Below are 57,671 nucleotides of genomic sequence, written 5' to 3'. Positions count from 1 at the left end.
ATTTGGATTTACCATCAGGAGGTTGATACCAATCCATTTAGAAGCATAGGATGTTGTTGTATAACCAATATCAACGACTTCTGTCAGGTAGATTACATCCCAACTCTTGAACAGTTCGGGCAGATTTTGTTCGCCAACTCGTTCAGCATTCACTACAACTAAACCAGGCCGAATTACAGCGATGGTGGTGTCTACATGACTGCCACTATAAACGTTGTCATAAGTATGCACCCTATACTCTTCGCCTAATATAGTTTGCAGCCAGAATGCTCCAGAACGGTTCCCCGTATCTGAAATTAGATAGAAAATATCTTTCCCTAACCGTAATATGTTTGCTGCATCGAATAGAGGCTCATGGTCTTTGATTGCTGAACAGTTAGGATCGTGAATATTATAAATTTCATCAGCGAGTCTGGGCTTTGGGGCTGATATCCATCTAGCTCCGCTCTGCAAATAATCCATCAAGATAGATTTAAATGAAAGAGTTTCAAAAAATCTTGCTCGTAGCGTCATTGGCGCTTCGATAATCCATGTTCCTACTGTAACAAATAGGTCTCTGGGACAGTAATTGTATTGACCGTCTGATTCCCAATCGGGGGTACGAAATTTAATAGAATGATCTACTACATCAGGACGCTGAACAACTACATTGAGGGTTTGAAGTGTACGCACGAGTTCGTCAAGGTCTTCTTCAGTTTCTTCGATGATGCGATCGCTATACTGACCAGAGGGAATGTTTTCAATGCTGCCATAATCTCTATATTCGACTGCAAACAAACCTCGATCTCGACAGGCAATACGTGCATTGGTGGCACGCCCAACGATAATTTCTTCAAGAGCGTCCCATTCGTTATTAACTCTTACTTTACTCATCTGTTGTTCTAGTCCTAAATTTTATAGTTGGAAAAACTCTTTCAATAAACTGCATATATGCAGTGAGGTGATTGAAATAGGTGCAAAGTCCGATTAAAACCTAATTCAGGCGTTAAGGTTTTTGCTTAAAACACCACTCCAGAATCACTGAATCTTGTAAATTCCAAATTCTCAATTCTGAGTGAGAATCGCATTAAGAATAGTGGCGTTTTGATTGAGATAAGGAGGATCGATCATCTCTCGATGAACACCATAGGCATAATGATTGATTCGTTCTCTTCTTGTAGCTTGTATCCAATCATCTTCGTAATCGTAGTTTCCCTCAGCACGTATAAGATGAATATTTCCCTCAATTTGCAAATTTTTTAGGTCTGAATGCCAGAGAAAATTAAAGTATTCCCAAACTTGATTGTAGGTGCGATCGCGTAACTTTTGGTTATCCATAAAGTAACGTCTTAATTCCTGACGTTTGGGATTTAATAAGAAACCATCAACACCTTCTATGATTTCTGACATTTGGGCTTGTTTAGCTTCACGACCGTCTCTGTAAGTATCTAATAAAATCACATCAGAAACTATGCGATCGCGACTTTCTAACTTTTGAGCCATCAACATTGCCAAAAAACCACCTGCTGAATGTCCCATCAATTTTATGTTTTGATTTGGTGCTAGGCTATCTATTAATTCTGCATATTTTTCTAAAGTTGCTTCATCGGCAATATATCTGAAAGTATAGATAGCATAATTTGTTAAATAATCAGCTAAATTTGCGTAAGCTGCTGCAAAACCAAGGGCTGGGGGAAATATAAAAATCGCTTTTTCTCGTGCTTTATTGAAAACTACATAAGGACGTTCTTTAGGTTGGATATTCATCTCTTTGAGGTAGATGATATACTCGCTCAATTCTGCTACTGTAGGTTTTTCATAAATTATTGACAAAGGAATGTCAATTTCCAGTTCTTGATAAATTAGTGCCATCAGATTCATGGCTTGTAATGAATGACCACCTATATCAAAGAAGTTATCATTTACTCCTACCTTTGATACTTGCAGAACTTGTTGCCAAATGTTTGCTAAAATGCTTTCTGAGCGATTGCGTGGAGCTAAATATGGTGATTCTACTATCGATGTTTCATCGGGTTTTGGTAATTTTTTACGGTCTATCTTGCCATTCGGGTTTAATGGCATAGCTGACAACATTACAAAAGCTGAAGGTATCATGTAAGCTGGCAATTTATGCTGTAAGAAACGACGCAGATCGCTAGGGGTTAATGACTGGTCTTTTCTAACTACATAAGCTACTAACCGTTGGTTTTCATGCAAAATGACGACTGTTTGTTCTACTTGGGAATTAGTTTCTAAAACCGATTCTATTTCTCCTAATTCAATACGTAAGCCGCGCAGCTTGACCTGGTTATCGATCCGACCAAGATATTCAATATTTCCATCTGGTAAATAACGAGCTAAATCTCCAGTTTTATACAATTTGCCATTACCAAAGGGATTAGAAATAAATTTTTGGGTAGTTAATTCTGGTCGGTTGAGATAGCCTCTAGCTAAAGAAGCGCCCCCAATATGCAATTCTCCAGGAATGCCAAGAGGAATTGGTTGGAGATGAGAATCGAGGATATAAATTTGGGTATTGGCAATGGGGCGACCAATAGGAACTATTTGATAATTAGACTGTGGCGTACACTGCCAGAAAGTGGCATCAACTGCTGTTTCTGTTGGGCCGTAAAAATTGTACAATTCACAATCAAAGTGCTCAAAAAAGCGTTGAGTTAGTTCATAAGATAGTGCTTCTCCGCCACAAAATACTCGCTTTAAACAACGGCAATTTTCTAAATTTGATTCTTGAAGAAAAACCCGCAGCATTGAGGGAACAAAATTGATTTGACTAACTTGTTCTTGGGCAATTAAGTTAATCAAATAAGCAGTATCTTTATGACCTTCAGGTTTAGCTACTACTAAAGTAGCCCCAGCTATTAAAGACCAGAAGATTTCCCAGACTGAAACATCAAAACTAAAGGGAGTTATTTGTAAGATGCGATCGCTTGTTGTGAGTGGATAAGCATCAATCGTCCGCAATAAATTATTACAAATGCCTTGATGGATATTCATTACTCCCTTTGGCTTACCTGTCGAGCCAGAGGTATAAATGACATAAACCAAATTTTCCCATGTCACTTGACTGATGGGATTCTGCTGACTATAGTTAGCAATTACCTGCCAATCACTATCTAAACACAGCACCTCGGCTTGATTTTCTGGTAAAGAATCTATTAAGGACTGCTGGGTAAGCAATATAGAAACTGCCGAATCTGAGAGCATATAAGCTAAACGTTCGGCTGGATAGCTAGGATCTAGAGGTACATAAGCTCCTCCTGCTTTTAAAATCCCTAATATTCCTATTACCATCTCCAGGGAACGCTCAACAAAAATTCCAACCAATACTTCTGGTTTTACGCCTTTTTCTCGCAAATAATGAGCTAATTTATTTGCTCGCTCATTCAACTGTTGGTAGGTTAATTTTTGACCTTCAAATATTACCGCAACTGTATCAGGATTAAGTTTTACTTGTTCTTCAAATAGCTGATGGATACATTTATCTTGAGGATATGCAACTTCTGTGTTATTCCATTGAGTTAGTAATTGATAGCGTTCTTCAGGAGTTAGTAAATTAATATGTGACAATTGGCAATCGGGATTCTCAACTACTGTCTGAATTATTTGTAAAAAGTGACCGCTCATTCTGGCGATCGTCTCTTCTCGAAACAGATCGGCTTCGTATTCGATGACCAATCTTAAATCGTTGGCATCTTCAAACAGACTCCAACTCAAATCGAATTGAGCCGTTCGTGGTTTCAGGGGGTATGCTTGATGTTCAATTCCCGGAATTTTCATCACTGCTTTACTATCTTTACTAAGCAGTGAAAACATCACATCGAATAAAGGATTTCGTGATAAATCTCGTTCTAAATCCAGGGCAGATACTAATTTATTAAAAGGATAATCACTATATTCATAAGCATCGAGGCAAGTATTTGTTACTTCTGCCAATGCTTGTTTAAAAGTTCCCGCTTCTGGGAGTGAAGTTCTTAAAGCTAGGGTGTTAACATAAAATCCGATTTGGTTTTCTAGGTCTGGATGATTGCGTCCAGAAATAGGTATACCAATGACTAAATCGTGCTGCCCTGTGTAACGGTAGAGTAATATTTTAAATAAAGTTAAAAGAGTTATAAATAGAGTTGTATTATTCCCAGCAGCAAAAGAGCGTAATTTATCGCCGATATTCTGACTGAAATTATAAGTATATACACCAGCTTGAGAAGATTTAAATTGTGGTCTAGGAAAGTCGGGAGATAAGTTGAGTATAGGTGGTTGTTCGGCAAAGCGATCGCACCAATAACTATGTTGTTCTTTTACCTCCTCACTTTCTAACCACTGATTTTGCCATGCAGCATAATCCTTATATTGCAATGGTAATGGAGGTAAGACGGGAGTTTTTTGCTGCGTGTAAGCAGAGTATAAAGTAACAAACTCTTGGAAAAGGATATCGAGCGATCGCGCATCCCCAATAATATGATGTATGGTCAAACCAAACAAAAATTCCTCTGACTCGATCTGCACTAATAAAACTCGCATCAGAGATAACTTCTCTAAATCAAAGCGCGAGTTAGCTGATTCTTGAATTAAGGTATCAGCTACGGCCTCAACATCTTTTTGCCCTCTTAAATCTTGAAAATTTATTAATTTTTCTGTAGGCAATTTTTCATGCAAAATTTGCTGAATGTCACCTGCGACACTTGTAAAACTAGTTCGCAAAATTTCGTGACGACTCACAAGTTGTTGAAAAGCTTCTGTAAATGCCGAAATATCTAAGCTGCCATTGATTCTCATTGCCAGCCTAATATTGTAAGCGCTGGAATATTCATCTATATGGTGCAGAATCCACATCCGCCTTTGAGCGTGGGATACTTCGTAATATTGTTGATTCGGTAGTGACTTTATCATTTTTTTTGTCGTGATTGAATCAAATCAGCTTGAGCTTTTAAAGTATTTTGAGTAAATATTTCTCGTAATCGCAGTGCAACTCCAAAGCGATTGCGGATATGCGACACTAAGCGCATTGCTTTTAAACTATTTCCTCCTAATTCAAAAAATGACTGATTCGCGTCACTCACCTCTACCTCTAATAATTCACTCCAAATTGAAGCTAATAAAGCCTCTTGTTGATTAAGGTTAGTAATTTGATTGTTTGTTTGAAGAATATTTGCTTCTGTTTTTAGTAGTGCTAGGCGATTGATTTTGCCATTTGGCAATAATGGAAAGTCAGCCAACTGCATCAAATAAGTTGGCTGCATATAAGTTGGTAACACTTGTTTCAATTGGCTGCCGATCTGTTGATGATTTACAGCATTTTTTGCTTGATAAAATGCACTGACTGTCACCGATTCTTCTTTTTTCTCTGCAATTACCAGTGCTTTTTCTACACCATCAATAGCAGCCAGTGCATCTTCAATTTCTCCCAACTCAATCCGTACTCCATTCAACTTCACTTGGTTATCGCTGCGTCCTATCACCTCCACCGTCAAATCGGGTAGCAGTCGTCCCAAGTCTCCTGTGCGGTAAACTACATCAGCGCCGTTATTCAAAGGATTGGGTACAAAAACAGAATTGGTTAAACTTTCATCTTGGTAATAGCCTTTTGTTAAATAAGGCGACTTGACAAAGATTTCTCCTACTTCTCCGACAGCACAGGGACGAGTTCCATCAATGATTGCAAACGCCGCCTCTGGCAATGTTTTCCCTCCAGGAACTCTGGCATAAGTGATTTTATTCGGGTCGGGAATTCGATAAAAATGTTTGACAAAAGTGGTTTCACTTGCCCCATAAATATTTACAAATTCTGTCTGAGAACCAAAAACTTGATGCCATTCGCACAATTCTTTGACAAATAAAGGTTCTCCTCCCAACACCAAAACTCGTAAATTCTTAAGCAATTGGTTAGCATTAGCTAAATTGCGACCAATATTTAAAAATAGGCGCATTACTGAAGGTACAGTATGTAGTAAGTTAATTTGCCATTCTCCCAATCTCAGTAATAAACGCTCCGAATCTTCGCGATCTATGCTATCTGGAATATAGAGAGTACCTCCAGAACATAAAGTGACGAGAGTTTCTCTGAGATAAGCATCAAAGTTAATTTTTGCAATTTGCAGACAGCGCCAATTTTGATTAATTCCAAATTCTAGTTTTTCCCAATTGATGAAATGACGCAAACTGCCATGACTACCAAGTATGGCTTTGGGTTCACCTGTTGATCCGGAAGTGAACATAATATAGTTAGAATCATCAGCATCAGGTATAACTAAAGCTTTTCGATCGTTACTTGCAACTACAGGCAAGCATTGATAAATTGTGCCATTCCACTGATAGTATTGCTGAATTTCATGGGCAGTTGCGACTAATATATGAGGGGGTTTTGGTAATACTGCTAGTCGAAGTTTGATAGTCTCTAAATTTTCGCGATCGACCACTATCATGGTGGGGGATGTTTTAACCATCATACGTGAATAACGTTCTTCTGGTTCATCCAAACGCAGAGGTAAATAAATTCCCCCAGCTTTAAATACTGCTAGCATTGCTAATACTTGACGATAATCTCCTTCAAGCATTACGCCACAAAGAATATCCTTTTGAATGCCTAAATCTTTAAAGATGTTAGCCCAAGAGTTAGTAAGTATATCTAATTCTAGATAACTAAATTCTCCACCCGGATAAATAATTGATGTTTTATCTGGTAAGGCTTTTACTTGGTCGATAAAATCATGGATAACTGTGCGTGTTTCTAAACGAGGAATTGGTTTGATAAAGTTTTCGATAAAAGATGTTTCTGCGGCTGACAAAAGAGGAATTTTACAAACTGGTTGGCTGGGATTCACTACCATTTCTAGAAGTAGTTTATCCAAATGTCTTAAAGCTTGTTGTATCCTATCAGCTTGGAATATATCTGTGTTGTAAATTAGAGCTAAACTGAGTTCGTTGTTTTGTTCAACAAAAACAAAAGAGAGGTCAAATTTGCTTGGAGAATTGAGCGAACCCAGGGATTTTATCTCTACTTCTTCTACAGGTTGACTAATGTTTTGCAGAAGTACCAACACATCGAACAATGGTGTGCGGTTAATTTCACTGGAATTTGCCAGTTCTTTTACCAAAATATCAAACGGATAAGCAGAATGTTCAAATGCCTCGGTAACAGTTTGACGAACTTTAATTAGCAGATTTTGATATCCTCGATCTGGTTCTATTTCGTCACGGATAACAACTGTATTCAAAAATTGGCTTGGAGATGCAAGTTGATAATTATTGCGAGTGGTAATTTCTGTACCAATAGCAATATCGTACTGACCACTGTAGCGATAAAGTAATATTTTTACTGCCGCTACAAGTCCCATAAATAAAGTAGTTTCTGTTTGATTGCAAATCATTCGTAAACCAGAGACAATTTCTGGTTGGAATGTCCAGTTTAAACGAGAAACATTCAATGTTTTTATAGGAGGACGGCGGAAATCTGTAGGTAAGTGAACGCGGGGTAGTTGCCCATCGTTAAGTTGCTGTCGCCAGTAATCTAGATGTTTTTTATGCTCTTGACTTGCTAAAATATTGCTTTGCCATGCTGCATTAGTATTCAACTCAATTTGTTGTAGTGAAATCTGGCTTTGTTGAGCATGAAATATTGCAGTTTTGTCTTGTTCTAGAAGATGTAAAGTGAAAGATTCATAACGTTGTGAAGGGTCACTAGCTATTGCCGCTAGGGTGCTAGTGTAATAATTGCCAATGGCGATCGCCTGTTCTTGGCACAACTCGCTGGCATTGTATTTTAGGGTTAAATGTATCTGGGACGAGACGAGATCCAAAGTAAAGTGGACTCCCAGAGTGAAGTTTGTTTTTCCGAGAAATTTGCTATCTAATACCTGTAGACCTGGCAGCCCTAAGATACTTTGGTAAACGTGAAAATGGGTAAAGTTAAACGATGTTTCAAATAAAGGCTGACCGCCCAAATTCCACTGCAAATCAGCTAAGGGATATCGTCGGAAAGGTAGGGATTCTCGTTCAGCCTTGAATGTCTCTTGCATCAAGTCTATCCAAGTGCCTCCCAAGAGTTGTAAACGCAATGGCAAAGTATTCAGAAAAAGTCCCAATACTCGCTCTCCATCAGCTTCCTCTGGTCTACCATTAGATACCATACCTGTTAAGACATCAGACCGATCGAAAAGCACACTTAACACTTTCAGATGTACGGCTAAAAGTACGCTTTTCAGGGTAACTTTTGCTTTATTTGCTACCTGTTTTAAAGCTTGAGAATCTTTTAGAGATAGGGTTACTTCTTGAGTACCCAATGTCCCTAATTCAGGTTCATGTGAGTGGTAGGATTGAGGCCAACGAGGTAACTTTGTAATAGTAATACCGTTAAGTTTTTCCAACCAATGTTGTCGGCACTCTTGGGAATTGAGAGCTTTTTGCTCCAAAGCAATAAAGTCTCGGAATGCGATCGCTCTTGGTGGATTGAGAGGTAGAATTTCTTCACCTAATAAGGATAAATATCTTTGCAGTAACTCAGTGAATAGTAAGCCTACACTCCATCCGTCGAGAATGGCGTGGTGTTCGATCAAAGTTAGCTGAAATGTCTCATCGCTACGGCGATGAATATGAAAGCGTAATAGAGGAGGACTATCTAAACGAAAATTTTGTTTTCTTTCGGCTGCAAACCAAGCATTCAAAATACTTTCTTGGTCAGGGGCAGATAAATGGCGCAGATCCTCTACTACCAAAGGAACACGAACTATGCGCCTAACTAACTGCAACGGTTCACTGAAGTTGCTGACATCGAAGAAAGTCCGCAGTACAGAATGATTAGCAACAAGTTCTTGTACAGCTATCCGCCATTTTGATTCGTCGAAAACAACTCGCAGATGAAAACTGTTGACGTTGTGATAGACAGCAGAACCAGGACTGTACTCGCTGTGAAACAACATCCCTATCTGAAGTCTGGCAAGCGGATAAGCATCTTCAATATTGTCGGGTAACTTGAGGCGGTCTTGTTCAGAGACCAGAGCCAACGGCTGGACTTTTTCTGTGATTCTATTACTAGTCTTTGCTGTGGCGAGGTTTTGCGTCAGTTCGTAAATCGTCTGATGTAAAAACATCTGTTGAACTGAGAAGTGCAAACCTCTTTCTTTTGCTAGGGCTAAAACTTGAATACTGCGGATGGAATCGCCGCCTAAGACAAAGAAGTTGTCGTGGATACCAACTCGTTCCAGACCGAGAATCTCAGCCCAAATGTCGGCTAGTACCTGCTCTTCTAGAGTTCGAGGTGCGACAAAAGCTTTTTCCAAGTCGGCTCTAGTTGTTTGGGGTGCTGGTAGAGCGCGGCGGTCAACTTTGCCGTTGGATGTTAGCGGTAGTGCCTCCAACGTTACAAAGGCGGAGGGAATCATGTAGTCGGGAAGAGACTGTTTGAGGAAACTGCGTAGCCGTGGGACTAGCTGGCGAGTTAATTTACCCTGCAAAGGATTATTAGCATAGTGACTCCAGGGTTTGAGTTGGGGCGTTTCCTTAAGTAGAGGTAGTATTCCATGAGATATTAGCCCTAGCGATCGCCTGCTAAACACAACATCATAACAATCATTTGTCCCCGTATCCGACCAGCTAATGTCGATGCTGTAAGGTAACTCCTCACTCAAGCTCCAAAAGTCTTCAGGTTCTATCCCTTCTTGCTGGGTGAGAGCTTTTAAGTTTTGGAGTAGACCGCCGACTGTGGCTGGTTTTTCATCCCTTGCCAGTAGTTCTAAGAGCTTGACTTGTTGCCAAAGACGTGCATTGGGAACATTTTTGACGATCGCAATCTCTGGTGTCTCTAGTAAAAGTTGGCGAACCGAGGATAATGTCAACTCATCTTGCTGCCAGTCCCAACACTGAGGCTCGATTGAGGGAGAAACCCTGTCTCCTACATGGAGAATAACATCATAGCGGAACCGTGTTAGCTCATTGCGATCGCGACCTCGTTTGAGCTGAATTTGGACTTGGCTGATTTGCGGCAGATGTTGCACCAGAACATTAAAGAAGACCGGGTCAATTACCAGTTCTTGGTCTTCTTGGAGATTTTTTTGTACGCGCTGCCACCAATCTTCTGTAGGTAGCTCTTGGGATGTCTGGTACAGGATGACATCGGCATGGAAAGCTGACAGTAAGGGTAGACTACGCACATCCCCCACAAAGATAAAGCCCCCTGGCGCTACCATTTTCACTGCACCTTCTAAGACACTTACCAGATAATCAATGCTGGGAAAATACTGAACAACTGAGTTGAGGATAACTGCATCAAATGTTTTGGCTTCAAAACCCTCAAAGTCGTGGGCTGGTTTGTTGATTAGCTGCACCTGCGACCAAGCGCTGCCAGTTTTCTGCATTTCCATCTGCACATAACGGATAGCATTGTCGGAAATGTCAGTGCCACAGTAGCGCGAACATTGGGGAGCAATCCTAAACAGCAGCATCCCCGTACCGCTACCAATTTCCAACACCCGTTGAGGCTGCAAAGCCAGAATCCGCTCAACAGTAGAGTCCAACCATTGACCCATTTGTTCTTGAGGAATGGGTAGACCTGTGTAGCTGTCGTTCCAGCCGATAATATTGAACGTTGAGTCTTGACTGGGAGCATTTTGGCGATAAGTATCGTTAAATACTTGTTGCCATTGTGATATTTGTTCGCTATGGGATTGGTTCTCAAATGCTTGATTTGAGGGTTTGGCAACTATATAAGCTACTAGGCGCTTGTCTCCTGGTTGGTCAGTTCGGGCGATCGCCACTGCCTCCCGCACCTCTGGATGTTTTAGCAGTGCAGCTTCAATTTCTCCCAATTCGATGCGGAAACCGCGAATTTTAACTTGATTATCGATGCGATCGAGATATTCAATGTCTCCATTTTCTAAATAGCGGGCTAGGTCGCCGGTTTTGTATAACCTTGCCTCTGGTTCGTCGCTAAACGGATTAGTAATGAACCGCTCTGCTGTCAGTTCTGGACGATTTAGATAGCCGCGAGCCAACCCAGCACCACCAACATACATCTCACCCCCGATTCCGATAGGTACAGGTTTTAGCTGTTCATCTAGAATGTACAATTGCAAATCGGGAATCGGGGAACCAATCAGGCTCTTGCTATTGTTAACATCTGCTATTGTCAGTGGTCGATAGGTAACATGGACGGTTGTTTCTGTGATCCCGTACATATTTACTAATTGGGGAGAGCGATCGCCATATCGCTCAAACCAGGGCTTTAAGCTTTGCAGCTCCAGAGCTTCGCCACCGAAGATCGCTAGGCGTAAGCTGAGTTTCGATTCTTGATTTTCTGCCAGTTCTTCCACCCGGATCAGTTGGCGAAAAGCAGATGGCGTTTGGTTGAGAACCGTGACTTGCTCTTGGCGCAGCAAGTTGTGAAAAGCTGAGGAATCGCGGCTTACCCAGTAGGGGACGATCGCCAAACGTCCACCATACAGCAAAGCACTCCAGAGTTCCCAAACCGAAAAGTCGAAGGCAATTGAATGGAATAGTGTAAACACATCACTTGCACAAAAGTGATACCAAGACTGAGTAGCGGCAAATAAACGAGTCACATTTTGGTGATTAACTAACACACCCTTAGGTTTTCCTGTAGACCCAGAAGTGTAAATTACATAAGCCAAGTTATTTGGCTGGACACCACTAACTAGATTCTCCCGACTGCAAGAATTAATTACTTCCCAATCTGTGTCTAAACACACCACAATTGCCTGATTTTTTGGTATCGCCGTTAACAGCGACTTCTGAGCGAGCAACACTGGCACTGCTGCATCTTGAAGCGTGTAAGCCAGACGTTCTGCTGGATAGCTAGGGTCTAATGGCACATATGCTCCCCCAGCTTTTAAAATCCCCAACAGTCCTACTACCATTTCTAGGGAACGCTCTATGCAAATACCTACCAGTACCTCTGGTTTTACGCCTAGTGTTTGCAAGTAGCGTGCTAACTGATTAGCTTGCTCATTTAACTGCCGATAGGTCAATTGCTGATTTTCAAATACTAGCGCTACTGCATCAGGATTTTGCTCTACTTGCTCTTCAAATAGCTGATGGATACATTTATCTTGAGGATATTGAATTTCTGTATGATTCCATGTCAGTAATTGACTGCGTTCTTGTGTTGTTAGTATGTCAATTTCTGATAATTTTCGATCGGGATTTGCCGTAACAACTGTTAGAATTTGGAGAAAATGTCCCAGCATTCTCTGCACAAAATCTCCACCGAAAGCATCTTTTGGAAAAGTTACAGAAATAGAAGTATCTTGAGCATCAATTTCAAAAACTAGTTGAAAATTGTTTAATAAAGAACTGCGGCTACACAATCCCTCTTGAATCAGAGCAATATCAAAAATCGCTGCTGGATTTCCGCCTCTGGCAATAAATGTTTCGACAAGAGCGTTTACATCATAGCTTTGATGATGGTATCCTTCTTGTAGATTACTACGAGTTATTTTGAGTAAATCCTTAAATGAAATAAACTGTTGTCTGGAAAATCGGGAGAATATCAAACTATCAGACTTGTCTAGGTTCAAAGCCCCCGTTGTCACAACAAAATTTTCTTGAGCAGTATATTTAAATATTAAAATTTTAATAGCTGATAGATATAAAGCCAGCTTGTTAACCGGAGAATTAGTAGTTAAAGTGGAGATTTTATCGCGTAAATCTCTATATATAAAATCAGTTTTCTTGTCTCTAGATTCTATTGTATTATGAATTACCCCATTAACTAAAGGTGTTACTGGCTGGATTTCTCGCAGTTGTCTAATTTGGTAATCTATTGAAACAAGATGTGATTCTATCACTTCCATAAACTTCTCCGTACATTTGTGTTGCGCATTTAGAGCATATTTATAAAGTAAATATTGTCAGTATTACTTCATTATTGTTTATATCTAGTTTATATGGGTGGTTAAGAATATTAACTTCTAGTTTGAATACAGAAGATATCATTTTTTTACTGTAATTAATAAATGGAAAAATCATTATTTTTTTCGATTATTATTAATTTTATTAATATCAAAAAAATATTTATACGTTAAACAATCTGTAATAATATTTCGATCCTAAACTGGCTTTAAGTCTTAATAACGCCAAAATTACTCAACTTATTCTTTGGTCGAGTAGAATTTACCTATTAATTAAATTCTTAATTAACTATTGTGTTTGAAGAACTAGCTAGTAAATACTAGAACCATAGAGATTAAATTTACACCATAAGCGTTTGGGAAACAATAAGTAATTTAGAAAAATTTCATCTATTTTTGACACTAGGATTCAGCTGAGAGCCAAAATGCTTGTATGAATAGAATTGTATACAGTTCGCTTAGTTGTAAACTTTTTTTGAGTAGCGAGCGATCGCAAATTTATGCATACTCTATCTACTAAAGCTTACATAGCCACTAACACCAGGTTAATTAAATTGCTGGCGATCGCTCTAGGATATATAGTTATGTTGTTTTTCCTTTTGAGTCTAACTATGCTTCTACTCAAGCTAAGTTTAACACAACAGTTATTTTAACTACGATAATTGCGATCGATATTTCTGTATCGATTGCCTGCGAACTATTTAAGACAGTTAAGACAGTTAAGACATTTAAGACAGTTAAGACAGTTAAGACAGTTAAGGAAAAATAATTGATTGGTATTGCATATTTATCTTGGTAATGAGATTATATTTAAACTTAAATAGCAAAAAAATCCCAAATCATATATAGTATTTATGTACTGCTAAGTTACATAAGTTGTAAAATGAGAAGTTAGCCTGTGTAGATAAATCTCTAAAAAATTTAATGATAAAAGTTATAAAGTTTTTTTGTATCAAACGGCTAATTCTGTAAGTTAATTCATAGATTTTATGTTGCTCGGATGAATGCGCCGTTGTTTTGGTTAATAAGTAATTTTGCCATAAACAATTTTTTGTAACATAACTTAAATAACTATGATGATTTCCATAACTGCCTACAAATTATTTATAAACCTATAAAAACAAACTTCTATAGATAAAATCAGATAAAATCTAGTTTCAAGTAATGAGAATGCAAGCTTTACAAAAATATAAAGTAGTAAGACACAAATATTGAGTCAAGTAATTACCTACCACTTGCCAAAATAAAGTATATGCATATCCCTCAAACCAAGAAACTCATCGAAACTCATTTGCATGAAAAATCGCCTCAGAAACCTGAGCAAGAAGGAATATTGAAAAATTCAATCAGTTTTGGTGGGCAATTAGAAGATAGCTGGCGGACTCTTTCAGAAGTATTGAATGATGCTGCCAAGTGTGAAAATCAAGGAATCACATATATTAGAAATGACGAAACCGAATATTTTCAGAGTTATAAAGATTTATATAACGATGCCCTCACTATTTTAGATGGACTTTATCAGCACGGACTGACATTAGGGGATAAAGTTATATTGCAAATTGGTAGAAGTCAAGATTTTATTCCCGCACTCTGGGCTTGTTTTTTAGGTGGAATTATTCCTGCACCTCTGAGCATTGCTCCCAATTACGATATAAAAAATGCCGCAGTTAAAAAACTTGAGAATGTCTGGCAGATTTTAGATCGGCCTATTATATTATCCGATTGTGAATTAATTAGCGAAATAGAAAAACTAACTACTCAATCTAATTTAGAAGGATTGCAAGTAGTATCGATAGATGATTTACGAAGTCATCAATCTCCATCAAACCAACATTCGGCTGATGAATTACCTCATCTTGCACCACTAGATCCGGCATTATTACTATTTACTTCTGGTAGTACAGGTCTACCCAAGGGTGTGATGTTGCACCATCGTAACCTTTTATCCATGTCCGCCGGTACAGTGCGGATGAATAATTTTACACAACAAGAAGTTACGTTAAATTGGATGCCCTTAGACCATGTGGGGGCGATAGTATTCTTAGGAATTATGGCTGTGGATTTGGCTTGTCATCAAATCCATGTGCCAATTGAATTGATTCTGCGTCAACCACTCAAATGGTTAGACTTGATTCAAAAGCATCAAGTCAGTATCTCTTGGGCCCCTAACTTTGCATTCTCCTTAATTAATCAGTACGCCCAAGAACTTAACCAGTCTTGCTATGACCTCTCCTCAATCAAATTTTTAGTGAATGCAGGAGAGCAAGTTTCGGTCAAAACTATTCGCTTGTTTTTAGAACTTCTAGAAAAACATCAATTGCGAGATAGAGTAATTAAACCAGCATTTGGGATGACTGAATCTTGTTCTGGAATTACTTGGTCAGCAGGTTTAAGCAAAGATGAACTGATAGAAGAGAACAGTTTTGTATCTTTAGGACAGCCGATTCCTGGAGCTATTATTCGGATTATTGACCAAGAGAAGAATGTTTTGCCAGAAGGTGAAATTGGACGACTTCAGATTAAAGGCCCTTCTGTGACTGAAGGATATTATAATAACCCCGAATTAAATCAAGAAGTTTTTCAAGATAGAGGTTGGTTTACTACGGGTGATTTAGGTTATCTGCACAATGGTGAGTTAGTTATTACTGGTAGAGAAAAACAAGAAATTATTATTAACGGCATTAACTATTTTGCCCATGAAATTGAAACAACGATAGAAGAATTAGATGGTGTAGCTATTTCATATACGGCTGCTTTTGCAGTTTTCGACCAAAATAGAGAAACAGATTTATTAGTTATTACTTTTAGTCCAGAATCAAATAATCTTGAGCATTCGGTAAAATTAGTCAGACAAATTCGCAGCCATTTAACCCAGAAAGTAGGAATTGCGCCTGCTTATGTCATACCCTTGGAGGCTGAGTTAGTTCCAAAAACATCTATTGGTAAAGTTCAAAAAGCTAAATTAAAAAAAGATTTTGAACAGGGATTATTTGCCGATCGCATCCAAGCAATCAATGAATCTTTAGCTAGCGATCGCCAAAACAACCCCAGTTTACCACAGTCTGAAAATGAACGCCAAATTGCAGCTGTTTGGTGTGAAGTTTTGCAACTTTTTTCAGTCGGGTTACACGATAACTTCTTTGAATTGGGAGGTCATTCTCTACACCTAATTCGCGTCCAAAATCAATTAGAAAAACTTTTTGGTCGCCAGCTACCTCTAGCTGAAATGTTTAAAAATTCTACAGTTGCCACATTAGCTCATTTCTTAACTGAAGAATCTAATTCCACAACAGCTATAGAAGAAACAAGTCGCAAACGTGCCGAAAACCGTTCGCGTCATCATGACACTCATGATATTGCCATTATTGGCATGGCTGGTCGATTTCCTGGAGCTAACAACATTGATAGTTTCTGGGAAAATCTCAAAAACGGTGTCGAAACAATATCTTTCTTTTCAGAAGAAGAATTACTAGAGTCGGGAGTTTCTCCTGAACTTTTTCAGCAGCCTAATTATGTCAAAGCCAGACCAATTCTTGATAAAGCAGAGTGTTTTGATAGCGACTTCTTTGGATACACAGACAGAGAAGCAGAATTGCTCGACCCACAGCAACGTTTACTGCTCCAATCTAGCTGGGAGTGTTTAGAAAACGCCGGTTACAATCCTATCTCATATCAGGGAGCGATCGGAATGTTTGCTGGAGCAAGCATGAACACTTATTTTATCAATAACTGTTATCCAAATCGCGGTCAATTAGATAGCAATGACAAATTACAACCCTTCACATTAGATTCGATGGGAGGGTTCCAAACAATGGTGGCTAACGATAAAGACTATGTGACGACGCGGATTTCTTATAAATTAAATCTGCGTGGCCCTAGCGTCAACGTCCAAACAGCCTGTTCCACCGGACTAGTAGTTGTGCATCTGGCTTGTCAAAGTTTGCTCAATGGTGAAAGTGACATGGCTTTAGCTGGAGCTGCTTCTGTCAACTCTCCCCAAAAGATCGGTTATTTGTATCAAGAAGGTTTGATTGTTTCTCCAGATGGGCATTGTCGCGCCTTTGATGCCCAAGCCAATGGTACTATTTTTGGCAGTGGCGTTGGGGTAGTTTTACTCAAGAGATTAACAGATGCTCTAGCAGATAGCGATCGCATCTACGCTGTGATTAAAGGATCTGCTATCAATAACGATGGTGGCACAAAATTGGGATTTGCAGCTCCAGGAGGAGAAGGTCAGACTTCAGTCGCAGCCGAAGCACTAGCCTTTGCCGGAGTCGAGGCTGATACTATTGGCTTTGTAGAAGCTCATGGCACAGGTACAAAACTCGGAGACCCCATTGAAATCGATGCCTTGGCTAGAGCATACAGCGCCGCACATCAGGGCGAGTGTGCTTTGGGGTCTGTGAAGACAAATATCGGACATATGCAAATTGCTTCTGGTATTGTTGGTCTCATCAAAGCTGCTCTAGCTCTCAAACATCAAATTATTCCCCCGACTCTACACTTCAATACTCCCAACCCCCAAATTGATTTTTCCAAGACTCCTTTTTATGTCAATACCGCAGCCATCCCCTGGACTGCAAAGCAACAAGATGGTAAAGAATTGCCTCGACGCGCTGGGGTTAACTCTTTAGGAATTGGTGGCGTAAATGCTCATATCGTGTTGGAAGAAGCTCCCGCCATTAATCTCCAGCCCAATGACATCAAACGTCCCCAGCATTTACTCACACTCTCTGCCAGAACCGAACAAGCTTTGGGAGATTTAGCAAAAAGCTATGCAGAATTTCTCGAAAATCATCCTGAAAGCGATATCTGTGATGTCGCATTCACAGCCAATACTAGCCGAGTTAAATTCAGGAATCGTTTGGCGATAACTGGTTCTGAAATTGATGATTTTGTCACTAAATTGCATCAGTTTGGACAACAAGATATAGAGTCAGTAATTCACGCTCAAGTTGATGAAAAGCAGCCTCCCAAAATTGCCTTCTTGTTTACAGGACAAGGTTCTCAATATCCGGGAATGGCTCATCAACTCTATCAAACTCAACCAACTTTCCGGCAAACTTTAGACCAATGTGAAAAGATATATCAAGAACTCACTGGTAAATCTTTACTGCAAGTGATATTTGCTAATTCCGATGCAGCTTTAAATCGTACATCTTATACCCAACCAGCTTTATTTGTTGTTGAAGTAGCACTGGCTCAATTATGGCGTTCTTGGGGCATTCAGCCGACTGCTGTTTTAGGACACAGTTTGGGTGAATATGCTGCTGCTTGTTTTGCAGGAATTTTTGATATTGAAAGTGGTTTAAAACTAATCGTACGCAGAGCAAATTTAATTGGGGAATTACCCGCAGAGCAAGGAGCAATGGCAGCCATTTTTCTTGATGAAAAATCTGTGCGCCAATTGTGCAGAAATCAGGGAATAAAAATTGCGATCGCAGCCATCAACGCCGAACAACATACAGTGATTTCCGGCGAAAAAAAAATTATTCAACACCTTTGCGAACACTTTAGCAACGAAGGAATTAAAGTTCGCCAAATCAAAGTTTCTCATGCTTTTCACTCACCACTAATCGCACCCGTATGCGAAGAATTTAAAAATACTCTGCAAGAAATTGACTTTGCCAAACCTCAAATTCCCATCATCTCTAACTTGACAGGAGAAATTGCAGATGACAGCATTGTTACTCCTGAGTATTGGATTCAGCATTTGTTGCATACTGTGCAATTTCATCAAGGAGTTTTGTCTCTGCAATCTTTAGGTTGTGATACTTTTATTGAAATTGGCCCGCAACCTATTTTATTAGGAATTATCCAATCATCGATATCTTTATCTGACCCCCTAATATTACCGAGTTTACGCTCAGGATTTTCTAATTGGGAAGTTCTACTAGAAAGCCTTGGCAAACTTTATGTACGTGGTGCAGATATCGATTGGTTTGGTATTGATAAAGATTACCAACCTCGAAGATGCGCTTTACCAACTTATCCTTTCCAGCAACGCCGACATTGGATTCCTTTAAAGACTCAAGTGTCAATTTCAGAAGAATCTGCTGTTGTCAAGATGCTGTCTCAAAAAGATACAAAAAGCTTGATGCAGACTTTACTAGAAACTGGCAATTATTCTGAAGGTGAAAAACAAACTTTATCAACAATTGTTCAACAATTAATTCAGCTACATCATCAAGACACTGGTAATTCTAATTTTGAAAACTTACTTTACCAGTTGGAATGGTTGCCTTATGCTTTATCAGCTAGCAAATTACAAAATCTAGAAACAATTCAAACTGCTTTAGATTCTTATTTGGGAGAACAAATAAAATTCGCACAATTTACAGGAGTTTCTCTAGCTTTTTCAGAGATGGAAAAACTCAGTGCAGACTTTATTGTGCAAGCTTTAAAAGATTTGCAACTATTTCAAATCAATACTATCTTCTCTTCAGAAAACAGTTTCCGTCAAGCTGGTATTAAAGAGGAGCATAGATTGCTGTGGCAACATTGCCTGAATATATTGGCAGAAACAGGCATTTTAGAAAAACAGGGTTCTAACTGGAAAATCATCAGTGAACCGCGACAATCCGCTCCCGCTCTAACAGTAGAAGATTTGATTGTTCAGTACCCAAATGCTCGTGTAGAATTAACACTGTTTAGGCGAGTTGCTGGCAATCTTGCAGCCATACTTACAGGTAAAATTTCTCCTTTATCCATTTTATTTTCTCAAGATGGGCAAATTGGAGCCGCAGAGTTTTATAAAGATACATCTTGGGCAGAAGTTCTCAACCTTGGTATCTCTAAAACTGTTGAACTTTTATTAGCCAAGTATTCTCAACTTGAACCAATCAGAATTCTAGAAATTGGTGCGGGAACTGGAGCCACTACCCATCAAATCCTCCCAGCTTGCGCTTCTGGTAAAATCACTTACACATTTACTGATATCTCGCCATTCTTTTTAGAAACTGCTAGAGATACTTTTGCTCAATTTTCCTTCATCGAATACAAAGTTTTGGACATAGAAAAAGACCCCGAACTTCAAGGTTTTTCACCCAATTCTTACGATTTGATTATTGCGGCAAATGTATTGCATTCTACACAGGATTTACAAAGAGAAACCTTACCTCACATTCGAGGTTTGCTGCGTCCTGGAGGACATTTATTACTCCTAGAACTTACCAATCAATCGCGGTGGATTGATTTGATATTTGGTGTGGCTCAAGGTTGGTGGCGGTTTAGCGAGCGCAATTTACGCCCAGACCATCCCATCATTACAGCATCTACTTGGCAATCTATCCTCTTAGAATCTGGCTTTGCTCAAGCTGAATTTATTTCTCCTGACGAAAAAATTGGCAGTCCTTTATTTCAGCAAAGTATTATTGTTGCCCAAAATACCGATCGAACTAGCGATATTTCAGGTAATTGGCTAATTTTTACCGATGAAAGCGACAATCTAGCTGTAGCAATTCAACAGCAACTAATAAAAGATTGTGGTGATTGTGCGATCGCCAATTCTAAAAATAGCTCTGAGCTAGAAACATGGTTAGCTTCATCTCCATCTTTGCGTGGGATTATTTATCTTGTAAATGCTGATGAAAGCCAGCAATATGAGTCTACTTTATTTCATCGCTGTAGCAATTTCTTAAATCTTCTCCAGGCGATTAAAAAAATACCATTACCGCCTAAATTGTTTCTTGTCACCCAAGGCGGTCAACCTTTTAAATTAGATCGGCCCTCTTTTGTGATTCAATCTCCCCTTTGGGCTTTGGGGCGCGTGATGGCGCTAGAAGAACCAGAATTATGGGGGGGAATGATAGACCTCGACCCCCACGCCGATATTGCTCAAAATCTTGCCGCTTTACTCTCAGGATTGACAAATGTCACAGAAGATCATCTTCTCTTCCGCAACAGTCAAGCTTACGTTGCGCGTCTTTCTCCCCAAGAATCTCTACCGACAAAACCAGTCACTATCCAAGCTCAAGCAACCTATTTGATTACAGGAGGTATTGGTCATCTAGGGTTGCAACTTGCCCAGCATCTAGTTGATTTGGGTGCGAAAAATTTGATTTTGACTACGCGCCGCCAATTTCCATCACGATCTGAGTGGGAGTCACAAACCGAATTTGCAGAAATTATTCAAAATCTCAGAACTTTAGAACAAAGAGGAGCATCTGTAGAAGTTTGTCAGGCAGATGTTGGAGATTTTGAGCAAATGTCCCGCATCTTTGCTAATATCCAAAAAACATCTCATCCACTACGAGGTATTTTCCATCTCGCCGGAGTATCAGGACGCAAAGTTAGATTAAGCGAATGTACATTAGACGATCTCGCAGAGGTTTTTCAGGCTAAAGTTCGCGGTTCTTGGAATTTACACGAGTTATCTTTAGCAACGCAATTAGACTACTTTGTATTTTTCTCTTCCGCAGGTGCAATTTGGGGAGCCAAAGAGCAAGGTTTATACGATGCTGCTAATCATCTAATGGATGCATTAGCTCATTTACGTCATCTTCAAGGATTACCTGCTACTAGTTTGAATTGGGCATTATTAGCTGGAAACGGCATAGTTTCTCAAGAATATGAAGATTGGCTCAAACAAATTGGTATGAAAGAAATTCCTCTGAATAAAGCTTTGGCAGCGATGACCGCGATAATGGGGTCTGGAAAAACGCAAATTTTACTAGCTGATGTAGATTGGGTACAGTTCAAAAACATTTATCAATTTCATGGTAATAAACCTCTTTTAAAGAAATTAGGACAAACCAAAATTGATGTTAAATCAATTAAAGAATCAAGTAGTTCGCGCCGTTTGATAGAAGAGATTCCCCCAGGAGAACGTCGAGAACATTTATTTACATACGTTGGGAAACAAGTAGCTACTATTTTAGGGATAAAGGAGATACCTAATCCAGATCGAGGATTCTTAGAAATGGGAATTGATTCTTTACTTTCTATAGAATTAAAGAATCGTTTAGAAAAAGGATTGGAGGTTTCTTTACCTACTTCTCTAATATTTGATTTTCCCAATATTACAAAATTGGTTGATTATTTAATGGAACAGGTTTTTGGTTGGCAGGTTAATGTATCTGCAAATGTTGCTCCTATTCAGCAGGAGGTTGATGAGGATTTAATTTTACAAGAGCTTGCAGATTTAGAGGCTTTTTTGGGTAATTCGTAATTATTCGTAATTAATTCAGGTTTATGGATATATCAGATAACGACAAGTCTATCCAAGCGAGAGTGTTTAAGGCACTGAATGAAGCGAAGGAGAAATTAAAGGCTGTTGAAGCTCAACAAAGCGAACCGATCGCAGTTGTTGGTTTGGGTTGTCGTTTTGGTAAAAATATTTCTACTCCTGAAGGATTTTGGTCTTTTCTGAAAGCTGGTGGTAATACACTCAGAGATATCCCTGGCGATCGCTGGAATATATCTGATTTTTATGACTCAGACCGTGGTAAACCTGGCAGAATTTATGTATCTCAAGGCGGTTTTCTCGATGATGTCTCGATGTTCGATCCGCACTTTTTCGGGATTGCACCGCGAGAAGCTTTGCATATCGATCCCCAGCAAAGATTACTCTTAGAAGTTGCCTATGAGGCGTTAGAAGATGCTGCTATGGCTGCGCCTAACGCCAGAATCGGCAAAACTGGCGTTTTTATTGGCATCACAAACAACGATTATGCTCGTCTGATTGCACCAGGAGGAGATTATAACACAGTTGGTGCTTATCATATTTCTGGCAACCATCTAAATGCTGCTGCCGGACGCATTTCTTATCTTTTGAATCTCAATGGCCCCAGTCTGGCGATCGATACGGCGTGTTCTTCTTCGTTGGTAGCAGTTCATCTGGCTTGCCGTTCTTTACGGGCGCAGGAATGCCGACAAGCGTTGGTGGGGGGAGTGAACTTAATTCTCACGCCGGAAGTGCCGATCGCATTGTGCAAAAATCAGATGTTAGCTGCTGACGGTAGGTGTAAAACCTTTGACGAAAGCGCTGATGGGTTTGGGATTGGTGAGGGGTGCGGAGTTGTCGTTTTAAAAAGATTGAGTGAAGCCTTAGAAGATGGCGATCGCATTTGGGCGTTAATTCGGGGAACAGCCGTAAATAACGATGGTGCGAGTGGCGGCTTTACAGTTCCTAACGGCCCGATGCAGACAGATTTAATTCGTGAGGCTCTCGCTGACGCTCGTTTAAGCGCCGATGCTATCGATTATATCGAGGCTCACGGTACTGGTACATCTTTGGGAGATCCCATTGAAATTAAAGCGATGGCTGATGCTTTGTGCATCAATCGCTCTCCATCTCAACCTTTGTTAGTCGGTTCGCTCAAAACAAATCTCGGTCATCTGGCGGCGGCAGCAGGAATTTCTGGTTTGATCAAGACTGTATTATCTATCTACCATGCTGAAATTCCGGCTCATCTCAATTTGCAAAAACCAAATCCTCATATTAATTGGGATAGCTTACCGTTAGATGTGGTGACACAAACTCGTCCTTGGACTGTTAACAATGGCAAGATGAAAGCAGCCGGAGTCAGTTCATTTGGAGCATCGGGAACTAATGCTCATGTTATCTTGAGCGAACCTCCACAAGTACAATCTGCGACTACAAATACATTTCCTGTACTGGTTACTCTGTCTGCTAAAGATGATGAACGTTTGCGTCTATTAGCTACTAACTTCGTTGATTATATTGACCAAAAAGGTGATGTTAACTTAACTGATATCGCTTTTTCTCTAAATACAGGTCGTTTTCACCATCAACAAAGATTATCTTTATTAGTTTCCAACACTGCCAATTTTCGAGAACAGCTTCAGGCTTTTGCTAGCAATAATAGTCGAGAAACTAATATTATTCACAACGAGGTACAAACAAATCCCAAAATCGCTTTTGTTTGCAATGATGTCAAGATATTCTCTGGGATTGGGAAAGAAGTTTTTGTCAATGAACCTGTATTTCGTGATGCTTTGATTCGATGCGATCGCCTATTCCAAAATTATTTAAATTTCTCTCTAGAAGACTTACTCGATAAAAATCAAAATATAGACGATTCTTTATATGTTCAACCAGCAGTATTCACTCTGCAATATGCTCTTTGTGAACTCTGGAAATCTTGGGGAATTCGCCCTTCGGCAATTTTCGGCTATGGTTCGGGCGAGTATATTGCTGCTCAACAAGCTGGAGTTTTTTCGCTGGAGGATGCAGTTAAGTTAGTTGCAACTCGCGCTCAATTATCTGGAGAAAGCAAATTTTTAGCTTTTAAAAAAGTAGCTGAAGAAGTTTCTTATAACAATCCGCAACTCACTTTAATTTCCAGTTTGAATGGTGAAGTTGTGAGTAATTCTATTAAAACTGCGGCTTACTGGGTGCAACAGCTACGTCAATCAGGCAATATTGATAAAGGAATTGCCACTCTGCATCAGATGGGTTATAAAATATTTCTAGAAATTGGAAATCAGCCTACTTTAGCTAATATAGAGCGTAGTAATTTACCTACGAATGAAATTCTTTGCTTATGTAGTTTAGCGAAAGATTGCAGTAATTATCAGCAAATACAAACAGTCTTAGCCGAACTGTATGTACGAGGTGTAAATATTAATTGGAAAGAATTTCATCGTTCTCGCTCAGGGCAGAAAATTAGTTTACCCAATTCTCCTTTTCTTCGCAAACGCTACTGGATAGACTCTGCTACTAAATCTCATCGCCCTCATTCTGGACATCCTTTACTAGGCGATCGCTTCTCCTCTCCTCTATCTTCTATTCAATATCGAGCTAGTATTAGTCAAAATAGCCCTGCATTTTTAGCAGAACATCAAGTTTTTGAGAAACCGATATTTCCCGGTGCAGCATTTATCGAAATGGCGTTAGCGGCGACAGAAAGTCAAGCAGTAAATTTAGAAAATATTGAATTTAAAAAAGCATTATTACTGCAACAACAAGAAGATACACTACAACTAATTATTGACCGAAATAACTTTCAGATATATCATCAAAGTAATAATAGCTGGGATGAACTTGTTAGCGGAAAAATTGAGGATTTAAAGTCACTAAATGTAAATCGCCAAAATTTAGCACAATTAGCTGCTAATTATCCAGAACAGCTTGATATTAATTCATTTTATGAAACCTACCAAAAATCGGGAGTCAATTACGGTAGAAGCTTTCAAATAATCAATCAGCTTAAATCTGGTAAAAATAGTGCATTTGCTGAAATAAAATTAACAAATAGTCAGAGTTTAGAAGCGAAAAATTATCGTTTTCATCCGGCGATGTTAGATGCTTGTTTTCAGGCGATCGCTGCGATTTTATTTCAGCAAGAATCATCTGTAACTTATGTACCAGTCCGCATTGCTAAATTTCAATTCTTAAACTCTCCAAGCGATCGTGTTATCAGTGCAGCTAGACTAACTCAAATTTCTGAGAATTATATTATCTCTGATATTGATATATATTCAGAACAAGGCGATCTACTAGTAGCAATTACAGGATTTGAACTCAAATCTGTTCAGCGCCAAGAACTTATCCACCATCAAAGCGAACCACAATCTTACCTAGAAGAGTGGATTACTTTAGCACCATTATTACCTGATGGTAGAGAATCTCTAATAACTCCTGATGTCATTAAAACTCAAGTCCAACCACAGGAATTAGAACAGCAATTGGCAAATAAATTGTCCCAATACGAACGCTTGCTTGAAGAGATGGAAAGTTTAAGCGTAAGTTATATATGGGAAGGTTTAAAAGAGCTTAATTGGCAACCAGAATTAGATCAAATTTATCAAGAAGAACAAATTGCTGTTCGAGGTGGAGTAGTTGATTTTTATCGCCCTTTATTATCGCGGTGTTTAGATATTCTAGCGGAGGAGGGTATTCTTAATCTGCAAAAAAATGACTGGTTATTCACCAAAGAACCAGAGATACTTGCATCTCAATTGCAAGTCCAAAACCTCCGCAGCGAATTTTCTGATTATCTGGCAGAAATTAATTTAATAGAACGTTGTGGTTCGGCTTTAGCTGCGGTAATGCGTCGCCAAATTGAGCCGTTAGAATTATTATTTCCTCAAGGCGATTTGAATGCGATCGCATCTGTATATTCTGATGCGGCTGGTGCTAAGTTGATGAATGAACTAGTTGCAGCCACAATTAAATGTGCAGTAGCAACGTTACCAACAAATCGTCAGCTACGAATCCTCGAAATTGGAGGCGGAACGGGTTCTGCTACCGCAGCAATTTTACCACATTTACCTCCACAAATTGAATATATATTTACCGATATTTCTTCTAGTTTTTTAACCAGAGCCAAAGAAAGTTTTAGTGATTATCCCTTCATTCAATATCAAACTTTAGATATAGAAAAAAATCCTCTTACTCAAGGTTTTCTCCCAGGAAGTTTTGATATTATTATCGCTGCTAACGTTCTTCATGCCACAACAGATATTAACAAAACACTTGAAAATGTCCGTTCTTTAATAGCTCCTGATGCTCTACTAATACTATTAGAAAGTACTGGGGCGCGTCGTTGGGTAGATTTAACCTTTGGTTTAACAGAGGGATGGTGGTTATGTAGTCAAGATCCACTCCGAAATTGTTATCCTTTAGTAGATACGGAACATTGGCAAAATTTACTCGCTAATCATGGATTTGTAGAAGTTAACGTCATCGAACCAACCAAACCAGAGACACGCAATCTATTACGACAAAGCGTCATCATTGCTAAAGAAAATGGCGATCCTAAGTCTGTTTCTCATGAATTAATCTTTGCCGATAATAAAGGAATTACTCGCAGTTTAATCGCCCCATTCCAACAAAGGGGAGTTGCTTGTTCTCTCATTTCCCCTGAAGAAATCGATCCCGATCACGCCGACGATTATTTATCACTATTACAAAACCTTTTAACGCCAGAAACTCGTGAAATAATCTACCTCTGGCCCTTACAAGAAATAGAAGGCGAAATTTATCAAGCAGTAGAGATTCATTGTAGACGTTTCCTATTTTTACTTCAGGCATTATTACAACAAGAAAATCCACCTGCACTGATTCTTATCACTCAAGGTTCTGTCCCAGCAAAAGAAAGCACCACCTTAACTTCTCCAGCCCAATCTTCGTTATTGGGAATCGCTTTGAGCTTAGTTCTAGAGCATCCCGAACTAAATTTTAGAGCAATTGATTTAGATCCTCACGCCCAAGATTTAGGAGAAAAATTATTTAGAGAAATTTACCGCAACACCCAAGAAAACCGTATCGCTTTGCGGGGCGAACAACGCTTTTCTCCGCGTTTGGTAGAGCGCAAACTAGCAAATGGAAACATCAATTTACGTCAAGATGGCTTTTATCTAATTTCTGGTGGTACAGGCGGGTTAGGTTTAGCCACAACCCGATGGATGATAGAACGTGGCGCTCGTCATTTAGTATTATGCAGTCGCAGTGGTGCAAAAGCTCTCACTCCTGAAATTCTGGAAAGCCTGCAATCAACTAACACAGATATCCAAATTAAAGATGTTGATGTCACAGATGCAAAGAAACTGCACGCCCTACTAGAAGAATGCCGATCGCAGTATCCAGTACGGGGAATTTTCCACATCGCTGGCACTTTAGACGATACAACATTACTGCGACTGACACCAGAACGTTTTAACCATGTTCTCGCGCCCAAGGTGAAAGGAACTTGGCTACTGCATCAACTAACTCTGAACGATCCTTTAGATTTCTTTGTTTGTTATACCTCTGCGGTGTCGCTAATTGGCTCGGCGGGACAAGCTAATGCTGCGGCTGCAAATGCCTTTGAGGATGCCTTTACCTATTATCGTCATGCACGCAATCTGCCTGCAACAGTCGTCAATTGGGGGCCGTGGAGCGAAATTGGTGCAGCAGTCGATCGCAATGTTCTAGAAAGATTAGCAGCCAAAGGTTATGATGCGATCGCACCCGATTTAGCACTCAATACTTTAGAAAAAATCTTGTTAAACAAGATTGTGCGTGCTGGTGTAATTGCTATTGACTGGAAGCGTTTTCCATACATTAATCAAAGCTTTTATCAAAACTTCTTACCCCAAGGAAAAGCTAAATCTCAAACTGCATCAAATATTTTAGAGCAATGGCAAACCGTACCTGTAAAACAGCGCCGCGATTTACTTATCCGCCAGATTAGTTTGCGAGTTTCCACTGTATTAGGATTGTCAACTAAGGAAATATCTCCCCAACAAGGCTTTTTTGATATGGGGATGGACTCACTCACCTCTACAGAACTTCGCAATCTTCTACAAATAGATTTCAACTGCTCTTTACCCACAACAATTACTTTTCGGTTTCCCAATGTGGAAACTTTAGCAGATTATCTCCTGCGAGAAGTTTTAAATATTTCGGAAATACAAACTCCTGTACAAAAACTCAATCCTAATCAACCTAACCCCCCTTTCCTTGTAGAGAATGGCAGTTTCAAAGCCTCTCTCCCAGTGGGGGAGAGGTTTGGAGAGGGGTTATACGGTAAACTTGATGATTTTTCAAACATCCTCTCAGAAAAACCACAGCAAGCAGAAGATCCAATTGTGATTGTGGGGATGGCTTGCCGATTTCCTGGGGGTGCGGATGATTTGGAATCATTCTGGCAATTTTTAGAACAAGGGAAAGATGCAGTCAGAGAAGTTCCAGGCGATCGCTGGGATATCCAAGCGTGGTATCATCCCGAACCAGATACACCAGGAAAAATATATTCTCCTTACGGAGCATTTCTAGAACAAATAGATCGATTTGATGCGGAATTTTTTGGTATTATCCCCCGCGAGGCTGTCGCTATAGATCCTCAGCAACGCTTGCTACTAGAAACTACTTGGCAAGCTTTAGAATCAGCCGGACAAAATCCGCAGCAGTTACGCAACAGTCAAACTGGTGTTTTTGTGGGGGCGATGACTCAAGACTATGCCCAGTTGAGTTATGCACCAGAAGCAATCAACGCCTATACCGGTTCTGGAACTTCTGTAAGTGTAGCCGCCGGTCGTCTTTCTTATGTACTGGGCTTGCAAGGGCCATCAATGACGGTTGATACTGCTTGTTCTTCTTCTTTAGTAGCAGTACATTTAGCTTGCAATGCGTTGCGTAATGGTGAGTGCGATCTTGCCTTGGCGGGTGGTGTCAACATCATGTTAACCCCGGTAATTTCCTTAATTGAAAGTCGCGCTCAGATGCTTGCACCTGATGGACGTTGCAAGACTTTTGATGCGAGTGCTAATGGTATGGTGCGCGGCGAAGGTTGCGGGATGATTGTTTTAAAGCGGTTAAGTCAAGCAATTAAAAATGGCGATCGCATTTTAGCTAGAGTTCATGGTACAGCCGTGAATCATGATGGCCCGAGTAGTGGGTTGACTGTACCTAATGGCGATGCTCAAGAAAAATTATTACAGCAAGCACTAAAGACAGCGAAACTAAAACCAGAGCAAATAGATTTTATCGAAGCTCATGGTACTGGGACTGCGATCGGCGATCCGATAGAATTAGAAAGTATGGCTGCGGTATTTGGCGATCGTCCTCAAAATCGACCTTTAATTATTGGTTCTGTCAAAACTAATTTAGGACATTTAGAAGGAGCAGCCGGAATTGCTGGGTTAATCAAAACTGTTTTAGCCTTACAACACCATAAAATTCCTCCCCATCTTCACTTTCAACAACCCAACCCCCGTTTTGATTGGAGTTCTCATATTTTTGAAGTTCCAGTACATGGAAAAGACTGGCATTCTAGCGAACGAGAACGCATCGCGGGAGTAAGTTCTTTTGGATTTAGTGGTACTAATGCTCATATTATTGTTGGAGAAATTGCATCTAACTCTCCGCAAAAATCCGAGAATAAATTTTACCTACTGCCGCTTTCGGCTCGTTCTGAAAAATCTCTCAAAGAGTTAGCCAAAAATTATCAGTACGCTTTGAATGAGTCTGTTAATTTAGCAGATGCTTGTTTTACTGCCAGTACAGGGCGGGCTGTTTTCCAACATCGATTGTGTGTTTTAGCCGACTCAATTACTACAGCACAAACAGCACTTGCTGATTTCCAAACAGGTGAAGATTCTCATAATGTAATTACGCCAATTTCATCAGAAACTCAACCAAATGTAGCTTTTCTATTTTCAGGACAAGGTTCTCAATATTCAGGGATGGGACAAACTCTTTACAACCAAGAACCTGTCTTTAGAAATACTTTGGATCTTTGTAACAAAATCTTAGAACCTATTTTAGGAAAATCGCTGTTAGATTTAATCTTTCAATTGCCAAATAGCGAGTTGCTCGAACAGACTCAAATCACACAGCCAGCACTTTTTGCACTTGAATATGCACTTGCTAAATTATGGCAATCTTGGGGAATACAACCTTCTGCACTTTTAGGACACAGCATTGGTGAATATGTCGCCGCTTGTTTAGCAGGAGTCTTTTCTTTAGAAGACGCCTTGCAATTAGTCGTCCAACGCGGTCGCTTGATGGGAGAATTACCGCAGAATGGGGCAATGGCAGCAATTTATGCTGATTATCAAACAGTAGCAAATTATCTTATTCTATACAAAAATCAAGTAAATATTGCCGCAGATAATGGTGCAATTAATGTCATTTCTGGCTTGAGTGAAATTGTTGATCGACTAGAGAAAACTTTTATAGAACAGGGTTATAAAACTAAACGCTTGGCAGTATCTCATGCTTTTCATTCTCTGTTAATGGAGCCAATTCTTGATGAGTTCGCCAAGGTTTTAGATAAAATTTCTTTCCATGAACCAAGCTTGACTATTATTAGCAATATCACGGGGAAACCAATTGGTCAAGAAATTACTACTCCTGATTATTGGCTGCGCCATCTTCGCAACACTGTGCATTTTGGTAAAGGATTTAAATTCTTAATTGACAGTGGTTATCGCCATTTTTTAGAGTTAGGGCCGAAGCCTGTGTTACTGGGTATAGCACGGCTAACTTATCAAATTAAAGAAATATCATGGCTACCCAGTATCGTACCCGGACAAGATGAACAAACTCAGATGTACAGAAGTTTAGCGACACTTTTTGTTAATGGTTATTCTGTAGAATGGACAGAGGTATTTAAGCAAGGAAAACGGGTTCCTTTACCTACTTATCCATTTCAGCGAGAACGTTACTGGCTGTCAAATTCACAATTTTCTGTAGCCGATATCAAAACTAAGTTGCATCCTTTTATTAGCGATGTGAAAAAACTAGCTACGGGAGAATTTATTTTTGAAGGAGAGATAAGTGCTGATAATCCAGAATATCTGGAAGAACACAAGGTATTTGGAAAAATCTTATTTCCGGCTACGGGTTTTATTGAAGCCATTTTAGTAGCTAGCCAGAAAATATTTACTGATAATTTGGCGATTATTCAAAATGTGTCTATTCATCAGGGATTACTTTTATCTCAATCTCCAACCAGATTACAAATGATTTTTAAGCCTAATAAGCCATTTGGCTATGGTTTTGAAATATTTAGTAGTGATTCGGCAAAAGATAACTGGATTCTCCATGTAACTGGTGAAATTAAACCCAACAATCAAAAAATACCCACATCTGTTAGTAATTGGTCTGATAACAAAGGAGAATCTGTTGAGATTTCCAAATTTTATCAGCTTTATCAGCAGATGGGAATTAGCTATGGTAAGCGTTTTCAAGCTATTCAAGAACTAAATTATTTAAGCAATGGTTCTCAAGCTAAGATTAGTATCGATCGCAGTTTGACAGATCGGCGATATTGTCTGCATCCCGTGCTTTTAGATGCTTGCTTGCAAAGTGTTGGTGCGGCTTTCCCAGAAGTTCACGGCCAAGAATTACATTTACCTTATGGTTTCTCTTCATTAGAATTATTTGGCAATCCTGGTACTCAAGCTTGGACGCACATTGATGTTAAATCTAATACTAACGGTGAAATATGCGTAAACGTAGATGTTTACGATGAGCAAGAACAGCTTTGCGCTCGGTTTACAGACTTAACAGCACGGCGTACTAATCCGGCGATCTTACAACGTTTATGGCAGGAAACTGAAAATAATTGGTTTTATCAGGTTCAATGGCAAAAGCTTGATACACTTCCAACTTTTACAGGAAACTCTCAAAATTCTTGGTTAGTGTTTGTCCATCCTGGAACAGCATTGAATCAGTCGAGCGATTTATTGAAAAAAGCTGGAGAACGAGTCATCACTGTAGAATTTGGTGATGAATATAAATGCCATTCTCAAAATGAGTTTATCATCAATCGATCTCAAAAATCTGATTTTCAACGCTTATATCAAGAAGCATATCCATCGGGAGAATTTCCTACGGGTGTGATTTATGCTTGGGAAAATGTACCTGATGAAGAATGTTCGGATACAGTTTACAAGAGTTGTCATGCTGCATTGCACTTAATTCAAATTACTACTAGTTGGAAAAAACTACCTGATTTATGGTTAATAACTCGCGGTGCAAATCGAGTGCTAGCTGAGACTGATTTGCAACCTCAACAATCTTCCCTTTGGGGATTAGGCGCAGTAATTAATAATGAATACCCACAAATTCGTTGTGTATGTTTAGATTTATCGCCCACGGTAGAACTGAATGAAGCTGAATTTTTATTCAACGAATTCCACGCTTCTAGCAGCGAGTCACGCCTAGCTTTACGCCAAGGAAACCGCTATGGAGCAAGGTTAGTATCTGCAACAATCCCTACAGCCCAAAAACAACAGCTAGTTACCAAAGAAGGAACTTATTTAATTACTGGTGGTTTAGGTAAACTGGGCTTGCTAATGGCTGAGTGGTTATCAGAAATGGGAGCTAAACATTTAGTTTTGTGTAGCCGCAATGTTAAATCTCAACCAGAAGCGATCGCCTCGTTAACTAAAAATGGTACACAGATTACAATTATCAGCGCTGATATTACCTCAGCAGCAGATATGGAACAACTTTTCTCCCGTTTTGGCACAGATTTACCTTCTTTACGTGGAGTAATTCACGCGGCGGCTGTCTTAGATGATGGTCTTTTGAGCAATCAAAATTGGCAAAGATATCAAAATGTCATGCGTCCCAAAGTAGAAGGTACTTTATTATTAGACCGCTACACCCGCAATCTATCTTTAGACTTTTTTGTTGCCTTTTCTTCTGCTGCTGTAATTCTCGGTTCGCCCGGTCAAAGTAGTTACGCGGCTGCGAATGCTTTTATGGATGCTTTAATGCAGCAACGACAAAGTTTAGGATTACCAAGTATCAGTATCAATTGGGGAGCATGGGATACAGGAAATGAAATTGACAAACAACGTTTTGCTAATTGGGGTATTCAAAGTATGTCTTCTGATACCGCCCTCAAATATCTCAGCCAGTTGATTCTGGCTAACGTTTCTCAAGGAGCTATTATTGATATTGATTGGTCTACTTTTTATCAAGCTTTTCAGATTAATCAACCATTCTTTGCTGAAGCGATCGCAATCAAAGAAAATAGCAAAGAAGCAAAATTGTTAAAACAATTAAAATCTGTAGCTGTAGATGAGCGAACAACAACTTTAGCTCAAGGAGTTGAGCAAGTTTTACGCGAAGTTACCGGATTAGCCCCAAGTACTGTTATTCCTCAAAAAACCTCATTTTTAGAGTTAGGTTTAAATTCGTTAATGGTACTAGAATTTAAAAATCGGCTAGAAATTAACTTAGCTTGCACTTTACCATCATCTGTAATATTTGATTACCCTAATATCACAAGTATTAGTAATTATCTGAAAGAAGAAGTCTTAGCTGATAGTATCGAATTTGAGGTAGAAATAAACTCACAAACATCTGCTCCAAATCCTTATGACAGCCTTGATGAAGACGAACTAGCAACACTACTTAATCAAAAGCTAGCAGAACTCGAACAATATGATGAATAAAGCACCTTTAACTAACACTTTGCGAACCTTAGCGTAAACCTCCGCGTCACTCTGCGTTAAAAAAATTATATGGCTCAAACTACAGATTATAAAAAACTCATAGCATCAACCTTAACAAAAATGGAGGCAATGCAGGCTCGCATTACCGATTTAGAAACCAGACAAAGCGAGTCAATTGCTGTTATTGGGATGGGTTGTCGTTTCCCTGGAGGCATAAATTCTCCTGAAGCTTATTGGAATTCCTGTAAAGCCGGACTTGACGCAATTGTAGAAGTTCCTAAAAGCCGTTGGGATATCTCAAAATTTTATGCTCCAGAACCTACTCCCGGCAAAATGAACACTCGTTATGGAGGATTTTTACAACAGGATATTACAGAATTTGATGCCCGTTTCTTCTCCATATCTTCCCGCGAAGCAACCTCAATGGACCCTCAACAAAGGTTACTCCTGGAAGTGACATGGGAAGCTTTAGAAAACGCCAATTTACCACCAACTAATTTAGTAAGCGATCGCGTGGGTGTGTTTGTCGGTATAACTAGTGTTGACCACGCGATGACAGTCTACAAAAGCAACTATGATGAAATCGATTCTTTTTTTGGTACAGGAAACGCCCTAAGTGCCGCAGCAGGACGGCTATCTTATTTTTTAAACCTCCGCGGCCCTTGTATGTCTATTGATGCAGCCTGTGCTTCTTCACTGGTTGCCATTCACCAAGCTATTCGCAGCTTAAGAAATCATGAATGCGAACTAGCTTTAGTAGCTGGAGTAAATCTGATCTTAAATCCGGCAATTACGATTAACCTTTCCCAGTCGGGGATGATGTCTCCCGATGGTCGCTGCAAGACTTTTGATGCAGCTGCAAACGGTTATGTGCGGGGAGAAGGGTGTGGGGTTTTAGTCTTGAAACGCTTGTCTGTCGCCCAGAAAAATGGCGATCGCATTCTCGCCCTCCTCCGAGGATCTGCGGTCAATCATAACGGTGCAGCCGCCGGGTTGACAGTTCCTAGCGGCCCCGCCCAACAAGATTTACTCCGCCAAGCCTTAGCTGATGCCAGAGTCAAACCCCAGGAGGTAGGGTATATAGAAGCACATGGCACGGGAACTTCTTTAGGCGATCCTATTGAGATGAACGCCATCGCTGCTGTTTATGGAGAGCGATCGCAACCTCTTTACGTCGGTTCAGTTAAGACTAATATCGGACATCTCGAAGCCGCCGCAGGGATAGCAGGCACGATCAAGACAATTCTCGCCCTCCAGCATGGTGAAATTCCGCCTCATCTTCACTTTCAAGAACCTAATCCCCTGATTAATTGGCAAGGGTATCCAATTAAAATTCCCGGTCAAACAATACCCTGGTCTAACAATGGTGAACTCCGCATTGCTGGGGTGAGTTCCTTCGGTTTTTCTGGAACAAATGCTCATGTAATTGTCGAACAAGCTCCTGTTGGCAACACACCAGAAATTAAGCTGCAACGTCCGAGTCATCTGTTGACGATTTCCGCTCATAACGAAACAGCTTTAAAAGAACTAGCGCGACGTTTTTACACCCACTTAGAATCTCATCTAGAAATTGGAGATATCTGCCATAGTGCGGCAATGGGTAGATCGCCTCTAGCTGAACGATTGGCGATTGTTGCAGATACATTATCAGAATTGCAACAAAAATTAGCGACTTTTGCTGACGAAAAAACTATTGATAATTTTACTTTTTATCAACGTTTTGCAGGAGAAAAACAACCGAAAATTGTCTTTCTCTTCACTGGTCAAGGAGCTTGTTATGCAGGTATGGGTCATCAACTTTACCAAACCCAACCTACATTTCGTAAATATATTGACAAATGTGCAGATATTTTAGCGAATTATTTAGAGTATCCACTACAAGATATATTATTTGGCGATCGCACAGATTTACTCAATCAAACTGCATACGCTCAACCAGCTATATTTGCTCTAGAATATTCAGTTGCCATGCTGTGGCAATCTTGGGGAATCACACCAAGTTTACTAATTGGTCATAGCGTTGGTGAATATGTCGCAGCTTGTATTGCAAAAGTATTTAGTTTAGAAGCAGGTTTAGAATTAATTGTTAAACGTGGGCAATTAATGCAAACTGCGCCTACAGGAAAAATGGCTTCAATTTTTGCAGATGAAGCTACGGTACTTGATCTAATTCAAAACTATAGTAATACAGTTTCAATTGCAGCTATTAACCATCCTCAACAAATTGTAATTTCTGGAGAAAGTAATAGCGTTGATGAAATTGTAGCCAACTGCAAAAACCAAAAAATAGCTGTTCAATTACTATCAGTTGACGGTGCTTTTCACTCTCCATTAATAGAGTCAATTTTAGATGATTTTGAAACTGCTGCTCGTAGTATTTCTTACGAGCAGCCCCAAATTCCAATACTTTCAGGAATTAACGGACAAACTATAGCAAATACGCCCGATGCAAGTTACTGGAGACAACAATGCCGTCAACCCGTGCAATTTTTGCAAAGTCTGATTACGGCGTTAAACAAAGGGTATAACCTGTTTTTAGAAGTCGGTCCAAGACCAATACTTGCAGAACAAGGTCGCCGTTATAACGATGAAGTTATCTGGCTGAGTTCTCTCAATAGAGGTTTCGATAACTGGCAGACTATATTATCAACACTAGCCCAACTCTACATTCATGGAGTAAATTTTAACGCCGAAAAATTCAATGAAGATTACGGTTACAGAAATATTCAATTACCAAACTATCCTTTTCAACGAAAAAGGTTTCAATTTAAATCTGCTATTTCAGTCGAATCAAGTTCAATTAAAGAAGTGTCTGTAGAAAACGAGCTAATGGAGACCAAGATGACTGTAGCAAAAGTTTCAAATATCCAAAAACATCAGCAAGAAATCGGCAATCAGTTAAAGTCTATCTTGGCTCTGCTTCTAAAAGAAGATGAAAATGACATTAGAGATGATGAAACTTTATTAAATCTAGGAGCAGATTCAATTATTTTGACTGACTTTGCTCGTAAAGTTGAAGAAAAGTTTGGCGTAAAAGTTAAGATAGATCGATTATTTACCGATTTGCAAACAATTGCTGACATAGCTAATTATCTATCTGATTATATTGAACCAAAACCATTAGAAATATCTTCAGTAGCTACTATATTAAATGAAACCTCTAATAAAGTATCTAATTCTGACTCAGAATTAAATAATTATCTCTGGGTAATTTCCCAATTACAACCGATTAGTATTGCCTATATATTGAAAGCTTTAAAAGTATTAGGTAAAAAACTAAAGATAGCAGAAAGTTGGACAACAGAAAACTTATTACAAACTTTGCCTATTGCCCCAAAATATCATGTTTTAATTACTCGTTATTTAAAAACTTTAGAGCAAGCTGGAATTATTCAAAATCAAGGTAACATCTGGATAGTACAAAACCTACCTACGCCTTTTTCTTTACCAGAAGCTATAGAAAATCTGCAAACTACTTGTCCAGCAGCAAAACCTGAGTTAGAAATGCTGCAACGCTGTGGAGAAAATCTAGCAGAAGTATTGAAAGGAAATATAGATCCTCTAGAGTTAATTTTCCCAGCAGGTTCAGTGATTCATGCGGAAAGCATATATGGTAATTCTCCAGTATCTCGTTTAATGAATCAACGAGTAGCTCAAGAAATTAACTTCATTTTAAAGAGTTTTTCTAGTAGCGATCGCCCTTACCAAATTATCGAAGTAGGAGGTGGTACAGGTGCGACTTCAGAAGCAATTCTTAATGATTTAAATCTCAATTATGCAACTTATTCTTTTACCGAACTTTCTCCTGTTCTCCTGAATAAAGCACGACAAAAGTTTAAACACAGAGATAATCTCAACTTCCATCAATTAGATATAGAGAAATCACCAGTTTCTCAGGGACTAACAGCACATTCTTATCACATAGCTGTCGCTGCTAATGTGCTTCATAGTACCCGAAATATTACAGAAACACTAAATAATATTCGAGAATTACTACTACCTGGTGGTTATTTAGTACTACTAGAAACAGTAGAAAATAATTCCTGGCTTGATTTAACCTTTGGACTTACGCCCGGATGGTGGCGCTTTCAAGACAAAGAGTTACGTATAGATACTCCATTGTTAAGTGGAGAAAGTTGGTGTGCTGTTTTAAAACGCTGCGGTTTTGCCACTGCGGATAGTTTTTCTCAACAGAATAATACCAGCATCTACAATGGACAAGAGTTAATTATTGCTTCTACCTCTGCTGAAAGCCCTATTGTTAGCCAAGTTAAAACAGTACCATTATCAACACAAACCTCTGGCAAAGAAGCTTTAATGATGGCTCAACTACAATCTTTAAAAGACCTCAAAGATGTACATGAAAAAACCATTCTCAAGCAATTAGAAATACTCCAATCTGGATCTGTCGCACCAAGCAATACATCAGAAGTTTTAATTAACCAAACAGTTTCTAAAACAAGCAAAATAGAAACTACACCTTTGCCTCAAAAAATTAAAACTGATTCGCCTCAAAAAACTAGTTCTCCTAGTTTAAACCCATTAGCCTTAAAGCTGACTGAGAAGAAATCTTTAACAGAACAACAGCAAGCTTTTATCCAAAAACTAGAGATTATTTATAATCAAAAAACAGCAAAATCTAAGGCATATTCGCAAAACAGCCGAAAGACAATGGTTGATGTTAAACCTACCATTGATTTCCGCATGGCTTTAAAAGAATTTCAGTATCCCATTGTCTCAGAATCAGCCCAAGGTGCATATTTTCGTGATATCGATGGCAATGATTACATCGACTTAGCAATGGGGTTTGGTGTTAACTTTTTTGGACACAGTCCTGATTTCGTTATAGAAGCAGTTCAGCAGCAAATGCAACACGGAATCGGATTAGGAATGCAGTCTAATATTGCAGCAGAAACGGCTGCTTTAATTTGTGAAATGACAGGTGTGGAGCGAGTCGCTTTTAGTAATACTGGTACAGAAGCAATTATGGCAGCAGTTCGTATTGCTCGTTCGCGGACAAAACGCCAAAAAATTGCTTTATTTTCTGGTTCTTATCACGGTACTTTTGATGGCATTTTAGCAAGAGTTGGAGAGGAGCCAGGAACTGCTCAACCATTAAGTCTCGGTACACCATCAGGAATAGTTGAAGACGTAATAGTTCTTACTTACGGAGCCGAAGAAAGTCTAGAAATAATTGCTGCTCAAGCTGATAATTTAGCAGCAGTTTTAGTAGAACCTGTTCAAAGCCGTAAACCCGATTTGCAACCTAAAGAGTTTCTGCAAAAATTACGAAAATTGACTCATGAAAAAGATATTGCGCTAATTTTTGATGAAATTATTACTGGATTTCGGATAGCTCTAGGAGGAGCGCAAGAATGGTTTGATATTGACGCAGATATCGTAGTTTACGGTAAGGCTATTGGTGGTGGTTTGCCTATCAGCACGATCTGTGGCAAAGCAGATTTTTTAGATACAATTGATGGCGGTTTCTGGAGTTATGGAGATAATTCCCATCCACAAACAGAATTAACTGCTTATGGTGGAACTTTCTGTCGTCATCCTTTAGCTTTGGCAGCTTGTCGCGCAGTAATGCTACATTTACGCGAACAAGGTGCAACGCTTCAAGAAAGGGTAAATCAATTAACTAATCGATTAGCTACTGAAGTTAATCAGTTCTTTCAAGAAATAGGAATTCCTATCCGCATTGTTAATTTCGGCTCTTTATTTCGCTTTGAACCTTTTGGAGCTTATAGTCTTTTCTTACAACCTATTGAATTACCACTCTTTTACTACTTACTGAATGTCAAAGGTATTTATACATGGGAAAAACGAGTTTGTTTTCTCTCCACTTACCATACCAATAAAGATATAGATAAAGTAGTAACTGCTGTCAAAGAAGCAATTATAGAACTGCGACAAGCGGGTTTTTTTGAAAATGCTAAACCACCGCAAGCAAAGAAAAGAGAAGAAAGCGATCGCTCTGACGATGAAGATGGTAGGAATAATTTAAACCAGAAATTTTCTACCAATGAAGCGCAACGTCAGCTTTGGTTATTGGCAGAATTAGACACAACCGCTTCAGCATCATATAACGTTACTACTTCTTTAGAATTGCGTGGTTCTTTAAATATTTCATCTTTGCAGCAAGCGATTAATGAAGTAGTCAACCGCCACGAGGCATTGCGAACCCAAATCTTAGAACAAGGCGAACTCCAAGAAGTTATCAATAGTGTCAAAATTGACCTACCGTTAATTAATTTAATAGATGAAGATAACCCGGAAGCAAGTGCTTTAGAATTAAGAACTCAGTTGTCTCAAAAACCTTTTGATTTGAGTATCGCTCCTTTATTTGCAGCTGTACTGATGCGTTTAGCACCCGAACATTATCTGCTATCTTTAAAAACTCATCATATCGTTGCAGATGGTTGGTCATTAGGGCTAATTTTGAATGAAATTGGCAAACTTTATTCAGCAAAAATTGGTGTTGTTACAGACTCTTTAGCGCCACCAATGCAGTTTCGCCAATATTTAGCTTTGCGACAGCAAGAAGCACAAAGTTCACAAATGCAAGAGCATCGTGATTTTTGGTTAAAAACTTATGAGGGAGAAATCCCTGTATTTGAGCTGACTACTGACTTTCCTCGTCCGGCTGTCAAAACTTATACAGGGGGTAGAGAAAGTAAAATTATTGCTCCTCAACTGTGGCAAAATTTGCAAATTGTAGGACGCAAAAATCAAGCGACATTATTTATGACAATGTTCGCTGCTTACACAGCTTTTCTGCGTCGAATTTCCGGTCATGATGATTTAGTGATTGGTATTCCCATTTCTGGACGACAATTTGAAGGCAGCGAAACATTAATTGGCTTTTGTTCGCAATTTTTACCAGTTCGTATTCAGACAGATATTACTACTTCTTTTGTTGCACATCTTCGTCATACAAAAGAAACACTCATAGCCGCTTTTAAACACCAAAGTCACGCTTTAGAAGAGTTATTAGCAGCCTTGCAATTACAACGGGATTTTTCTCGTTCTCCCTTGATATCCGTATCTTTCAATATGGATCCTAATTTAACTCTACCTAAGTTTGAGGGATTAAAAGTATCGCTACCACCAGAGCCAATTGGCTACACTCCTTTTGATTTAGGCTTTAATTTCATTGAAGTCAATGATGCACTCATTATCTACTGCAACTATAATACAGAACTTTTTAAACCGGAAACTATCAAACAGTTTCTAGAAAGTTTTGAAATTTTAATGGAGGGGATAATTAAAAATGCCAATGGTTTGCTTTCTGAGTTGCCTTTATTAACACAAGTGCAACAGAAACAATTATTGGCAGAATTAATCGGCCCAACAATAGAATTACCTGAAAATTATACCATCATTGATGACTTCATTGCTCAAGTCAAATCTACGCCAAATGCACCAGCATTAATCGTTGGAGAAACGACTCTTACATATCGAGAATTGAATGATAAAGTAAATCGTTTGTCTAATTATTTACATGAGATATATCACATTACTTCTGGGAAAGCGATCGCATTAGCGCTCGGACGCAATCAAAACTTAATTATCGGCATTCTGGCTACTTTTAAAACTGGGGCAACTTATGTGCCGATAGACCCTCAATATCCTAGTAGCCGCATCGATTTTATTTTAAAAGATAGCGGCTGTGATATTTGTCTCACGGAGAGTAATTTTGTCTCCCAATTCCCTCAAGAAATCGAAGCAATTTGTTTGGATCGAATCGATCATATTTTGGCAGATTTTGATATCACTGAGCCGAAAGTTAAACCAGACTCTAGCCAAATTGCTTATATTTTATACACTTCTGGCTCAACAGGAAACCCTAAAGGAGTTATGGGTCGTCATATCTCTATTTTGAATGTAATTCGGAGTTTACGACTCACATTTGACTTAGATAAACATCCTGAATGGCGCTATATTTTCACTGCACCTGTCACCCACGATCCATCTTTTCGTAATATCTTTTTACCTTTGACAATAGGTGCTGCTTTATATATGTACGAGGTACAGCATATAGGGCATTTAGTTTCCTTTTTACAAGAAAACCAAATTAATGCACTGCACACAACGCCATCTATCTATCGAGAAATCTTAAATGTACTCGAACCTGAAGAAACTATCCCTAGCTTAAAATATATCTCTTCAGGGGGAGAGAAATTAGATAAAGCAACTGCGATCGCTTTACGAAAACGCTTCCCAGCGAAAATTATCAGCAATGTCTATGGTTCCACAGAAACTTGTGTTGGCGTATCTCAATATACAATCGATGAAAATTTAAATACAGACGTACCTCTTGGTCAGGTTTTCCATAACAATCGATTATTTGTCCTGGATGAATTCAATAACACCGTACCTCTGCATATAGTAGGTGAAATTTGCGTAGAAGGTGCAGCATTAGCCGCTGGTTATCGCAATCTTCCCCAAATCACCAAGGAAAAATTTCAATCCAGCTTTCTCAATCCAGAGAAAATTCTCTTTAGAACAGGAGATTTAGGTAAACAAATTGCCCCAGGTGTGATTGAATTTATGAGGCGAAAAGATAATCAAGTTAAAGTAAATGGCTATCGTATAGATCCAGGTGAAATTGAATACCAACTTAGCCGTTATGCCCAGATTGAGAGAGCAATTGTGTTACCGACATTAAATAATCAAACTCAGTTATCTGCCTATTGTCAAACTGATAAACAGATAGAAATTTCAGAAATCAGAGAATTCCTCTCGAATTTTTTGCCAGTTTACATGATTCCTACTTCCTTTGTCTTTTTAAAGCAATTTCCTTTAACTAGACATGGCAAAATTGACTTGCGATCGCTTGTCGAAATCAAGGAAACAGGTAAATTAACCCAAATAGCTTACGCCGCACCGCGTAATACTTTAGAGTCAAAGCTAGTCAATATTTGGGAAAAGATTCTCACTAAACATCCTATAGGTATTTTTGATAACTTCTTTGAAATTGGTGGACACTCTCTGTTACTTTCGAGAGTAGTAAATCACGTTCATAAAGAATTAAATGTGTTAATCAAATTGGCTGACTTCTTTAAAGTTCCCACAATCGTCGGATTAGCAGATTTAATCTCTAAAACCCAATACGATTATCAAAAACCCATACCAGCAATAACTCAGCAAACATCTTATCCTATGTCTTATGGGCAACGCCGCCTTTGGGCTTTAGAATTTCTCGATCGCAACCATAATGCCTACGAAATGCCTAGTGCTTATCAATTCAACGGGGATTTAAATATTGCTGCTTTTGAAAATGCTTTTCAACATTTGATTCAACGCCATGAAATTTTGCGTACTACGTTTACCTTAATAAATAATGAACCGCGTCAAGTAGTACACGAGCAAATGGATTTTGCAATTAAACAGATAGACTTAATGGAATATGAAAAACCAGAAAATATCATTGTTGAAGCTATTTGCAACAACGCCAAAACTACTTTTAATTTGGAAACAGGGCCTTTACTCAAGGTTAACTTACTAAAACTCAGTGAAGAGAGTTATATAGTTCTGTTTAATATGCACCACATCATTTCAGATGGGTGGTCAGCAGGCGTTTTAATTAAAGATTTCCTCGCACATTATCATGCCTACGGACAACAAAATGTAGAATTACCACCACCTTTGAGGATTCATTATAAAGACTATAGCTACTGGCAAGACCAGCAGTTGCAAACGTCAAAACTACAAGCACAACGCGATTACTGGTTAGCTAAATTAACTCCTACTCCGGCGCGTCTTGACTTACCTTTAGATCGTATTCGGCCAGCAGTGCAAAGTTTCTCAGGAACTGCGACGATTTGGAAGCCAAAGCCAGAATTAATCAAGGATTTTGAGTTATTAATCAAAACTCAAGAAGCCAGTTTATTTATGGGCTTACTGACTTTAGTCAAAAGTTTTCTCTTTCGCTATACCGAACAAAATGAGATTACAGTCGGCTCTCCCATCGCTGGACGAAATCATCCCGATTTAGAAGAACAAATAGGCTTTTATGTTAATACTTTAGTTTTACGCGACCAAATAGCAGCAGACGAGAGTTTTGCTACTTTACTTGCAAAAGTGAAAATAACAACAATAGAGGCGTATGATAACCAAGAATATCCCTTTGACAAACTAGTATCAGATTTAAATTTAAAACGCGATCCTAGCCGTAATCCCCTATTTGATATTGCAGTTGTACTGCAAAACAATCAAAATGTAGATTTAGCTTTAGATAGAATTAGTGTTAACTCTATTGTTCAAGAAATTGTCACTGCTAAATTTGATTTAGAATTCACTTTTGTAGACGAAGGAGAACTATATCTGAAATTAATTTACAACACAGATATATTTGCCAGCGAACGTATTTCCTTGATTCTCAAGTTGTTAGAAGGTCTTCTAGAAGAAGTAGTAAAATCTCCTGACACACCATTATTAAAGCTATGCGATCGCACAGAGAACCCCGAACGTGAAGATAACAATCTTTTCGCTACCAATTTTAATTTTTAGTCATCTACACAGTTCAACCATAGTAATCACAAATTTTGAGGATATTTATGAATAAACTACCAGTTCTTGGAGTTTTAGGCGGAATGGGGCCTGTAATTACTGTTGAATTTCTTAAAACCATTTATGAATACAACCAGTATATCGACAACGAACAAGAAGCACCCAACGTTATTGTTTTCTCACTTCCCTCTGCACCAGATCGCACGACTTCAGTTCATAGTGGAAATGAAAGAGAATTCATTGATTTTGTGCAAATACATTTAGAAAAACTTAATCAATTAGTCGATCGCATAGTGATTGGTTGTTGCACTGCTCATTATGCTTTGGCTCATCTTCCAGAGCATCAGACTAATAAAGTAATCTCCTTAATTAAAATTGCAGACCAACAACTGCAAGAACATGATGAGCCTGCCCTTTTACTTGCAGGTACAGGTACTTACAAAAAAAAATTGTTTGAACGAGGTTGTACTGCTGCGAATCAAATTATTTCTCCAGATGAAAAAGATCATCGTTTGATTCATGAGATGATTTTTAAAGTATTAAAACGAGGACAAAACCCACTAGCAATTCTTGAAGACGTTCAAAAGTTGTTAAATAAATATAAGACTCGTTCCTTTATTTCTGGTTGTACAGAATTTCATATCCTAGCCAAATATCTCAAGTTAAATGGCATTGATTCTATTCAAGCGATCGACCCTTTAATTACTATTGCTCAAAACTTGTCTCAGCTATTAGAGCCAACCGCATCTAATTCTAATAATTCTAATTTAATTCTAGAAAGTATGAAACTACCTCAACAATTATATCCATCGCCCATAAACTCTTTTGTGTGAAATAATTTAATCTAGGAGAAATTGTATGACAGCTATTTTCCCCCAAATTTCAGCAACGAATACTAAAACTCACAAAGTTCTTTTAATCGGGAGAATGTATGACGAAACAGGTGAAAAACTCCTTGAGGAACACACTAATATCGAAATTATCAAAGAACCGACTAAGAATAATATCAATGATGCTATTCAAGACGCATCTGGCGTATTTGTCCGTTATCCTACTAAATTAGATGCCCAATCAATTCAATTGGCAAAAAAATTAAAAGTCATCAGTACATCTGGATTTGGAACTGATGCCATCGATATTGCTGCTGCAACAGAACAGGGAATTGTCGTAGTCAACAACCCAGGGTTGTCAACAACTGCTGTTACAGAACACACGATTTGCATGATTTTATCTCTTGCAAAAAATTTGAGTTTCCTCAATCAGTGTGTGAAAACAGGAAACTATTTAATTCGTAATCAGATACAACCAATTCAAGTAGAAGGAAAAACACTTGGTATTGTTGGTTTGGGAAGAATTGGTAGTGCTGTTGCTAAAATTTGTAGTACAGCATTTCAAATGCGAGTTTTAGCCTACGATCCTTATGTTCCATCCAATAAAGCCCAAACAGTAGGTGCAACTCTAGTCAAAGATTTAGATTATCTTCTGGCTGAATCTGATTTTGTATCTTTACATCCTGAGCTAACCGATGAAACTCATGAAATGTTTGCTCTGGAAGCTTTTAAGAAGATGAAATCTACTGCTTTTTTGATCAATACCTCTCGTGGGAAGATAGTTCGTGAAAAAGATTTGGTTGTAGCTCTACGCGAAAAATGGATAGCTGGAGCTGCACTAGATGTGTTTGAGCCTGAACCCCCATCTATAGATAATCCTTTATATAACTTTGACAATGTAATTTACTCACCTCATCTAGCTGGAGTTACACCTGAAGCTGGTATGGCTGCTGCACTTTCCGCAGCTAATCAAATACTTCAAGTGCTTCAAGGTGAAAAGCCGCTTCACATCGTCAATCCTGAAGTTTGGAACAAGTTTCAAAACTTGTAATAGTATTACTTGCAAACTGCCGTAATCTAAATGGAAAAATAGTTCCAAGTGCTGAGTCATGAGTGATAAACTTCACTTATTACTCAGCACTAAAAATTACTAAGTTTAGCAAGAAAGACAGAAGGAATACTGTCCTTGTATAGCTTGCCACGATCGCTTGCAAGCAAGGATTTAAGCCCCATCTGCAATCAATGTAAGTTTAGAGCCTACACTGATTGCAGCCTCCTGCCTCCTGCCTTATTCACTCAAACAAGATTTCCGTTTATTGATAAAACATGTCAACCCAAGTTATTCAAAATCAATCATTAACAAATACTTCTTCCGGTTTTACTCGATTTTGGGAAAATGTCAAAGCGATCGCCGGGCCTTACTGGTATCCCACAAATCTCAACGGAAGAGCATTTTCAGATGTGATTCAGGCATGGGGAATGCTCGTTCTCCTAATCTTATTAATAATTGGACTTGTGGGCGTAACTGCCTTTAATAGCTTCGTCGATCGCTATTTAATCGATGTCATTATTCAAGATAAAGATACTTCTAAATTTTTTAGTACGTTATCACTTTACGGTCTTGGGCTGCTCTTAATCACGTTCTTGACAGGATTGACTAAATTTGTCAGAAAAAAAATTGCCCTTGATTGGTATCAATGGCTTAACCAGCAGATTTTAGAAAAATATTTTAGCGATCGCGCTTATTATAAAATCAATTTTAGCTCCGATATCGATAACCCAGATCAACGTCTATCCCAAGAAATCGAACCTATTGCCAGGACTGCTCTAAATTTTTCAGCTACTTTGTTTGAAAAAATCCTGGAAATGACGACTTTTTTAATAATTCTTTGGTCAATTTCCCAATTTGCTGTAGCATTTCTGCTTACTTATACGATTATAGGCAATTTGATTGCTGTTTATTTGAGTCAAGAATTAGATAAGATTACTCAAGAAGAACTTGAATCTAAAGCTGATTATACATATAGCTTAACTCATGTTCGTAACCATGCTGAATCGATAGCTTTTTTCCGGGGAGAAAACCAAGAATTAAATATCATTCAGCGGAGATTTAATCATCTTTTTAAAAATTCTGAAAGTAAGATTGATTGGGAAAGAAATAAAGACATTTTTAACAGAGGATATCGGTCTATTATCCAAATATTTCCTTATTTAATATTTGCACCTGTATATATTCGAGGTGAAATTGATTTCGGACAAGTTAGCCAAGCAGTTGTAGCTTGCAGTATGTTTGCTAATGGGCTGGCAACATTAATAGATGAATTTGGAACTTCTGGACGATTTTCCAGTTATGTTGAGCGTTTAGCTGATTTTTCAGATGCTTTAGAAACAGTAACTAAACAACCAGAAAATGTCAGTACCATCAAAACAATCGAAGAAAATCATCTCGCTTTTGATGATGTCACTTTACAAACACCGGATTACGAACAGGTGATTGTCGAAGATTTGTCGCTGACTGTTCAAGCAGGAGAAGGTTTATTAATTGTTGGCCCTAGTGGTCGAGGTAAAAGTTCTCTGTTAAGAGCGATCGCTGGTTTGTGGAACGCAGGAACCGGTCGTCTGGTGCGACCTCCCCTAAAAGAATTGTTGTTTTTGCCTCAACGTCCTTACATCATCTTGGGAACTTTGCGCGAACAGTTACTCTATCCGAATACAAACCACCAGATGACCGACGCAGAACTTAAAGAAGTATTGCAACAAGTTAACTTGCAAAACTTGCTTAGTCGAGTAGACAACTTTGATACAGAAGTTCCTTGGGAAAATATCTTATCGCTGGGAGAACAACAACGCCTAGCTTTTGCAAGACTATTAGTTACCCGTCCTAGCTTTACTATATTAGACGAAGCAACCAGCGCTTTAGATTTGAAAAACGAAGGAAACTTGTATCAACAGTTACAAGAGACAAAAACAACGTTTATCAGTGTTGGGCATAGAGAAAGTCTATATGATTATCATCAATGGGTTTTGGAACTTTCACAAGATTCTAGTTGGCAACTTCTAACCGTGCAAGATTATCGAAATCAAAAAGCAAGCATTACTAAACCCGCCACAAATACTCAAATCAAAATAAATGAGTCTTCTAAGGATAAACCCCAATAGCAGTAAGCGGTCAGAAGGTATAAGCTTTACGGTCAATTGTGCCAATTAGTGAAAAATTAAAAGCGATCGCTGGGAAAAAAGCGATCGCTTGACTATTTCAACCGAACAGAATGGTTAGTTGCTTGTTATTAGCATACTATCTTGTGCTTACACAACTCAAAAAACTTGCACAGAAACATCGTTCCAATATTTCTAGAATATAGAGGGAATATGGCTACAATTAGTTCAGAAAACCAGCATTTAACTGAATGGCAAGGCAGTGGCGTTGACGAAGAAATCTTTCACCTCAATGTGCGATCGCCGCTTTTGTTCAGTATCCTTTGCGATCGCGTAATCGCCATCGCTGTGCCTGCTAGTGACAGTACTGCTTAATCCTCTTGTGTTTCAGCTTTACAAGCGTACTATTCGTCACTTTATCCTTTAAGCTACATATAAAGTATTGGGCTGTGGCGGGATTACTCTTACGGAGGCCTAAATGGATCTAGTAAAGCGTCGTATTGGTCTTGAGCAAGAATTTTTTCTGGTAGATGAAGCTGGTCATTTGAGCGATCGCGCCGATGAGTTTTTAACAAGTTGCCAGTTAATGGCTCAAGCACAAGGTTTAAACCCAAAATACTTTGTGGCAGAGTTCGTCAAAAGTATGGTAGAAATTAACACGCCGCCTGCGGACACTGCCAAAGAATTAGGAAGAGTTTATCTTACAAATCTCAAATTAGCACTCTGTGCAGCGCAACAGATTGGTTTACGCCTTTATCCTTTGTCTAGCTATCCTTTGCATACTATGCCAGTTATGCGGGATCAGCCTAATTACCATATCCAAGCGCGGACTGTGGGCTATGAACAATTTTTACACGCCGGAAAATGTACAGGTACGCATCTGCATTTAGAAGTTCCGCCTGGGGTAATTGACCCTCGTGTTGCAATATCCTACAACTCAACATTGGCAGAGCGAGAAGAACTATTAAATATCTTTAATTTAGCTACAGCTTGTGACTCTGCACTGATTTCCCTGACGCGGGCGTGTCCCTTTTATGAGGGACAAGCGATTGGTCTAGCCGCGCACACAATTCGTTATCGGGGTAGCGAAATCTTTGGTTGGGAAGGAGTTTACACTCATTTACAGCCTGTTGGCTCCCTTATGTCTTATGCCGAAAGTGTCGAAGGTTTAGTTGAACAGCAATTTGCTCGTTACTATGCTTGGTTACAAGCAATGGAAAAAGCCTCAATTGAACCGAATCTGTTCAAAGAAGCCGGAGGGGACTTACTCAAGTCAGCTTGGAATCCAGTTAGACTCAACAAACTCGGCACGGTAGAAATAAGATGTATAGATAGTAACTATCCATCAGTAATATTAGCAGTGATTACATTGCTTGAAAAAGCGGCTCATCGAGTCAGGTGCGAAAAGTTAACAGTCAGACCAGCTCAAGGGATGCAGATATTTGAACTAGTTGGCGATCGCCTGTATGTACCAGATTTTGAATATCTTAATGGGGAATTGCTCTATACATCAGCTACCGAGGGAATTAAAAACCCCAAAGTTAGAGCTTACGTCGATTCCATTTTGCAGTTTGCTATCAAAGATGGTGGTGAAGGAGCAAATTTTCTCCTAAAACTCAGCAGGCACCTCGATCGGTATCAGACGATAGAAGCCAGCATCTTGCAAGAGTTTACCCCAACAAATACTCAACTTTCGTTAGATGTCGGTTTGCGTTTAGTACGTTCTTGTTGTGACAAGCTAGAAGAACAGGTTTCATGGATAGATATAGAAAATCCCCTAGCAGCCTTAGATACTGATGAACGATTGTTGCTACAGCATTAAGGGACTTGTTATGGGGAGACGTAAACGGTTATGTTTGGGGCAAAACGAGCGAACGAGTATCAGTTCCTGTAGCCAACGCTCGTTGTAAACAAACTTATTTCGGGGCATTAGACTATAAAACAAAAGAATTTTTGATTTCCAAAGTAAAAAAAGCTAATTCTCACACGACAATAGGTTTTTTAGAATATCTTCAGTCACAACGAAGAGGTGCAAAAATTTTAATTATTTGGGACGGTGCTAGTTACCACCGTTCCGGGCAAATTAAAGAGTATTTAGACTCGCTCAATGCAGAATTAGAAACAGAACAATGGTTGATAACTTGTGAGCGTTTTGCCCCGAATGCTCCACAACAGAATCCTGTAGAAGACATTTGGTTACAAGCAAAAAGATTAGACTTCTTGCATAAGTCGGGATAAGGGGCGGGGGGAAGGGGAAAAAGTTCTGTATCGTCCCCTTCCCCTTTACCCTTTTCCCTCTCTTGCAAAAAGCACTTTTGCAAGAGTCCTAAGGAATAGTCTCGCTGGACTAGAATTGCAGTGCTATTCTGTGTTATTTGTATTTTCGACAATTGAAAATCAGGTAATTAAACGTGCAATTGGCTCTTGATTGCCTACTTTGGGGGGAAGATTAAGGCTGACCCAGTGCGATAGGATGAGGCTGACTTAGCACATTGCCCTGAGTTTGCGCCAATTATTTTGGCAAAAAATGCTCAAAACCCCGTTAATAAAAGGATCTCTGCTTTCTATCCATGAATTTCCCCCCCCCCCAGAGAAAATTCATTTGCACTGCCTCCAGGTGAACCGATCGATCCAGAGCAATTCCCTAAAACCGATGCTCCCTTTCCGATTGTTGGCATCGCTGCTTCTGCTGGGGGATTAGAGGCATTTACAGAACTCATTGCTCACTTGCCCACGGATACGGGCATGGCGTTTGTGCTAATTCAGCACTTATCTCCTGACCACAAAAGCTTGCTGTCTGAAATTCTAGGCAAAGTCACTACCATGCCAGTGCAGCAGGTGCAAGACCGAATGATGGTCGAGCCAAACGAAGTGTATGTGATTCCACCTAATACTGAGATGACGATTGTCGATGGTATGCTGCACTTGGCTTCGCGTCAGAAGATTGACGGCAAATATCTGCCGGGGGATGCGTTTTTTAAATCATTGGCAGCCAATTGCGGCAGCAAAGCGATCGCCATCGTGCTATCGGGTATGGATGGAGACGGTTCTCAGGGGTTGAAAGCGATCAAAGTAGCTGGTGGGGTGACGTTTGCTCAGTGTGAAGACACGGCAAGATTTGACAGTATGCCGAGTACTGCTGTGGCAACTGGGAACGTTGATTTTGTGCTGCCGCCAAAAGCGATCGCTAAACAAATAGCTGCCCTCAGTCGCAGCCTCTTTTTGTTATACTCAGAGCCACTGCAAGTTATAGAGAAGTTGTCCGAACCAGGCAATGCGCTGACCCGAATTTTTGCCCTGCTGCGAACAACGACGGGCGTTGACTTCACCGCTTATAAGCCCAGTACGATCGATCGTCGAATGCAGCGACGGATGCTGCTCTATAAGCTAGAAACCTTAGAAGACTACGCTTGGTATCTACAAGCACATCCGGCTGAAGTGCAAGCACTGTATGAAGAAATTCTGATTCACGTCACTAGTTTCTTTCGTGACCCGGAAACGTTTGAGCAGTTAAAAGCGCAGGTTTTTCCGGCGATTAGCCAAAACAAAACCGCAGCAAGACCGATTCGGGTTTGGGTGGCAGGCTGCTCAACCGGAGAAGAAGTTTACTCCCTCGGCATCTGCCTGTTAGAGTTTTTTAGCGATCGCGCCACCGTGCCGCCGATTCAGATTTTTGCTACCGATATTAGCAAAGCCGCCATCAACAAAGCTAGAGCCGGCTTCTACTTAGACAGCCAAATGGAGGGCGTTTCCCTAGAGCGCCGCGATCGCTTCTTTGTACCCCTGGAAAGTGGGGGCTATCAAATCAGCAGCGCGATTCGCGAACTGTGTGTGTTTGCTCGTCACAACTTAGGCGGCGACCCGCCTTTCTCGAATCTCGATCTGATTAGCTGCCGGAACGTGCTGATCTATCTATCCGATCCCTTGCAAGAGCGAATCATGTCGCTGTTTCACTACAGCCTCAACCCAACGGGCTTTCTGGTCTTGGGTACTTCAGAGAGCGTCAAAACTTCCTCAGAATTGTTTACTTCTGTAGATGAAGCGGCGAAGATTTATGGAAAGAAGCTGACTTCGACGCGATCGCTGTTTTCGTTTACGACTCCTCCTTTGCCGTTTGTCAGCGTCGCTCATCAGGATCGCGTCACTGAAACCATCGCCAGTACGTTGGATCTGGCACGAGAAATCGATCGGCTGATTTCAAATCGCTATGCGCCTGTCTCTGTTGTTGTTAACGACCAAATGCAGATTTTGTCTATGCGTGGAGACACCGATCGCTACCTGAAACTGACCCCTGGCAGTATCGACTTAAACTTGCTGCTGATGGCGCGAGAAGGATTGGCGATCGCCCTGCGGACGGCAATTTATCAAGCTCAAACGCAAAACGTTTCGGTTCGACAAGAACGAATTGAGATTAAATCGGGCGAACAATCCACGTTTCTCAATCTGGAAGTGATGCCGTTTCAGCCGACAACGGCAAACGCGGTTTATTTTCTAGTGATTTTTGAAGCGGTTTTACCTTTGGCTACTCCCCTCACTTCCACCCTGACTGAGCGGCGAGAGCTAGAAGACTTAGAGCGTGAAGTGATGCAGCTTAGGCAGTCGCTAGCCGCCGCAACGCAACGCGAACTTTCGGCGCAAACCCATCTGCAAGCGGTCATTCAAGAACACAACTATCTCAACCAAAGCCTGCGCGTAGCGAACGAAGAAATCCTGTCGAGCAACGAGGAGTTGCAAAGCACGAACGAAGAACTTCAAACGGCGAAAGAAGAAATTCAAGCCACTAACGAAGAACTTTCCACAACAAACGACGAACTTCGTAGCCGCAATCTGCAACAAAACCGAGACAATAGCGACCTGAACAACTTCATTGAGAGCATCAGCGTCCCCATTTTAATGCTGACCAATGATTTGAGAATTCGCCGCTTTACACCTGCCGCACAGCGCTTGTTCAATTTCATTGTTGCCGATGTCGGCCGACCGTTTCATGACCTCCGCACTGATTTTGACGTTTCTCATTTAGAAGCGATGACCTTAGAGGTACTGGAGACGCTCAACACCAAAGAACAGGAGATCCAAACTCAAGCAGGCTACTGGTATGCACTCCGCATTCGCCCTTATCGCACGACGGAAAATCAAATTGACGGGGTAACTATGGTTTTCCTCGACATTAACGCGCTCAAATGCCATGCCGAAGTGTTAGAAATTGCTCGTAACTATGCAGAAGCGATCGTCGAAACCGTGCAGATCCCGCTACTCGTGTTACAGTCCGATCTGCGGGTGAACACGGCCAATCAAGCGTTCTACAAAATGTTTCAGGTTACTCAAGCTGAAACCGAGCGAGCCTTCTTGTTTGAGCTAGGCAATCAGCAGTGGAATATTCCCGAACTGCGATCGCTTCTAGAAGACGTGTTAATCAACGATCATCAAGTTCAAAATTTTGAGATAGAGCATTATTTTGAACGGATTGGGCAAAAAACCATGCTGCTCAATGCCTGCAAGCTGCAACGAGACGACCAGACGGACATGATTTTGCTGGCGATCTCAGACATCACCAATCGCAAGCAGTTGGAAGTGGAGCGAGCGCAGCTATTACAAGAGCAAGTCGCCCGTCAGCAGGCAGAAGCCGCCAACCGAGCCAAAGATGAATTTGTCTCGAACCTCTCCCATGAACTCCGAAACCCGCTCAACACCATGCTGGGTTGGGCAAAAATGCTTCGCACGCGCAGCTTGAATGAAACAATGGTCACTCATGCCCTAGAAGTTATCGAGCGCAGTGCAAAATTGCAATCTCAACTGATTGAAGATATTCTCGACATTTCCCGCATCACCAGCGGTAAGCTGCTTCTCAACAGCCGTCTGATTGATTTAGGCGTGGTGATTCGATCGTCGCTCGAATCTATTCAACTCTCAGCCGAAGCCAAGAACATTCAACTTGTTTCACACTTGAATCCTGCAATGGTCATTGGGGATATCGATCGTTTACAGCAAGTCTTGTATAATCTGCTCTCCAACGCCATCAAGTTCACGCCGTCAGGTGGACGAGTCGAAATTGTGCTTGAGTCGATCGGGACTCAGGCTCAAATTCAAGTCAGTGACACCGGACAAGGAATTGAGGCGGACTTGTTGCCGCACATTTTCGAGCGGTTTCGTCAAGGAGACTCCAGCACCACCAAGGCAAAAGCTGGGCTGGGATTGGGGCTAGCGATCGTGCGTCATCTGATCGAACTGCACGGCGGCACGGTGCAGGCGGAAAGTCTAGGTAAGGGGCAAGGCGCGACATTCACCGTTCGGCTGCCGCTACAGAATCTCACCTCAGAGGTGACATCAGCGAGTGATGTAGAGCCGATGGCATTGATAGAAGCGGTCAATACTTCGGCTGAACCTGTGCCTGTTTTAACAGGATTGTGCGTTTTAGCCGTAGACGATGAAGTTGATACCCGCAATCTGTTCAGATTTGTGCTGGAAAGCTATGGGGCCCAAGTGCTAACCGTCGCATCGGCTAGAGCAGCCTTATCCGCTCTTTGCGAAAACCCCAATCGATTCAATGTGCTGATTTGCGATATTGGGATGCCCGAAAACGACGGTTACTGGCTGATTCGGCAAGTGCGATCGCTCAGTGCCGAAGCGGGCGGGCAAATTCCAGCCGTTGCCCTTACTGCCTACGCAAGTGAGGCAGAACGACAGCAAGCGATCGAAGCTGGCTTTCAAGTACACGTTGCTAAACCCGTTGAACCTGTTCAATTGGCATGGCTCGTGGCAAACTTGGCGGGACGAGCTTAGGGATTTTTAATTGAAGGAGGCAGGAGGCAGGGGGCAGGAGGCAGGTGGTCACTGAGCGTAGCCGAAGTGAGGCAGGGGGCAGGGGGCAGTAGTTCTGACTTTTCACGGTATCTGGAAAACCTCTCTCTAAATCTCTCCTTTTAGGCTTATATGAAAGTAGGTACGGTACTCTCTCCAGTATTCCAATGTCATCAACAATTGGTCTTCTAAGCTTAATTTACCCGGCCGCCCTGTTTTCTGTTTTGGCTGGCTGTGCGATCGCACTACCTCTACCATCTCGTTAAAAGTATCTGGACGTACACCACACAAGCGTTTAAAGTCCTCTGACTTCAGGCTCTTTACTTGTTCGTAGGTCATAGATGCTACCCAACTCTAACCTACTTGTCCCACGCATTTAGGACTTTTGCAAGAGGTCTATTGATTCGAGAAGTTTACTTTTTTGCCATTCGTTCTCTGTGGTCAAAGGGTTATTTGAGTTAGCGATTGATTGTCAAATTTTTGACTTTCCAAAGCTGCATGAATATAGTGTTTTCTCATGAATCATTTAGGATTTGTATTCACCCTGTTTGACTCAGTGTTATAAGCTGTCGCATCTGTAATTTTCCAGAGCATTACAGAGTTACCAATGGTGGCAGACCCGAAAAAGTCCAAATTATACGCACAACAGCTTACTTTTTCGGAAATTGACGAATGTATTGAAATTAATTTGTAAAAAAATAATGCTGAATCTTAGCAAGACAATATCACCTTTTACCCTTGACTTTTTTCAATGCTGCTTGTCTTATTTCTGCATTAAGCAAATAACCAAAACCCACCTTTTCTAAACGCAGCACAAATTCCTCTCGTGTATTGCCCAATTTACTAGCTGTAGCATCCAAATTCCAATTATGCTGGGCTAACTGACTCAGCAAATAAACTCGGCGAGTCTGCATTCCTGATAAGCGATAAGTCTTCAAATACTCCAATTCACCATTCTCTCGAATAATCGCTTCCCCAATATGATTTTCTTCGTTGGGGTTGAGGTCAGTAATAAATCGTTGTAACATGAACGAACCAGCAGTATAGACTTTTTGGGAAATTAACTTGCGTCCTAACAGTCCCTCTGCCATGAAACCCTGAAACGATGCCCAATCTGAACGCATATTTTGTACTGCTGCTCTCAAAGCTGTTAAATCATTAATTTTTGACTCATCTAAAGATACACTCATGGGAAAAGTCGTATCGTGCAGTAAAGCGTATTGGTACAATAACTCACCATAGAAATCTTCTAACAAGCTATTGTGCAGAAGTCGATAGTCTTCTGGTGTCGGTACTACAAAAGCTGATGCTAATGCTTCGGCAACAAATACCAATACCCCAACCTGTCGAGAGTGAATTTCAAATACCCGCAAAGCATCTTCAAGTCCAGCAATGTAACGTCCACTAAAAGAGCTTTCCATTCGGCTACCCAGCCCATGAGAAAGGGCATACTTAGAATATTCACTCCAGGCAATATCAGGGCCAGAGAAAAACATTGATAAAAAACCTTCCATTGCCAAGTGCAGTGGCAAAAATCTCAGTTGATTAGTAGATTCCCGCTTCACCATCCGGTGCATTAACCGGACACTGGCGCAACCATAGTTTAGCTGTTTACCATCTGTTTTAAAAAGCTGTCCCCCAAAAGCCCCCACAGGACTGCCGTCATTAGTCCAAGACAACACTAGTCCGTGAGGAACATAGGAAAAATATTTCATTCCTGGTGCTGTCATTTCTCCTGCTAAGGAAACAACTGCTAAATCTTCATCGTAGCTACGACGCAGCAAGCGCAAGTCGTTACGTACCTGATGGCGCAATAATGGCACAATCCGCACTGCTCCCCGTATTTGAGAAGGAGCAATTTCTAGTCCTTTAAGTGATATGTCTGCTAACAGATTGCTTTTGGATGCCATAGGATAGGGTGTGGGGTGTAGGGTGTGGGGTGTGGGGTGTGGGGTGTGGGGTGTGGGGTGTAGGGTGTAGGGTGTGGGGTGTAGGGTAAGTTAATATATAAGTTATGGGAAATTCCAAAATTCAATCTTACCAAGACTTAAAAGTTTGGCAGGAGGCGGTAAATCTAGCTGAAATTTGCTATCGTCTTACCAAAACTTTTCCCAAAGAAGAACTTTATGGAATGACTTCACAGATTCGTCGAGCTTCTGTGTCTATAGCAGCGAATATTGCTGAAGGGTATGGACGCAAATCCAGGGGAGAATATATCCATTTTTTATATATATCGCAAGGTTCTCTCAAAGAGTTAGAGACTCATTGGTTAATCTCTCAAAGAATTGAACTAGCTTCTTCTGAGACTACCAATAGTATTCTTAATCAATGTGAATTAGTTGGTAAACTCTTACTAGGTTTAATTCATGCTCTTAAAAGTAAATAAATTTTCTTGCTAGCAGGGTGTTGGGGGTAGGGTGTTGGGTGTGGGGGGAATTAAAAATGTGTTGAACTGCTTGACGTACTCGCATTCAATTGTCTTAAACACTACACCCTACACCCAACACCCCACACCCTACACCCTTAACATTTGCTTGACTCGCTCTGCTAAATATGATTCTAGTTCAGCTAAAGATGCAGAACCTTCAGCAAACCGGGCAAAGCCCAACATCGTAGGTAAATCTTCTGCATCCCGTAATCCTACTGTGGG

At 40.0% G+C, this 57,671-nt stretch carries 16 protein-coding genes and 2 pseudogenes (1 of these 18 running past the window's edge); 12 read left to right on the top strand and 6 right to left on the bottom strand.

Annotated features, from left to right (window positions below):
• The 3 genes from RMZ95_RS25800 to RMZ95_RS25790 form a co-directional block, all read right to left on the bottom strand.
• Positions 1–873, bottom strand: partial view of an inosamine-phosphate amidinotransferase 1 gene (locus tag RMZ95_RS25800; protein WP_322685937.1) — the 5' portion only. The gene continues 171 nt to the left of window position 1, outside the view; 873 of the gene's 1,044 nt are visible here — the first part of the coding sequence; it begins with the start codon at positions 871–873; its stop codon lies beyond the left edge, outside the window.
• 171 nt (positions 874–1,044) lie between these two features.
• Positions 1,045–4,887 (bottom strand): amino acid adenylation domain-containing protein, encoded by a 3,843-nt coding sequence (locus tag RMZ95_RS25795; RefSeq protein ID WP_322685936.1) that lies wholly within the window; start codon positions 4,885–4,887, stop codon positions 1,045–1,047.
• Positions 4,884–12,800 (bottom strand): non-ribosomal peptide synthetase, encoded by a 7,917-nt coding sequence (locus RMZ95_RS25790; RefSeq protein ID WP_322685935.1) that lies wholly within the window; start codon positions 12,798–12,800, stop codon positions 4,884–4,886. Before RMZ95_RS25790 ends, RMZ95_RS25795 begins: the two co-directional genes overlap by 4 nt.
• 1,309 nt (positions 12,801–14,109) lie before the next feature.
• Between RMZ95_RS25790 and RMZ95_RS25785 the strand changes: the two genes are divergently transcribed.
• From RMZ95_RS25785 to RMZ95_RS25745, 9 genes and pseudogenes are all read left to right on the top strand, one after another.
• Positions 14,110–22,026, top strand: coding sequence for a type I polyketide synthase (locus tag RMZ95_RS25785; RefSeq protein WP_322685934.1), 7,917 nt, complete (start codon positions 14,110–14,112; stop codon positions 22,024–22,026).
• 23 nt (positions 22,027–22,049) lie between these two features.
• Positions 22,050–33,719: an SDR family NAD(P)-dependent oxidoreductase gene (locus RMZ95_RS25780; protein WP_322685933.1), complete on the top strand. Its 11,670-nt coding sequence runs from the start codon at positions 22,050–22,052 to the stop codon at positions 33,717–33,719.
• Between the two features lie 69 nt (positions 33,720–33,788).
• Positions 33,789–44,237, top strand: a complete 10,449-nt coding sequence (locus tag RMZ95_RS25775) for a non-ribosomal peptide synthetase/type I polyketide synthase (protein ID WP_322685932.1) — start codon at positions 33,789–33,791, stop codon at positions 44,235–44,237.
• Positions 44,238–44,284: 47 nt separating this feature from the next.
• Positions 44,285–45,070: an aspartate/glutamate racemase family protein gene (locus RMZ95_RS25770; RefSeq protein WP_322672379.1), complete on the top strand. Its 786-nt coding sequence runs from the start codon at positions 44,285–44,287 to the stop codon at positions 45,068–45,070.
• A gap of 25 nt (positions 45,071–45,095) precedes the next feature.
• On the top strand, positions 45,096–46,118 hold the full coding sequence (locus tag RMZ95_RS25765; RefSeq protein WP_322672378.1) for a hydroxyacid dehydrogenase: 1,023 nt from the start codon (positions 45,096–45,098) through the stop codon (positions 46,116–46,118).
• Between the two features lie 275 nt (positions 46,119–46,393).
• Complete coding sequence (locus tag RMZ95_RS25760) at positions 46,394–48,226, top strand: ABC transporter ATP-binding protein/permease (protein WP_322672377.1); 1,833 nt, start codon at positions 46,394–46,396, stop codon at positions 48,224–48,226.
• Positions 48,227–48,436: 210 nt separating this feature from the next.
• Positions 48,437–48,598, top strand: a complete 162-nt coding sequence (locus tag RMZ95_RS25755; RefSeq protein WP_322685931.1) for a hypothetical protein — start codon at positions 48,437–48,439, stop codon at positions 48,596–48,598.
• Between the two features lie 103 nt (positions 48,599–48,701).
• Positions 48,702–50,045 carry a glutamate-cysteine ligase family protein gene (locus RMZ95_RS25750; protein ID WP_322672375.1) on the top strand — a complete coding sequence of 448 codons (1,344 nt, stop codon included), beginning with the start codon at positions 48,702–48,704 and terminating at the stop codon, positions 50,043–50,045.
• Between the two features lie 5 nt (positions 50,046–50,050).
• Positions 50,051–50,437: pseudogene (locus tag RMZ95_RS25745) on the top strand (transposase); the annotation flags it as partial.
• Between the two features lie 350 nt (positions 50,438–50,787).
• Here the strand turns inward: RMZ95_RS25745 and RMZ95_RS25740 are convergent.
• A complete protein-coding gene (locus RMZ95_RS25740; RefSeq protein WP_322685930.1) occupies positions 50,788–50,943 on the bottom strand; it encodes a hypothetical protein in 156 nt (51 codons plus the stop codon).
• On the opposite strand from RMZ95_RS25740, the gene RMZ95_RS25735 reads away from it, so the two are divergent.
• A complete protein-coding gene (locus tag RMZ95_RS25735) occupies positions 50,891–55,003 on the top strand; it encodes a CheR family methyltransferase (protein WP_322685939.1) in 4,113 nt (1,370 codons plus the stop codon). The genes RMZ95_RS25740 and RMZ95_RS25735 overlap by 53 nt on opposite strands.
• 126 nt (positions 55,004–55,129) lie before the next feature.
• On the opposite strand, the gene RMZ95_RS25730 is transcribed toward RMZ95_RS25735, so the two are convergent.
• Positions 55,130–55,360 (bottom strand): transposase family protein, encoded by a 231-nt coding sequence (locus RMZ95_RS25730; protein WP_322685929.1) that lies wholly within the window; start codon positions 55,358–55,360, stop codon positions 55,130–55,132.
• A 60-nt stretch (positions 55,361–55,420) separates the two neighbouring features.
• On the opposite strand from RMZ95_RS25730, the pseudogene RMZ95_RS25725 reads away from it, so the two are divergent.
• Positions 55,421–55,542, top strand: a pseudogene (locus RMZ95_RS25725) (IS630 family transposase); the annotation flags it as partial.
• A gap of 204 nt (positions 55,543–55,746) precedes the next feature.
• On the opposite strand, the gene RMZ95_RS25720 reads toward RMZ95_RS25725, so the two are convergent.
• On the bottom strand, positions 55,747–56,931 hold the full coding sequence (locus RMZ95_RS25720; protein WP_322685928.1) for an ARPP-2 domain-containing protein: 1,185 nt from the start codon (positions 56,929–56,931) through the stop codon (positions 55,747–55,749).
• Between the two features lie 104 nt (positions 56,932–57,035).
• Between RMZ95_RS25720 and RMZ95_RS25715 the strand changes: the two genes are divergently transcribed.
• Positions 57,036–57,407, top strand: coding sequence for a four helix bundle protein (locus RMZ95_RS25715; RefSeq protein WP_322685927.1), 372 nt, complete (start codon positions 57,036–57,038; stop codon positions 57,405–57,407).
• Positions 57,408–57,671: the final 264 nt, after the last annotated feature.

It is taken from the genome of Nostoc sp. DedQUE07 (genome assembly GCF_034530975.2).
GTDB lineage: Bacteria > Cyanobacteriota > Cyanobacteriia > Cyanobacteriales > Nostocaceae > Nostoc.
This window is presented reverse-complemented; position numbering and strand designations above follow the sequence as displayed.

Excerpts from the sequence above, each read along its gene's own strand:
- RMZ95_RS25795 (WP_322685936.1), bottom strand. The coding sequence starts at position 4,887 with ATGATAAAGTCACTACCGAATCAACAATATTACGAAGTATCCCACGCT.
- RMZ95_RS25790 (WP_322685935.1), bottom strand. The coding sequence starts at position 12,800 with ATGGAAGTGATAGAATCACATCTTGTTTCAATAGATTACCAAATTAGA.
- RMZ95_RS25785 (WP_322685934.1), top strand. The coding sequence starts at position 14,110 with ATGCATATCCCTCAAACCAAGAAACTCATCGAAACTCATTTGCATGAA.
- RMZ95_RS25780 (WP_322685933.1), top strand. The coding sequence starts at position 22,050 with ATGGATATATCAGATAACGACAAGTCTATCCAAGCGAGAGTGTTTAAG.
- RMZ95_RS25775 (WP_322685932.1), top strand. The coding sequence starts at position 33,789 with ATGGCTCAAACTACAGATTATAAAAAACTCATAGCATCAACCTTAACA.
- RMZ95_RS25770 (WP_322672379.1), top strand. The coding sequence starts at position 44,285 with ATGAATAAACTACCAGTTCTTGGAGTTTTAGGCGGAATGGGGCCTGTA.
- RMZ95_RS25765 (WP_322672378.1), top strand. The coding sequence starts at position 45,096 with ATGACAGCTATTTTCCCCCAAATTTCAGCAACGAATACTAAAACTCAC.
- RMZ95_RS25760 (WP_322672377.1), top strand. The coding sequence starts at position 46,394 with ATGTCAACCCAAGTTATTCAAAATCAATCATTAACAAATACTTCTTCC.
- RMZ95_RS25755 (WP_322685931.1), top strand. The coding sequence starts at position 48,437 with ATGGCTACAATTAGTTCAGAAAACCAGCATTTAACTGAATGGCAAGGC.
- RMZ95_RS25750 (WP_322672375.1), top strand. The coding sequence starts at position 48,702 with ATGGATCTAGTAAAGCGTCGTATTGGTCTTGAGCAAGAATTTTTTCTG.
- RMZ95_RS25740 (WP_322685930.1), bottom strand. The coding sequence starts at position 50,943 with ATGAGTTCTGTAAATGCCTCTAATCCCCCAGCAGAAGCAGCGATGCCA.
- RMZ95_RS25730 (WP_322685929.1), bottom strand. The coding sequence starts at position 55,360 with ATGACCTACGAACAAGTAAAGAGCCTGAAGTCAGAGGACTTTAAACGC.
- RMZ95_RS25720 (WP_322685928.1), bottom strand. The coding sequence starts at position 56,931 with ATGGCATCCAAAAGCAATCTGTTAGCAGACATATCACTTAAAGGACTA.
- RMZ95_RS25715 (WP_322685927.1), top strand. The coding sequence starts at position 57,036 with ATGGGAAATTCCAAAATTCAATCTTACCAAGACTTAAAAGTTTGGCAG.